Annotated in this window: 52 protein-coding genes, 1 other RNA gene and 2 pseudogenes (2 of these 55 only partly in view); 26 read left to right on the plus strand and 29 right to left on the minus strand. The window is 63.4% G+C overall.

All coding sequences use genetic code 11. The features are described 5' to 3' along the window. The 4 genes from M1D43_RS16165 to M1D43_RS16180 form a co-directional block, all read left to right on the plus strand. Positions 1-667 carry the 3' portion of an SDR family oxidoreductase gene (locus tag M1D43_RS16165; protein ID WP_153315400.1) on the plus strand. It extends 59 nt beyond the left edge of the window, so the window shows 667 of its 726 coding nt (coding positions 60-726); its start codon lies beyond the left edge, outside the window; its stop codon occupies positions 665-667. A 57-nt stretch (positions 668-724) separates the two neighbouring features. Further along, entirely contained in the window at positions 725-1,789 is a 1,065-nt protein-coding gene (locus tag M1D43_RS16170) for an ABC transporter ATP-binding protein (protein WP_102903488.1), read from the plus strand. Between the two features lie 79 nt (positions 1,790-1,868). Continuing rightward, the gene (locus M1D43_RS16175) at positions 1,869-3,917 is read left to right on the plus strand and encodes a bifunctional aldolase/short-chain dehydrogenase (RefSeq protein ID WP_153315398.1); all 2,049 of its coding nucleotides are present in this window, start codon (positions 1,869-1,871) and stop codon (positions 3,915-3,917) included. 20 nt (positions 3,918-3,937) lie between these two features. Continuing rightward, positions 3,938-4,954 carry a 2-dehydropantoate 2-reductase N-terminal domain-containing protein gene (locus M1D43_RS16180; protein WP_153315396.1) on the plus strand — a complete coding sequence of 339 codons (1,017 nt, stop codon included), beginning with the start codon at positions 3,938-3,940 and terminating at the stop codon, positions 4,952-4,954. A gap of 99 nt (positions 4,955-5,053) precedes the next feature. On the opposite strand, the gene hemH is transcribed toward M1D43_RS16180, so the two are convergent. From hemH to M1D43_RS16200, 4 genes are all read right to left on the minus strand, one after another. Further along, the gene (gene hemH / locus M1D43_RS16185; protein ID WP_003531079.1) at positions 5,054-6,073 is read right to left on the minus strand and encodes a ferrochelatase; all 1,020 of its coding nucleotides are present in this window, start codon (positions 6,071-6,073) and stop codon (positions 5,054-5,056) included. Positions 6,074-6,201: 128 nt separating this feature from the next. Further along, on the minus strand, positions 6,202-8,088 hold the full coding sequence (locus M1D43_RS16190; protein WP_153315394.1) for a 5'-nucleotidase C-terminal domain-containing protein: 1,887 nt from the start codon (positions 8,086-8,088) through the stop codon (positions 6,202-6,204). 304 nt (positions 8,089-8,392) lie between these two features. Continuing rightward, positions 8,393-8,761 (minus strand): outer membrane lipoprotein Omp10, encoded by a 369-nt coding sequence (gene omp10, locus M1D43_RS16195; RefSeq protein WP_003531074.1) that lies wholly within the window; start codon positions 8,759-8,761, stop codon positions 8,393-8,395. 310 nt (positions 8,762-9,071) lie between these two features. Then, positions 9,072-10,523: a homospermidine synthase gene (locus M1D43_RS16200; protein ID WP_153315391.1), complete on the minus strand. Its 1,452-nt coding sequence runs from the start codon at positions 10,521-10,523 to the stop codon at positions 9,072-9,074. Between the two features lie 375 nt (positions 10,524-10,898). Between M1D43_RS16200 and M1D43_RS16205 the strand changes: the two genes are divergently transcribed. Next, entirely contained in the window at positions 10,899-11,849 is a 951-nt protein-coding gene (locus M1D43_RS16205; protein ID WP_164835193.1) for a sensor domain-containing diguanylate cyclase, read from the plus strand. Here M1D43_RS16205 and M1D43_RS16210 read toward each other — a convergent pair. Genes M1D43_RS16210 through M1D43_RS16220 form a run of 3 tightly spaced genes read right to left on the minus strand, consistent with a single transcriptional unit; the run spans position 11,814 to position 15,531 of the window. Next, complete coding sequence (locus M1D43_RS16210) at positions 11,814-12,440, minus strand: aminotransferase class IV family protein (RefSeq protein WP_003531062.1); 627 nt, start codon at positions 12,438-12,440, stop codon at positions 11,814-11,816. The two genes, M1D43_RS16205 and M1D43_RS16210, sit on opposite strands and share 36 nt — an antisense overlap. Beyond that, positions 12,437-13,594 (minus strand): aminodeoxychorismate synthase component I, encoded by a 1,158-nt coding sequence (locus tag M1D43_RS16215; protein ID WP_153315389.1) that lies wholly within the window; start codon positions 13,592-13,594, stop codon positions 12,437-12,439. The genes M1D43_RS16210 and M1D43_RS16215 overlap by 4 nt, the downstream gene beginning before the upstream one ends. Before the next feature lie 53 nt (positions 13,595-13,647). Further along, positions 13,648-15,531 (minus strand): M3 family oligoendopeptidase, encoded by a 1,884-nt coding sequence (locus M1D43_RS16220; RefSeq protein ID WP_153315387.1) that lies wholly within the window; start codon positions 15,529-15,531, stop codon positions 13,648-13,650. 199 nt (positions 15,532-15,730) lie between these two features. On the opposite strand from M1D43_RS16220, the gene M1D43_RS16225 reads away from it, so the two are divergent. Both M1D43_RS16225 and M1D43_RS16230 read left to right on the plus strand, forming a co-directional pair. Next, positions 15,731-17,272 carry a sigma-54-dependent transcriptional regulator gene (locus M1D43_RS16225; protein ID WP_027992121.1) on the plus strand — a complete coding sequence of 514 codons (1,542 nt, stop codon included), beginning with the start codon at positions 15,731-15,733 and terminating at the stop codon, positions 17,270-17,272. 180 nt (positions 17,273-17,452) lie between these two features. Then, positions 17,453-19,264 carry a peptidoglycan L,D-endopeptidase MepK gene (locus M1D43_RS16230; protein WP_153315383.1) on the plus strand — a complete coding sequence of 604 codons (1,812 nt, stop codon included), beginning with the start codon at positions 17,453-17,455 and terminating at the stop codon, positions 19,262-19,264. A 69-nt stretch (positions 19,265-19,333) separates the two neighbouring features. Here the strand turns inward: M1D43_RS16230 and M1D43_RS16235 are convergent, their stop codons facing one another. From M1D43_RS16235 to M1D43_RS16245, 3 genes are all read right to left on the minus strand, one after another. Next, positions 19,334-19,606, minus strand: a complete 273-nt coding sequence (locus tag M1D43_RS16235; protein WP_003531048.1) for a DUF2312 domain-containing protein — start codon at positions 19,604-19,606, stop codon at positions 19,334-19,336. A gap of 107 nt (positions 19,607-19,713) precedes the next feature. Further along, positions 19,714-20,019, minus strand: coding sequence for a DUF1244 domain-containing protein (locus M1D43_RS16240; protein ID WP_003531046.1), 306 nt, complete (start codon positions 20,017-20,019; stop codon positions 19,714-19,716). A 19-nt stretch (positions 20,020-20,038) separates the two neighbouring features. Then, the gene (locus tag M1D43_RS16245) at positions 20,039-20,833 is read right to left on the minus strand and encodes an N-formylglutamate amidohydrolase (RefSeq protein WP_028009796.1); all 795 of its coding nucleotides are present in this window, start codon (positions 20,831-20,833) and stop codon (positions 20,039-20,041) included. 229 nt (positions 20,834-21,062) lie between these two features. Between M1D43_RS16245 and M1D43_RS16250 the strand changes: the two genes are divergently transcribed. After that, positions 21,063-21,500, plus strand: coding sequence for a DUF1036 domain-containing protein (locus M1D43_RS16250; protein ID WP_003531042.1), 438 nt, complete (start codon positions 21,063-21,065; stop codon positions 21,498-21,500). Further along, positions 21,500-22,939 carry a pyruvate kinase gene (gene pyk, locus M1D43_RS16255; protein ID WP_003531041.1) on the plus strand — a complete coding sequence of 480 codons (1,440 nt, stop codon included), beginning with the start codon at positions 21,500-21,502 and terminating at the stop codon, positions 22,937-22,939. Before M1D43_RS16250 ends, pyk begins: the two co-directional genes overlap by 1 nt. A 237-nt stretch (positions 22,940-23,176) precedes the next feature. Here the strand turns inward: pyk and M1D43_RS16260 are convergent, their stop codons facing one another. From M1D43_RS16260 to M1D43_RS16280, 5 genes are all read right to left on the minus strand, one after another. Then, entirely contained in the window at positions 23,177-23,791 is a 615-nt protein-coding gene (locus tag M1D43_RS16260) for a hypothetical protein (protein WP_127597894.1), read from the minus strand. A gap of 175 nt (positions 23,792-23,966) precedes the next feature. Next, positions 23,967-24,092: a type B 50S ribosomal protein L36 gene (ykgO, locus tag M1D43_RS16265; protein WP_010970191.1), complete on the minus strand. Its 126-nt coding sequence runs from the start codon at positions 24,090-24,092 to the stop codon at positions 23,967-23,969. Between the two features lie 173 nt (positions 24,093-24,265). Then, positions 24,266-25,315, minus strand: a complete 1,050-nt coding sequence (locus tag M1D43_RS16270) for a 5-(carboxyamino)imidazole ribonucleotide synthase (RefSeq protein WP_127597893.1) — start codon at positions 25,313-25,315, stop codon at positions 24,266-24,268. Further along, positions 25,312-25,824, minus strand: a complete 513-nt coding sequence (purE, locus tag M1D43_RS16275) for a 5-(carboxyamino)imidazole ribonucleotide mutase (RefSeq protein ID WP_164819217.1) — start codon at positions 25,822-25,824, stop codon at positions 25,312-25,314. Before purE ends, M1D43_RS16270 begins: the two co-directional genes overlap by 4 nt. Position 25,825: 1 nt before the next feature. Beyond that, positions 25,826-26,029 carry a YdcH family protein gene (locus tag M1D43_RS16280; RefSeq protein ID WP_003536028.1) on the minus strand — a complete coding sequence of 68 codons (204 nt, stop codon included), beginning with the start codon at positions 26,027-26,029 and terminating at the stop codon, positions 25,826-25,828. A gap of 211 nt (positions 26,030-26,240) precedes the next feature. On the opposite strand from M1D43_RS16280, the gene M1D43_RS16285 reads away from it, so the two are divergent. Beyond that, on the plus strand, positions 26,241-26,414 hold the full coding sequence (locus tag M1D43_RS16285) for a YdcH family protein (RefSeq protein WP_003536026.1): 174 nt from the start codon (positions 26,241-26,243) through the stop codon (positions 26,412-26,414). 151 nt (positions 26,415-26,565) lie between these two features. On the opposite strand, the gene M1D43_RS16290 is transcribed toward M1D43_RS16285, so the two are convergent. Beyond that, positions 26,566-26,826 (minus strand): ArsR/SmtB family transcription factor, encoded by a 261-nt coding sequence (locus M1D43_RS16290; protein WP_003536024.1) that lies wholly within the window; start codon positions 26,824-26,826, stop codon positions 26,566-26,568. Positions 26,827-26,906: 80 nt separating this feature from the next. Then, positions 26,907-27,689 carry a sulfite exporter TauE/SafE family protein gene (locus M1D43_RS16295; protein ID WP_010970188.1) on the minus strand — a complete coding sequence of 261 codons (783 nt, stop codon included), beginning with the start codon at positions 27,687-27,689 and terminating at the stop codon, positions 26,907-26,909. A gap of 99 nt (positions 27,690-27,788) precedes the next feature. On the opposite strand from M1D43_RS16295, the gene M1D43_RS16300 reads away from it, so the two are divergent. The 5 genes from M1D43_RS16300 (at position 27,789) to M1D43_RS16320 (ending at position 33,090) form a co-directional block, all read left to right on the plus strand. Next, the gene (locus M1D43_RS16300; RefSeq protein WP_003536020.1) at positions 27,789-28,442 is read left to right on the plus strand and encodes a thiamine phosphate synthase; all 654 of its coding nucleotides are present in this window, start codon (positions 27,789-27,791) and stop codon (positions 28,440-28,442) included. A 9-nt stretch (positions 28,443-28,451) separates the two neighbouring features. Next, positions 28,452-29,597 (plus strand): tetratricopeptide repeat protein, encoded by a 1,146-nt coding sequence (locus M1D43_RS16305; RefSeq protein ID WP_003536019.1) that lies wholly within the window; start codon positions 28,452-28,454, stop codon positions 29,595-29,597. 240 nt (positions 29,598-29,837) lie between these two features. Further along, positions 29,838-30,638: an inositol monophosphatase family protein gene (locus M1D43_RS16310; protein WP_003536018.1), complete on the plus strand. Its 801-nt coding sequence runs from the start codon at positions 29,838-29,840 to the stop codon at positions 30,636-30,638. A 314-nt stretch (positions 30,639-30,952) separates the two neighbouring features. Next, a complete protein-coding gene (locus tag M1D43_RS16315) occupies positions 30,953-32,059 on the plus strand; it encodes a MotA/TolQ/ExbB proton channel family protein (protein WP_003536017.1) in 1,107 nt (368 codons plus the stop codon). A 2-nt stretch (positions 32,060-32,061) separates the two neighbouring features. Further along, positions 32,062-33,090, plus strand: a complete 1,029-nt coding sequence (locus M1D43_RS16320) for a peptidoglycan -binding protein (protein ID WP_003536016.1) — start codon at positions 32,062-32,064, stop codon at positions 33,088-33,090. Here the strand turns inward: M1D43_RS16320 and M1D43_RS16325 are convergent. Then, positions 33,077-34,891 carry an ABC transporter ATP-binding protein/permease gene (locus M1D43_RS16325; protein WP_318853535.1) on the minus strand — a complete coding sequence of 605 codons (1,815 nt, stop codon included), beginning with the start codon at positions 34,889-34,891 and terminating at the stop codon, positions 33,077-33,079. The two genes, M1D43_RS16320 and M1D43_RS16325, sit on opposite strands and share 14 nt — an antisense overlap. 289 nt (positions 34,892-35,180) lie before the next feature. Here M1D43_RS16325 and rpmE point away from each other — a divergent pair, with 289 nt between their 5' ends. Then, entirely contained in the window at positions 35,181-35,402 is a 222-nt protein-coding gene (gene rpmE / locus M1D43_RS16330; protein WP_010970183.1) for a 50S ribosomal protein L31, read from the plus strand. Positions 35,403-35,731: 329 nt separating this feature from the next. On the opposite strand, the gene rcdA is transcribed toward rpmE, so the two are convergent. The 3 genes from rcdA to M1D43_RS16345 form a co-directional block, all read right to left on the minus strand. Beyond that, complete coding sequence (gene rcdA / locus M1D43_RS16335; protein WP_003536013.1) at positions 35,732-36,250, minus strand: protease adaptor protein RcdA; 519 nt, start codon at positions 36,248-36,250, stop codon at positions 35,732-35,734. Between the two features lie 363 nt (positions 36,251-36,613). After that, on the minus strand, positions 36,614-36,802 hold the full coding sequence (locus M1D43_RS16340) for a DUF1192 domain-containing protein (protein WP_003536012.1): 189 nt from the start codon (positions 36,800-36,802) through the stop codon (positions 36,614-36,616). After that, a complete protein-coding gene (locus M1D43_RS16345; RefSeq protein ID WP_003536011.1) occupies positions 36,789-38,090 on the minus strand; it encodes an MFS transporter in 1,302 nt (433 codons plus the stop codon). The genes M1D43_RS16340 and M1D43_RS16345 overlap by 14 nt, the downstream gene beginning before the upstream one ends. 181 nt (positions 38,091-38,271) lie before the next feature. Here M1D43_RS16345 and M1D43_RS16350 point away from each other — a divergent pair, with 181 nt between their 5' ends. Together M1D43_RS16350 and M1D43_RS16355 are read left to right on the plus strand one after the other, a co-directional pair. Then, positions 38,272-38,427, plus strand: a complete 156-nt coding sequence (locus tag M1D43_RS16350) for a hypothetical protein (protein ID WP_003536010.1) — start codon at positions 38,272-38,274, stop codon at positions 38,425-38,427. A gap of 145 nt (positions 38,428-38,572) precedes the next feature. Next, complete coding sequence (locus M1D43_RS16355; RefSeq protein WP_127597883.1) at positions 38,573-40,477, plus strand: TPR end-of-group domain-containing protein; 1,905 nt, start codon at positions 38,573-38,575, stop codon at positions 40,475-40,477. A 12-nt stretch (positions 40,478-40,489) separates the two neighbouring features. On the opposite strand, the gene M1D43_RS16360 is transcribed toward M1D43_RS16355, so the two are convergent. The 6 genes from M1D43_RS16360 to tkt form a co-directional block, all read right to left on the minus strand. Beyond that, positions 40,490-41,407 carry a PhzF family phenazine biosynthesis protein gene (locus M1D43_RS16360; RefSeq protein WP_153314804.1) on the minus strand — a complete coding sequence of 306 codons (918 nt, stop codon included), beginning with the start codon at positions 41,405-41,407 and terminating at the stop codon, positions 40,490-40,492. Between the two features lie 174 nt (positions 41,408-41,581). Beyond that, positions 41,582-42,607 (minus strand): class I fructose-bisphosphate aldolase, encoded by a 1,026-nt coding sequence (locus M1D43_RS16365; protein WP_127597879.1) that lies wholly within the window; start codon positions 42,605-42,607, stop codon positions 41,582-41,584. Between the two features lie 768 nt (positions 42,608-43,375). Next, a complete protein-coding gene (locus M1D43_RS16370; RefSeq protein ID WP_153313690.1) occupies positions 43,376-44,575 on the minus strand; it encodes a phosphoglycerate kinase in 1,200 nt (399 codons plus the stop codon). Continuing rightward, positions 44,575-45,165, minus strand: a complete 591-nt coding sequence (locus tag M1D43_RS16375; protein WP_153313689.1) for a putative glycolipid-binding domain-containing protein — start codon at positions 45,163-45,165, stop codon at positions 44,575-44,577. Before M1D43_RS16375 ends, M1D43_RS16370 begins: the two co-directional genes overlap by 1 nt. A gap of 5 nt (positions 45,166-45,170) precedes the next feature. Then, positions 45,171-46,181 carry a type I glyceraldehyde-3-phosphate dehydrogenase gene (gene gap / locus M1D43_RS16380; RefSeq protein WP_003535991.1) on the minus strand — a complete coding sequence of 337 codons (1,011 nt, stop codon included), beginning with the start codon at positions 46,179-46,181 and terminating at the stop codon, positions 45,171-45,173. A 69-nt stretch (positions 46,182-46,250) separates the two neighbouring features. Beyond that, the gene (gene tkt, locus M1D43_RS16385) at positions 46,251-48,233 is read right to left on the minus strand and encodes a transketolase (protein WP_003535989.1); all 1,983 of its coding nucleotides are present in this window, start codon (positions 48,231-48,233) and stop codon (positions 46,251-46,253) included. 399 nt (positions 48,234-48,632) lie between these two features. Here tkt and M1D43_RS16390 point away from each other — a divergent pair, with 399 nt between their 5' ends. The 3 genes from M1D43_RS16390 to ssrS all read left to right on the plus strand — a co-directional run bounded on the left by M1D43_RS16390 (position 48,633) and on the right by ssrS (position 49,535). After that, positions 48,633-48,902: a DUF4164 domain-containing protein gene (locus M1D43_RS16390; RefSeq protein WP_003535987.1), complete on the plus strand. Its 270-nt coding sequence runs from the start codon at positions 48,633-48,635 to the stop codon at positions 48,900-48,902. Between the two features lie 12 nt (positions 48,903-48,914). After that, a complete protein-coding gene (locus M1D43_RS16395; RefSeq protein WP_003535985.1) occupies positions 48,915-49,292 on the plus strand; it encodes a cell division protein ZapA in 378 nt (125 codons plus the stop codon). Between the two features lie 84 nt (positions 49,293-49,376). Next, positions 49,377-49,535: non-coding RNA, 6S RNA (gene ssrS / locus M1D43_RS16400), on the plus strand. Between the two features lie 90 nt (positions 49,536-49,625). Here the strand turns inward: ssrS and M1D43_RS16405 are convergent. Both M1D43_RS16405 and M1D43_RS16410 read right to left on the minus strand, forming a co-directional pair. Further along, positions 49,626-50,162, minus strand: a pseudogene (locus M1D43_RS16405) (LysR substrate-binding domain-containing protein); the annotation flags it as partial. 71 nt (positions 50,163-50,233) lie between these two features. Beyond that, positions 50,234-50,425, minus strand: a complete 192-nt coding sequence (locus tag M1D43_RS16410; RefSeq protein ID WP_498814031.1) for a LysR family transcriptional regulator — start codon at positions 50,423-50,425, stop codon at positions 50,234-50,236. A gap of 75 nt (positions 50,426-50,500) precedes the next feature. Here M1D43_RS16410 and M1D43_RS16415 point away from each other — a divergent pair, with 75 nt between their 5' ends. The 5 genes and pseudogenes from M1D43_RS16415 to M1D43_RS16435 form a co-directional block, all read left to right on the plus strand. After that, a complete protein-coding gene (locus M1D43_RS16415; RefSeq protein ID WP_153313688.1) occupies positions 50,501-50,734 on the plus strand; it encodes a hypothetical protein in 234 nt (77 codons plus the stop codon). A 167-nt stretch (positions 50,735-50,901) separates the two neighbouring features. Beyond that, on the plus strand, positions 50,902-51,483 hold the full coding sequence (locus tag M1D43_RS16420) for a 5-formyltetrahydrofolate cyclo-ligase (RefSeq protein WP_013844840.1): 582 nt from the start codon (positions 50,902-50,904) through the stop codon (positions 51,481-51,483). A gap of 109 nt (positions 51,484-51,592) precedes the next feature. After that, positions 51,593-52,417 carry a TIGR00282 family metallophosphoesterase gene (locus tag M1D43_RS16425; protein ID WP_013844839.1) on the plus strand — a complete coding sequence of 275 codons (825 nt, stop codon included), beginning with the start codon at positions 51,593-51,595 and terminating at the stop codon, positions 52,415-52,417. Between the two features lie 351 nt (positions 52,418-52,768). Next, positions 52,769-53,925, plus strand: a pseudogene (locus M1D43_RS16430) (efflux RND transporter periplasmic adaptor subunit). Beyond that, positions 53,922-55,830, plus strand: the 5' portion of a protein-coding gene (locus tag M1D43_RS16435; protein ID WP_028003133.1) for an efflux RND transporter permease subunit. Its footprint extends 1,268 nt past the window's final position; 1,909 of the gene's 3,177 nt are visible here — the first part of the coding sequence; the start codon lies at positions 53,922-53,924; the stop codon falls past the right edge of the window. Before M1D43_RS16430 ends, M1D43_RS16435 begins: the two are co-directional and overlap by 4 nt.

Here is a 55,830-nt window from a genome sequence, read left to right on the forward strand (position 1 = left end):
TGCGCGGGCCTTCTCCAAGGCCGGCCATCCGCTTCTGCTGATCGCCCGCCGACTCGACCGGCTCGAGGCGCTCGGCCTGCCGAACGCCGTGCTGAAGAAGGCCGACGTGCGCGACCGTGCTGCACTTGCCGGCGCAGTCGGCGAAGCCGAGGCGAAATTCGGCCCGGTCGACATGATGTTTGCCAATGCCGGCATTGCGCGGCTCGGCGACATCGCCCGCCAGGCGCCCGAGGAATGGGACGAAATGATCGACATCAACACCAAGGGCGTGATGAACAGCGTGCATGCGGTGCTCACAGGCATGATCTCGCGGAAGCATGGAACGCTGGTGATGATGAGCTCGATTGCCGGACGCAAGGTTTATCCGGACCATACGGTCTATTGCGGCACGAAGTTCTTCGTCCACGCGGTCTCGGAAAGTTTGCGGGAGTATCTGGCGCCGCACGATGTGCGCGTCATCGTCGTCTCCCCCGGCATCATCGATACGGAGGTGCTGGATCACGTGAAGGACGAAACGACCCTTGCCAATTACAAGGCGAACAAGGCGGCGATCGGCGGCGGCATTTCGGCTGACGTGGTCGCGGACCTCATCCTCGACGCCTATCAGCTGCCGCAACGCGCGATCGTCCAGGAAATCGTCATCACGCCGACCCGCCAGAAATACTGACGCAGCAAAGACATCGCCCGCGACAGGGGCGGACAAACGGATAATGGAGTACGACCGATGGCGACCGTGGAATATCAACGAATTGGCAAGTCCTTCGGCGCCGTCACGATCATGCGCGACATCTCCTTCCGGATCGAGGACCACGAATTCGTGGTCCTGCTCGGACCATCGGGCTGCGGCAAGACGACCTTGCTCAGAATGACGGCCGGCCTCGAATCCGTCAGCGAAGGCGACCTCATGATCGGCGGCAAGCGCGTCAACGACGTGCATCCGCGTGACCGTTCGATCGCGATGGTCTTCCAGAACTACGCGCTCTACCCGACGATGAAGGTCTATGACAACATCGCCTTCAGCCTGGAAGTGGCGAAGATTCCGGCCGCGGACATAAAGAAGCGGGTGGAATGGGCGGCTGCGACCCTCAATCTCACCGCCTATCTCGACCGCTACCCGAAGGAGCTCTCCGGCGGCCAGCGGCAACGCGTCGCCATGGGCCGTGCCATGGTGCGCGAGGCGGAGGTGTTCCTGTTCGACGAGCCGCTTTCGAATCTCGATGCCAAGCTGCGCGCCCATATGCGAACGGAGATCCGCCAGCTGCACAACCGGCTGAAGACCACCACTATCTACGTGACACATGACCAGATCGAGGCCATGACCATGGCCGACAAGATCGTCGTCATGCGCGCCGGCAAGATCGAGCAGATCGGCTCGCCCGACGACGTCTACGACCGGCCGGCCAGCAAATATGTCGCCGATTTCATCGGATCCTCTTCCATCAACTTTCTCCCCGGAACCGTGGTCGTCGGCAATGGCGCTCCTGCCGTCGATACGGCGACCGGTCGCGTGACGGTCGAGGAGTCTTCCGCTCTAAAGCCGGGCCAGAAGGTCGTGCTGGGCCTGCGCCCGACAGACGTGGTTGTCGATGCCGATGGTCCGCTTGTAGCCAAGGCGATCCTCACCGAGCGGCTCGGCCACGACGCGCAGCTCTTCTGCGAGGGCCCAGAGGGAAGTTTTGTCGCCGTCGTCGACAAGGCTGCGCGTTTCTCGGAAGGCGCCGAGATCCGCTTCGCGATCCCACCTTCCAAGGTGCACGTTTTCGATGCCGAAACCGAGATCCGCATCTGACTGCTGCGGACCGGACTTCACGCTACTGATCGACTGGAGCCGGCCGCTGCGCGCGGTGCCGGCAAGGAAAGGAACTGCCATGAAATCGCGCTGGTCGGACTCCGAGTTCACCTCAATCATCGAGGCCTATGTTGCCAAGGGCGTCAATCGCGACCTCGCCATCCGCACCTATACGACCCGGCTGCTCGGCTCAGATCCGGAACTGGTGCTGCACGGCGGCGGAAACACCTCGGTCAAGACCACGTTCAAAGAAATGGATGGCACCGAGGTGAGCGTGCTCTGCGTCAAAGGCAGCGGATGGGATATGGGGACGATCGAGCCGCAGGGCCTGCCGGCCGTACGCTTGCAGCCTCTGCAGGCCATGATCGATTTCGAGACGCTCTCCGACGACGACATGGTGATGCTTCAACGCCGCCTGCTTGTCGATCCCGGCGCGCCCAATCCGTCGGTCGAGGCCATTCTGCATGCAATCCTGCCCTTCCGGCACATCGACCATACCCATGCGAACGCGATCGTCTCGCTCACGAATCAGCCGCATGGCGAAGATCTCATCCGTGAGCTCTTTCCCGAATCGATCATCGTTCCCTATGTGATGCCGGGCTTCGATCTGGCAAAGGCTTGTGACGCCGCCTTCAAGGCAAATCCGAAGGGCGACGGCATGATCCTGTTGAAGCACGGCATCTTCACCTGGTCGGATGACCCGCGTGAGGCCTATGAGGACATGATAGCCAAAATCGACAAGGCCGAGCGGCACCTGTCCCGAGGCAGGCTGAAGCCCTTCAAGGGCATCGCCGTTCCCGGAGCCCTTGCCTCCGCCGCGGATATCGCGCCGATTCTGCGCGGCTCGCTGGCGATCGACACCGGTATCGAAGGCGCCCCGCGGCGCTTCGTCCTCGCACACCGTACGAGCGAGAAGATACTCGACTTCTGCAACGCCGAAAATATCGAGAGCCTGGTGCGCCGCGGCAATGCGACGCCGGAACACGTGATCCATATCAAGCGCTTCGGCGTGGCTCTGCCCGCGCCCGAGAAGAACAGGCTCGGCGAATGGGCGGAGAAGGCAAGGGAGGCGGTCGCCGCCTATGAGGCCGACTACAAGGCGTACTTCGAGCGCAACAATGCCCGCGTCGGCGGCGGCAAGCACATGCTCGACCCGAAGCCGCGCGTGTTCTATGTCGCCGGCATCGGCCTCTTCGCCGCCGGCGCGGCGCGAAAGAACGCACTGGTCGGAGCCGACGTGGCGGAGGCGACCGTCGATGTCATCACCAAGGCGGAAGGCATCGAGGCTTTCGAGGCGCTCTCGGAGGCCGATCTCTTCGATATCGAATACTGGTCGCTCGAGCAGGTGAAGCTGTCAAAGGTGCAGGAAAAGCCTTTGACGCGGCAGGTGGCGATCGTCACCGGCGCCGCAAGCGGGCTCGGCCTTGCCGTGGCCGAGGCCCTGAAGGCGGAGGGTGCCGAACTGGCACTGTTCGACATTTCCGAGGACGCGTTGAATGCGGCGGCAAAAAAGCTGGACGCGCTGCCTGTCCTCTGCGACGTGACCAGCCCGGAAGCTGTCGACGCGGCGGTCACCAAGGTCGCGCAGCACTATGGTGGCGTCGATATCCTGATCTCGAATGCGGGTGCCGCCTTTCAGGGCAAGCTGCTCGGCGTCGAGGAGGCGACCTTCCGAAGAGCCTTCGATCTCAATTTCTGGAGCCATCACTATGTAGCGCGCGCGGTAGTGCGCGTCATGGAACAGCAGAAGACGGGCGGCGCGCTGGTCTTCAACGTCTCCAAACAGGCGGTGAATCCTGGGGCCGACTTCGGCCCCTATGGGACCTCCAAGGCGGCGCTGATGGCCCTGATGCGGCAGTATGCGATCGAGCACGGCGGTTCCGGCATAACCTCCAACGCCGTCAATGCAGACCGTATCCGGACCGGCCTGATGACCGACAAAATGGTCGAGGAACGCTCGAAGGCGCGCGGCCTGACACCGGAGGACTATATGCGCGGCAACATGCTCCGCCGCGAAGTGACCGGCGCCGATGTGGCAGCGGCCTTCGTGCATCTGGCCAAGGCTCGCACCTCGACCGGAGCGGTCGTCACCGTCGACGGCGGCAATGTCGCCGCGATGATGCGCTGAGGGAACGGAGGAGGACGAAGATGGCAATGATCCTCATTCTCGGAGCTGGCGTGATGGGCACTGCCTTGGCCGTGCCGGCAAGCGACAATGGCCATAAGGTGCTGCTGGCCGGCACGCCGCTCGATGCAGTGCCGGTTGCCCGGATGAAAGCGGGCGCAACCCATCCGAAGCTCGACGCAACGCTTTCCGAAAAGGTGACGATCCTCGCTGACGAGGAGCTCGGTGCGGAACATGCCGAGGCGGCCGATCTTGTCGTCGTCGGCGTCAGCAGCCCGGGCATCGTCTGGGCGGTTAACCGGCTGAATGGCCTGCTGCGCTCGAAAAAGGCGGTCGCCTTCGTCACGAAGGGCCTCGACCGCGAGGGCGAACGGATCGTCACCTATGCCGAGACGCTGCCGCCACAGATCGCCAATATGGAAAGCTTCATCGGCATCGGCGGCCCCTGCATCGCGCGCGAGCTTGCCAACCGCTGCCCGACATCCAGCATCTATGCCAGCCGCGACCGGGCGGCGGCTGCCTTTGCCGCGGGCCTGATGCGGGCGCCCTTTTACCGTCTTGCGCTCAGCGAGGATGTAACCGGCGTCGAGGCCTGCGCGGCGCTCAAGAACTTCTTCGCGATCGGCGTGAGCGCCATGCAAACGCGATATCCGGACAGGCTGCGCGCCGATTGCCAGTCGAGGAACCCGACGGCGGCAGCCTTCAACCAGGCAGCGCAGGAAATGGCGCTGCTCTGCGAACGGATTGGCGGCAGCCGTGCTTCCGCCTTCGACCTCGCCGGGATCGGCGATCTGCATGTGACGGTCGGCGGCGGGCGCAATAGCCGGCTGGGTCACGGCCTCGGCCTTGGCCACACCGTTTCTGAGGTTATGGCGGGCGAGCTCGGCGGCGAAACGGTCGAGGGTATCGACACCGCACGGATCGTCGGTTCGCTGCTCCGGCAAATCGACAATGCCGCCACCCTCCTGCCTCTCGCAACTGCCATCACGACGGCCGTACTGGACGGCGGTGCATTCTCCTTCGACTTCCAAAGGATTTAGAGCACTCGCCGGAAAGTGTTAACGGTTCCGTGCGCACGTGCATCACCTCGGACGGCTGGAGCGTTTCAGCGTTTCAATGAGACTCTGAAACGCTTTGGGCTACAGCCAGCCCTCAAGCTCGCGGCGCACCACATGGTTGAGCACGGCCATGCCTTCGGGACTGTCGTTCAGGCAAGGTATATGGGCGAATTTCTCGCCGCCGTTATGGTGGAAGCTCTCGGCGGCCTGGCCGGCGATCTCTTCGAGCGTCTCCAGACAGTCGGAAACGAAGCCCGGATTGATGACGGCGATCCGCTTCACGCCTTCCTTGGCCAGTCTTTCCACGGTGGCGTCCGTATAGGGCTGCAGCCACTCTTCCGGGCCGAAGCGCGACTGGAAGGTGACTTGAAGTCTGTCCTGCGGCCAGCCGAGTTTTTCGCGGAGCAGCCGCGCAGTCTTCTGGCATTGGCAATAATAGGGGTCGCCTTTTTCGAAATAACTCTTCGGGATGCCGTGGAAGGAGGCGAGCACGAGTTCCGGCTCCCAATCGAGAGTCGCGAGATGCTTGTTTATCGAGGTGGCCAGGGCATCGATATAGACCGGGTCGTCGTGATAGGGCGGCACGGTTCTGAGCGCCGGCTGCCAGCGCATCTTGAGCAGGGCCTCGAAGGCCTTGTCGTTGACGGTGGCGGTGGTGGCTGCGGCATATTGCGGATAGAGCGGGAAAACGAGAATCCGCTCGCATCCGGCCTTCTGCAGCGCCTCGATGCGCGACGCGATCGAGGGCTGGCCATAGCGCATCGCCCAGTCGACGACGACCTGCGGCTGGCCGCCAAAGGCCTCGGCCATCAGTGCCGCCTGGTTGCGCGTGTAGGTCCTGAGCCAGCTTTCGTTCAGGTCCTTGTTCCAGATGAGCTCGTAGGCCTTGCCGACCTTGCGCGGCCGGGTGTTGAGCACGATGCCGTAGAGGATCGGATACCAGAAGAGACGCGACCATTCGATCACGCGCCTGTCGCTCAGGAACTCCCTGAGATAGCGGCGCATGGAGGTCACGTCGGTGCCGTCCGGCGTGCCGAGATTTACCAGGAGCACGCCCAGCTTCCCGTAGCCGACGGCGGGGTGTTCGGTGTTCGCATCCATGGCTGTCATCCCGGTTCTCGTGAGGCGGCCGCGCTTCTGCGTGGCTGTGCGGCAGTTTCAAATCCTTCTAAAAAGAAATACCGGCGCGGGAAAGCCCGCGCCGGTCGCAAATGTCGAGGCAAATTGTCTTACTCGGCCGGGATGTCCAGCTCGCGGCCGATTTCGAGCGCCCGCGGCGCCGGATCGCCATTGGCCGACGATATCCGCTTCCATTCGGTGCCGCTGCCGTAGAAGGACTGGGCGAGGTCCCACAGCGTGTCGCCCCGGACGATGACGTGCTTGCGCGGACCTTCGGCTGCGGCCGCTGCCTCGGCCGAAGGCTCCGGGGCTGGGGCGGCCGTTCCGCCTTCGGCCGGCTTTGCGGCGGCTTCCGGCTCCGGTGCGGCGCTCGGCGACGCTTCCGGCGCGGCAGCCACCTCTGCTATGCGGCCGTCGGTGTAGGGCTTGAACGGCTGATGCGCCGCAAGATAGTCCGCAAGCACGGTTTCGAGGCCCGGGCCGTAGTCATAGGCGTTCTCGCCCTTGTCCTTGAAGACCGCGTACCCATCGCCGCCGCCGCGCATGAAGTTGTTGCTGACCAGCGAATAGGTCTTTTCCGGATCGAGTGCTGCGAAGGCGTCGCCCTCCTTGACCTCGACGCTGACGAGGCGGCTGCCGGCGGGCTTCGAACGATCGAAGGAATATTTGAGGCCCGCGACCTGCGGGAAGCGCCCGCCGCCTTCTTCGACCTGGCTGAGCCCGTTTTCCAGGGCTGCGCGGATGTCGGAGCCCTTCAGCTGGAAGGTGGAAAGCGTGTTCTGGAAGGGCAGGACGGTGATGACTTCGCCCATCGTCACGTCGCCGCCGTCGATCGAAGCGCGCAAGCCGCCGCCGTTGGTGATGGCGACCGTCACGCCCTGGCCCTTGACGCGATCGAGCATCGCGTCGGCCACGAGGCTGCCCATCTCGCACTCCTTGGCGCGGCAGGTCTCGCGCGATCCGTCGATCGGCGCCTCGGTTTTGGCAATCACTTTCGACCGCAACTCTTCGATGGGCTTGGCGAGTTCCTTGACGCGCGCGACCACGGCCTCGTCCGGCTTTACGGAGGAATCGACGAGGATCGGGTCGCCCTTGGCGGCCTTGACCACGCCGCTGTCGTCGAACGTCACCACGAGATCGCCGAGATATTTGCTGTAGGAGCCGGCCTGTACCACCGGCACCTTGTAGCCGCCGGGATTGTCGACCATCGTCGGGTAGGGGCCTTCGGCCTTTTCGTCGGTGTTGGAAAGCAGGCTGTGGGAGTGGCCGCCGACCACCACGTCGACGTCCGGGATCTTGGCGATCGCCGCGAGGTCACGCGGATAGCCGACATGGGTGAGCGCGATGATCTTGTTGACGCCCTGCTTTTTGACCTCTTCGATCGCGCTGGTGATGGTTGCCACGTCCTCGCCGATGAGGATGTCCGGCCCGACCGACGAGAGCTCCGGCGTGTCGTTGGCCACTGCGCCGACGATGCCGATCTTCTGCCCGCCGACATCGAGCACGATCGACGGCTTGATCCGGGCGCCGATCTTCGACTTGTGGCTCGGCAGCACATTGGCGGTGACGACCGGGAAAGCGACCTTGTCGAGGAAGCTGGCAAGGCCGTCTTCGGCTTCGTCGAACTCGTGGTTGCCGACGGTCATCGCGTCGAACTTCATCAGGTTGAGGAATTCCGCTTCGGTGGCGCCCTTGTAGGTGGTGAAGAAGAGCGAGCCCTGGAAGTTGTCGCCGGCGTTGAGCAGAAGCACGTTCTTGCCCGTCAGTTCCTGGCGCTTCTGGTCTATCAGCGTCTTGAGGCGGGCGACGCCTCCGAAGCACTCGTTCTTGCCCTCTTCCTCGGCCGAGCAGGTCGAATCGAACTTGTTGATCGATTCGATGCGCGAATGAAGGTCGTTGATGTGCAGGATGTTCAATTCATAATCGGCAAAAGCTGCGCCCGACGAGAGCGCGAGAAGGGAAGCGGCAAAGAGGCCCGTCCGCATGTGTCTGATCATGGTCTGCTCCTGTGTGCTGTCGGCCGAGTTCCAGGTAAGACGCGCCGCGCTGTAGCGGATGTTTTCACCAGTCGAGATCGACTTCAAGCCGCAAACGCATGCCTTCTTTGCCGGATTTCAGATAAGGTTAAGCCCACTCGAAGAGAAAAAAGGCCCCGCTGGAGAGCGGGATGAGGAAAAGTGTGCGCGGTTTTCCGCCCGCATCCCGCGTCTCAACTTCTAGGAATCGATCACGTTCATGTTTTTAGGCCGACCCGACCTAAAAACATCGTGATCTAGGGCCTTGCTCGTGGGGCCGGAGGCCTCAGCCGCGGCGCGCCAGCGAGAACTGTGCGCCGGAGTCCGTCGTACAGTTCAGCTGCGCCGGCGTTGCCAGCGCACAGTTGACCTTGGACTGGGTGTTGCGCACCAGCGATGTCATGTTGATTTCCACCAGCGTCGGGCTGACGTTCACATAGTTGCCGGAGGCGAGAAGCTGGTTCGTGTCGGTCGTGCGAGTCGAGAAGGTGCCGCCTGCGAAAGTGGAGACGATGCCGTTCGGATCGACCCAGGAACCCTCGACACCCGTCGCCTGCGGCGCCGAAGACATTGGCCGGAGTTCCCGAGGCTGGGACTGACAGGATGCCAGCGCGGCGGCAGTTGCCAGGAGGGTGAGGATGGCGAATGGCTTCATCGGCGTTTCTCCCGCGTCACGAGTTGAGCGGGATGCGAACGCAAAACCGCTTCATGCTTTCCTGTCCCCGCTCTACCGCATAATTGCGCGGATCGGAACCGATCCGGGTGCAATTGTGCGGCGTTTCAAAGCACCGCAGCGACCGTTGTGCGTCTTTTGAGACACGCGGGTGCTGCAGTGCGCGAAACATGCCGCGATCATGAGTTGAAAGCAAGAGCGGGCATGAGCGCGGCGCGCTCGACATTCGCAAAAGAAAAGGCCCGGAGCAGGACTGCTCCGGGCCGACAGGGCGTGCTTCGTCGCGTGAACCTCAGCGGACGAGAATGTTCCTGAACTGCCAGGGGTCCTTCGTGTCGATGTCTTCCGGGAAAAGGCCCGGGCGCCCATCGAGCGGTGTCCAGTCGGTGTAGTGCCCCTCGACGGGGCCGAGATAAGGCATCTGCACTTCCAGGCAGCGCTTGTAGTCCATCTCGTCGGCTTCGACGATGCCGGCCTTCGGGTTTTCAAGAGCCCAGACCATGCCGGCAAGAACGGCGCTCGTGACCTGCAGGCCGGTGGCGTTCTGGTAGGGCGCGATGCGGCGGGTTTCTTCCAGCGAGAGACGCGAGCCGTACCAGTAGGCATTCTTGGCATGGCCGTAGAGCAGCACGCCGAGCTCGTCGACCCCGTTTACGAGCTCATGCTCGTCCAGGACGTGCAGTTCCGGCTGCGCCTTGCCGCCGTTGCCGAACATCTCGTGCAGCGAGAGAACGGCATCGTTGGCCGGATGATAGGCGTAGTGGCAGGTCGGGCGGTAGGAGACCTCGCCGTCCTTGTCGCGGACGGTGAAGAAGTCGGCGATCGAGATCGATTCGTTGTGGGTGACGAGGAAGCCGTATTGCGGGCCGGGCGTCGGGCACCAGCTGCGCACGCGGGTGTTGGCACCGGGCTGCTCCAGGTAGATCGCCGCCTTGCAGCCCTTCTTGTGCTTCTTGGCGTTCTTCGGCATCCAGTTCTCGTGGGTGCCCCAGCCGAGTTCCGCCGGCTGCAACCCTTCGGAAATGAAGCCTTCGACCGACCAGGTGTTCCAGAATACATTGAGCGGCTTCGGGTGCTTCGCGCGCTGGGTATCGCGCTCGGCGATGTGGACGCCCTTGACGCCGGCTTTCTTCATCAGCTTCGCCCAGCCTTCACGGTCGTCCTGGTGCGGTTCCTCGTATTTCAGTCCGAGATCGTCGGCGAGGTTGAGGAGGGCCTTCTTGACGAACCAGGAAACCATGCCGGGATTGGCGCCGCAGGTCGAAACGGCGGTCGTGCCGCCCGGGTTCTTTTCCTTTTCGCGGCGAACGGTTTCGCGCAGCGCGTAGTTCGTGCGCGCGGCATTGTCCATTTCCGCGTCGAAGTAGAAGCCGAGCCAGGGCTCGATGACCGTGTCGACGTAGAGCACGTCGAGCTTGCGGCAGAGTTTGATGATGTCGAGCGAAGAGGTGTCGACCGAGAGATTGACGCAGAAGCCCTGGCCGCCGCCTTCGGTCAAAAGCGGCTTCAGCAGTTCCTTGTAGTTGTCCCTGGTGACGGCCGCGCGCACGTGACGCACGCCGTGGCGCACGAAGATCTCCGTGTCCTTGGCATCCTCACGGGGCTCCACCACGATCAACCGGTTCTTGTCGTATTTGAAGTGGCGCTCGATCAGCGGCAGGGTGCCGTGACCGATCGAACCGAAGCCGATCATCACGATCGGGCCGGTGATCTCACCGTAAACCGGGTAGGTGGTGTCTGCCATTTTTGTCTTTCTCCTGAGAAAACGTCCCTGTGCGATGCTTGCATGCGCGCAAAGCGAGCCTCGAATTCCTGGCGGGGCCTGCATGGTCGGGCAGATTCACGCAGGCAACAAGAAGCGCTGCAGCGGCTTTGCACGTCTGGATAGATGCGCGGCGCTGTAGATCACAGTTTCCTGTCACAATAAAGAGCCGGCCCGTCAACCCGGCACTTGAGACTTTGCTTAACCGGCTGTCTTCGACAGGGTCGCGATGACGGATCGATATGGTCATGATTTCAGGTCGATTCGATCAGAAAACCACGATCCGGGCAGTTTGCCACAAGCACCTCGTGCTATAGTTTCGCGTGCTGATTGATATTTTCCTGGAGCAGCCCGACCGTGACTGGTGATCACCTCAAGGCCCTGATGGGCCTGCAAGCCGCAACACCGGTGTTGATCGCGCTCTATGACCCGCATGATCGACTGCGCTACGCCAATGAAGCCTTTCGGTCCGCCTATCACGTCGGCGAGGACGAGGCGCCGACCTGGGCGGAGATCATGCGTCGCAACCATGCCGCGGGCAGGGGCACCGTCCTCAAGACCGACGACCTCGAAGCCTGGATCGCCGCTACGGTCCACAGGCGCGGCAAGGTGCCGTTCCGCACCGTCGAGACCGATCTCCACGACGGCCGCTGGCTTTGGATGACGGAGACCGTGGACCAGAAAGGCTGGATGCTCTGCATCGCCGTTGACATGACGGACGTACGCGCAGGGGAGCGCAAGCTTCGCCAGGACCGCGATTTCGCCCTGCGTGCCTCGCAGGTGGACGAACTCACCAGCGTGCCCAACCGGCGTTATACGATGGAGAGACTCAATGAGTTCATCCGGAACTGCGCCGAGAACCCGCACATGTGGGGATGCGTGGCGATCATCGACATCGACTATTTCAAGGCGATCAACGATCGCTACGGCCATCACCGGGGCGACGAAGTGCTGCTCGACTTCGCCCGCCAGATGCAGGAGTTCGTCCGGCGCTCCGATTGCTTCGGTCGTATCGGGGGCGAGGAATTCATGCTGATCCTGCCGGACACCACCGTGGGCGAAGCGAATCTCATCCTCGACAGGCTGCTGGACAAGATCCGCAACGCCAGGCCGCTCTCGAACATACCGGAGTTCTTCTACACCTGTTCGGTGGGGCTTGCTGAGTATCGCGAGGGCGACAGCGTCGGCGACATCTATTCACGCGCGGACGAGGCGCTTTACATCGCCAAGCGTGAAGGGCGCGATCGCGTCAAGCGTCATACGCTGCCCGGATCAGACCGTGAGTTCAGCCCGGATCAGACCCCTTAGGGAATTGCCGATGTAAAGACGGCCGCTTGCGAGGTCGGCAGGAGCCAACCGCTCGACCCGTGCCCGCCGCTGGCAGATGAGCTCCGTGCGCAGAACGCCGGCGAGAAGGCCGCAGGCGATCGGCGGCGTCTTCAAGTAACCGCTGCCGTCATCGAGAAAGACCGAAGTTATCGTGCCCTCGCAGACTTCCCCTTTTTCGTTGAGCAGGATCACCTCGTCGGCCTCCGCCGCGGAAAACTCGCTGCGTGCCGCCTCGTAGCGGCTCCGACGCGTGGTCTTCATCCGGAGCAGCCGGTCGTGAGAGTCGAGCCGCGTCGAGGCGATCCGCACCCGCCACGCCGCGCCTTCGGCAAGCGGCACGAATGGTGCCGTCGTCACGTCGATGCTGCCGTCGCGGTCGAGCGTGAGGCGCACGCGCAGCGGCGCCCGCGCGCCCGAAACGGCTCGCCCCAGCGCCGACTCGGCTGCGGCCGCACCCGTAAAGCCGAGACGCCTGGCGGAGCGCGTCAGCCGCGCCAGATGCAGCCGCAGCCTCGTGAAGCCATGCTCCGGTTCGTAGCGCAGCGTCTCGATCAGGGAAAAACCGGTCATCGGGCGATCTCGGCATCGCCGACGGCAAAGCGGGCCTTCAACAGGCATTCCTCGTACTCTGCCTCGGCCTTGGAATCGAAGACGATGCCGCCGCCGACATTGAACACAGCCCGGCCCCCGGTAAAGAGGGATATGGTGCGGATCGCGACATTGAAGCGCATCGTGCGGTTCGGGGCGATGTAACCGATCGCGCCGCAATAGGCGTCACGCGGCCCGGACTCCAGATCGTGGAGTATTTCCATCGCCCGCATCTTCGGCGCGCCGGTAACGGAGCCGCAGGGAAAGAGCGCAGCGAATATGTCGGCGATGCCGATATCCGGCAGAAGCTTCGCCCTGACGTGGCTGACCATCTGGTGGACCGTCGGATAGGTCTCGATGTCGAAGAGCTTCGGCACGTCGAGTGTGCCGACTTCGGTGACGCGGGAGATGTCGTTGCGCAGAAGGTCGACGATCATGCGGTTTTCGGCTTGCGTCTTCTCGTCGGCGCGCATCGCTGCGATGATCGCGTCATCCTCATCAGGGCTCGAGCCGCGCCGCGCCGTGCCCTTCATCGGATGCGTCTCTATCCAGCCGTCGGCGTCGACCCGGAAGAAAAGCTCGGGCGAGCGCGACAGCAGGACCGGACCGTCGAGGGCGACGAGTGCGCCGTATTTGACCGGCTGACGCTCGATCAGCGACCAGAAGGCGGCGAGCGGATCGCCGGACCAGCGCGCGTGGATCGGCATGGTCAGGTTCGCCTGGTAGCAATCGCCCTGGCGCAGGTGCCGGTGCAGCTTTTCGAAGCGCTGGCGATAAGCAGGAAAATCCCAGCCGGCGCGAGGCTCCAGGAGGAAGGGTTCGTTTTCGGTGCGCCGCTGCGGCACCGCAAGCGGATGGGCCTCCGCCGGCGCGTCGAAGACGCCGAAGGACATCAGCGGTGTTTCCCGGTTCTCCGGCGCGAAGGAGGCCAGTTTCTTCTCGAAAAAATGGCCCGCTTCGTAGGCCATGAAGCCCGCGATCCATTTGCCGGCACGATGGGCCGCGTCGATTTCGCCAAGACCGCGGTGGAACTCAGCCCTCGTCCGTGCCGTGATGACGCGTAAAGGCTCGGCGAAAACCGTCGTGCGGTTCTCGCTGTCGTCCCGGAAGAGGACATAGGGCGCGTGTTCGATCATCGAGGTCGGTCGCTGTCAATTCGGTCCGACGGGGCCAGCAAGGCCCGAGCGGATCACGCCTTATCAAGCGCCTCCAGTTCGTCGATGAGCCGTTCAATCATCGACAGGCCCTGTGCCCAGAACGACGGATCGGTGGCGTCGAGCCCGAAGGGCGCCAGAAGTTCGGAATGATGCTTCGTGCCGCCCGCCTTCAGCATCTCGAAATACTTCTCCTGGAAGCCGCGCTCGGCGTTCTGATAGACGGCATAGAGGGAGTTCACCAGGCAATCGCCGAAGGCATAGGCATAGACGTAGAAGGGCGAATGGATGAAGTGGGGGATATAGGCCCAGTAGGTCTCGTAGCTCTCAGAAAGCCGGATCGCCGGGCCGAGGCTTTCGCTCTGCACCGACAGCCATATCCGCCCCAGGTCCTCGGCCGTCAGTTCGCCTTCCTTGCGAGCCGTATGCACCTTGCGCTCGAAATCGTAGAAGGCGATCTGCCGGACGACCGTGTTGATCATGTCCTCGACCTTCTGCGCAAGCATCGCCTTGCGCTCGCGCTTGTCCTTCGTCCGGTCGAGGAGCGCGCGGAAGGTGAGCATCTCGCCGAACACGGATGCGGTTTCCGCAAGCGTCAGCGGCGTCGAGGCCATCAGCGCGCCCTGCGCGCCCGCAAGGACCTGATGGACGCCGTGCCCGAGTTCGTGAGCGAGCGTCATCACGTCGCGCGGCTTGCCCATGTAGTTGACCAGAACATAGGGGTGCACGGAAGGGACGGTCGGATGCGCGAAAGCGCCCGGCGCCTTGCCGGGTCGCACCGGCGCGTCGATCCAGCCATCGTCGAAGAAGCGCCGCGCGATCGCCGCCATTTCCGGGGCGAAGGCGTGATAGGCGGAAAGGACCGTGTCCCTGGCTTCGTTCCAGGGAATAAGCGCGTTCGGCGTTTCCGGCAGAGGCGCGTTCCGGTCCCAGAAATCCATCTGCTCCATGCCGAGCCACTTGGCCTTCATCGCATAGTAGCGGTGCGAGAGCCGGGGGTAGGCGGCCTTTACCGATGCGGCCAGAGCATCCACGACCTCACGCTCCACCCGGTTGGCGAGATGGCGGCTGTCGGCGATATCCTCGAAACCGCGCCAGCGGTCGGAGATTTCCTTGTCCTTTGCAAGCGTATTGGTGACGAGGGTAAAGGTGCGGATATTCGCCTTGAAGGTCTCCGCAAGCGCGAGCGCGGCCTTCTTGCGCACCTCGACCGAAGGGTCCTGCAGAAGGTTGAGCGTCACTTCCAGCGGCTGCTCCTTGCCGTCCACCGAAAAGGTCAGCGATGCGATCGTCTCGTCGAAGAGCCGGTTGAAGGCGTTTGCGCCGGTCATCGACTTTTCGAGGAAAAGCTGCTCCAGCCTGTCGTCGAGCTGATAGGGCTTGTCCTTGCGCAGGTCCAGAATCCAGGGCCGATAGTGGGCGGCAAGGCTGTCGGTCGTGAGGGCGTCGTCGATCACCTTGTCGTCGATGCGGTTGAGTTCCAGCGAGAAGAACAGGAGATGCGCCGATATGTCGGTAAGCTTCGACTGGACGTCGCCGTAGAGCTTTCCGTTCGCCGGATTGGACGTATCGGAAAAATAGGTAAGTCCGGCAAAGGAGGCGATGCGGCCCATGAGGTCGTCCAGCGCCTCGAATTCCTTCACGGCCGCGCCGATGCCCTGATCACCGGTTCGGCCGGCAGCCTCCTTCAGCTTGCCCTTCCACTTCGCTTCGAAGGCGATCGCGTCGGCATCCGCCTTCGCGAGGTCCGAGCGGAATTCCTCGGAAGAGGGTGAGAGGTAGAGGTCCGTGAGCCGCCAGGACGGCAGCTCGCCGAGCTCGGCCGGCGCCGCGGTAGCCTGATCGGCCCCCGAGTTGACCAGCGTGGCGCGCAGGGGGGATTGCCCGGAGGCGGCGAGACGTGGCGAGGCAAAATTCATCGTCGGTTCTCTCGTTTTGAACAGGCCTTAACCCTGAAGCGAGGCAACGGCATGGCGCCCATTGCTACCGCCCGCGATGGATAAAATGCAAGCATTTCTCAAAACAGGATGTTCAGCCGTTTGTGGGACGAATGGCCGGTATGATTTGGCACATGATGCTGGCCAAAAGTACCCCGCGTGTCCCAAGCAGGAGGCTTTCGTGACATCCCATATTCTTGTCATCGACGACGATCCGGTGCAGCGGCGGCTGCTGACGAACATGATCGAGCGGCTGGGCCATGTCGCGCATCTCGCCGACAACGGGCGCAGCGGGCTCGAACTCCTGCAGCGCAAAGGCGGCATCATCAACGTCATCCTGCTCGACCTTCTGATGCCGGAAATGAACGGGCACGGCCTTCTCGAGGCGCTCGCCGAGCGTGGCATCGACATCCCGGTCATCGTCCAGACAGGGCAGGGCGGCATCGAGACGGTGGTCCAGGCGATGCAGGCCGGCGCCTTCGATTTCCTCGTCAAGCCGGTTTCGCCGGAGCGGCTGTCGATCGCCTTGGGCAACGCGCTGAAGATGGCGAGTCGTGACGGCAAGGTCAAAACCGCGCGGCGTCCGCGTGGCGGGGCCGTCGGTTTCGACGATATCGTCTCGGCGAGCCCGGCGATGATCCGCGTCATCGATCTCGCGCGCCGCGCTGCTCAGTCGAACATCCCGATCGTGCTCGAGGGCGAGTCGGGCGTCGGCAAGGAAATGGTGGCCCGCGCCATCCAGGCGGCGAGCGACCGGGCGGCGAAGCCTTTCGTCACCGTCAATTGCGGCGCGATCCCCCACAATCTCGTCGAGAGCATTCTCTTCGGCCATGAGAAGGGAGCGTTTACGGGCGCGAGCGAAAAGCACAGCGGCAAGTTCGTCGATGCCGACGGCGGCACCCTCTTTCTCGACGAAATCGGCGATCTTCCGCTCGACGTACAGGTCAAGCTGCTGCGCGCCGTCCAGCAGGGCGAAATCGAGACGATCGGGGCGCGTCAGCCGCAGAAGGTGAATGTGCGCCTCATCTCGGCCACCAATAAGGACCTTATCACCGAGGTTCGCGAGGGCCGGTTCCGCGAAGATCTCTACTATCGGCTGAACGTCTTCCCGATCACCATTCCGGCGCTGCGCCGGCGCAAGGAGGATATCCCCGTTCTGGTACGCGCCTTCGTCGAGCGCTTCGCCGCCGAGCAGAGACTCGATCAGCGGCTGACGGTATCGAGCGGTGCCATGGCGCTGCTGACGTCCTATGACTGGCCGGGCAATATCCGCCAGCTCGAAAACGCGATCTTCCGCGCCGTCGTGCTTGCTGACGGCCACGAACTCACGGTCAGGGATTTTCCGCAGGTCGCCACCCAGATACCGGGCTACATCGTTGCCGACCGCTCCGGTCTCTCCTGGGGGGAAGCCGGCCCGGAACGTCGTCCCGCCTCCGGTCAGCTCGCCGCCGCCCAGGCCGATGCCGGCGCGCGGGAACAACCGGCGCATTCCGAGCAGACCCCGGAAGGCCGTCTGGAGAACGCCATCGCCAGCCTCAGCGAAGGCGGCGAGGTCAGGAAGCTCGCCGAGGTCGAGGAGGAACTGATTCGGTTTGCCCTGAAATTCTACCGCGGCCAGATGAGCCAAGTGGCGCGCAAATTGGGAATCGGGCGCTCGACTCTCTATCGCAAACTCAAGGATTACGGCATCGATCCCGACAATCCCCTGCGTGAAGCGGCATAAAATCGACGCATTCACACCTCATTTGCCGTGCAAATCGTTCACCGCCGTTTAGACCTTGTTAGCAAACTGTTCACTATATTATAAGGGGCGGTGAACACTGTGGCATAATTGCCATGCTGTCACCTTATTTGACAGTCATCTGAGACAGCAAAGCACGGTTGTCCGTCGGACGGGGATTGAATGCCAAATTTGTTCGGTTTGGAGGAACCAGTCGGTTCCTTTGCGCGCAGACTCTGCTCGGCGGTCGCTCGAAAGGCGCCCCAGGTCCTGGCGTCCATCGCGCTGGTTTGCTCCCTTGTCACACCCGGCATGGCGCCTCCGGTCGAGGCCGCCGGCCAGACACGCACCCTCAAGCTCTATTTCATCCACACCAAGGAAAAGGCGCAGATCACCTACAAGCGCAACGGTCGCTACGATCAGAAGGGTCTGCAGCAGATCAATCGCTTCCTGCGCGACTGGCGGCGAAACGAGCCGACCAAAATGGACCCGCGCCTGCTCGATCTCGTCTGGGAAGTTTACCAGAAGAGCGGTTCTCGCGACTACATCCATGTCGTTTCCGCCTATCGCTCCCCCGCCACGAACGGCATGCTGAGGTCGCGGTCGAAGGGCGTCGCGAAGAAGAGCCAGCACATGCTCGGCAAGGCGATGGACTTCTATATACCGGACGTGAAGCTCAAGACGCTGCGCGAGGTCGGCATGAAGTTCCAGGTGGGCGGCGTCGGCTATTATCCGACTTCCGGTTCGCCCTTCGTCCATATGGACGTCGGTGGCGTGCGAGCCTGGCCGCGCATGACGCGCAACGAACTCGCGCGGCTCTTCCCGGACGGCAAGACCATGCATATTCCCTCCGACGGCAGGCCGCTGCCGGGCTATGAGCAGGCGGTGGCCGATTACAAGCGCCGCGTCGGCGCATCGGCGATCGAGGTCGCAGGCGGCGGCGCCAAGGGTCCGGGCGATACCGGCAAGCGCCGCAACCTGTTCGCTGCGCTCTTCGGCGGAGGCGGCGACGAGGATGAAGAACCCGCGGCAATCGCTGCCGGCGGCGCCGAAGAGGAAGCTCCGGCCAAGGTTCAGACCGCATCCGCGCCGGCGGCCCGGGATGCGCTTCCCGGCGTTGCCGGTTCCACCGCGGCGCCTGCCGAACAGGATATCAACGCACCAGTGCCGGCCGTGCGACCGGCATTCAAGGAAACCCCGGCTGATGGCGGCGTAGCGGTTGCACTCGTCGCGCCGGAGAAGAACAGTGCCCAGGAGGCGCTGGCAGCCGCCATGCAGCCGACGACGGCCGTGCCTTCGGAATTCGCGGATCTGAGCGCGCTCAAGGTTCCGGTTCCGCAAATGCTCGACCGTCGCGACATGAACGCTCTGATCGCCAACGAGACGCTCGTCGCCTCCGCCGACGGCCAGGCTCAGGAGTTCGGCTTCGTGCCGGTGCCTGGAATGCGTCCGGCCGGCGAAGAGGCACTCGCGGCCGTGGCTCACGCCGAGGTCACTATTCCGGCTTCCGCGGATCGGCTCGCTTCCGCGGCACAGCCGCCGGCAGCCGGCACACGCGTGGCCCTCGCCGCGCCGACCAGCGAGGATCGGACGCCTGCATTTTCTCCGGCGATCGAGGTCGCCGCCTATGCGCCGCAGCCGGGTTCCGCTTCACGTGAGGCGATCTTCGACAGCGTCTTCGACACGGAGGCCGACGCTCCCTCGAAGGGCGCACGTCCCAAGAGGCAGGATGCCGAGGCGAAGAGCCGGTCTTCTGTCCGCACGGAACCGAAACTGACGAAGAAGATCATTTCCGAGTGGGCACTTTCGGCGGGCCGTGTGGCGACCCTGTCGAAGCCGGTCAAGGCGCCGCGCTTCGTCAGCAAGTCGCTCCGAGTCGCTCCGACGACCGTTTATGCGGCCGGCTTTACCAGCAATAGCGGAGCGGTCGATACGGCGCGCTTCAGCGGCAGCGCCGTCAACTTCATGGAAGTGAAGAAGTTCAGCACAAACTGAGCCTTCGCTTGCCGCCTAAACATAAAAAGCCCGCCAGGTCAGTCCGCCGGCGGGCTTTTTGCTGAGTCGTCAGGCTGCGTCCTCGGCTTCGGCGGCAGGGATCATGCCCAGCGCCTGCAGATAGGTGTCGAGAATCGCTTCCTGTTCCATGCGCTCGTCGGCGTCCTGCTTGCGGATCGATATCACCTTGCGCAGGATCTTGGCATCGAAGCCCATCGATTTTGCCTCGCCATAGACATCCTTGATGTCGTCGGCGATGGTCTTCTTCTCTTCTTCCAGCCGTTCGATTCGTTCGATGAAAGCGCGAAGCTGGTCGCGGGCAATGCCGTGAGCATCCGACATGGTCGTCTCCTTGTGGGGATGAATTTTCCGGGTGGTGTGAACTGCCGTGAACGGCCGCCGAGGTCAAGGGCGATTGCGCAACAACACAGGCATTTCCCGCGCAGGTCCTACTCCTTCGGGCGATTGCGCTCGAACGCGGCTTTCTGCTCGGGCGAGGCCTCACCCTGATTCTGCGTCCGCCATTCCTCATAGGGCATGCCGTAGACGATCTCCCGGGACTCCTCCTTGCTCATCGGCAGGCCGGAAGCCTCCGCCGCCTCGCGATACCAATTCGACAGGCAATTGCGGCAGAAGCCGGCGAGGTTCATCAGGTCGATGTTCTGGACGTCGCTGCGTTCGCGCAGATGCTCGAGCAGCCGGCGGAAGGCCGCGGCCTCGAAAGCGGTGCGCTGTTCCGGGCTGATTTCGCTCATCGGTGTGGCCTCCTCTTCTTCAGTCGCTGTAAGCACCCGTACGGGACGGGTGGCGATGGTAGGCATGAAGCTCCGGCAGACCGTTCAGCGCCGCAAGGATGGGCGTCAGACGTTCCGCCCAGGCTTCGGCGCCCGCGGCATCGGCGATCAGGTCCTGGCGGACCTCTATCAGCGCATGCGCAATCCCGGGAGCCATGCAGTGCCGGTACATGGTATCGCCACGCAGCGCACCGTCATAGGGCTCGTTGTTGCCGACGACGATGTCGCCGGCCGCCTCCAGCCGTTCGATCAGCGGAAACACGGCGCGAGGGTCGTTGTCCCAGAGAACCGAGGCATGCCAGGGGCGTGCCACGCCCTTCCAGAAGGGCGTGAAGGAATGCAGGGAGATGACGAGAGGCGCTCTTCCGCCGGCGGCGGCGGACCGGGCGATGGTCTCGGATACGGCCTCGTGATAGGGGCGGTGAAAGCGCCTTATGCGGTTCTGCCACTCCTCGTCCGAGATCGGGTGGTTGCCCGGAACGATCGCGCCATCGGAAATCTTCATGATCAGGGTGGGGTCGTCTTCGCCGCGATTCGGATCGATCAGGAGGCGCGAGAAACAGCCGAGCACGGCCGGCGCGTCAAGTGCGGCCGACAATTGCCGCGTCAGCGGTTCGATGCCGATATCGTAGGCGATGTGACGCTCGAAGGCGCTTTCGGGCAGGCCAAGCCGGCCATATTCCGGCGGCAGCCGGTTCATTGCATGGTCGGCAACCAGCACGAGACCCTTTGCCGGATCGCCCCCGGTGATCTCGTAAGGAGAGTAGTGCTGCATTCCGCTCCTGCCAGGCTGAAGGTACCCACCTGATTGCACGCAAAGCCGCCATTCGCAAGAAAAACGCGAAGCTCTTATGCCGTTCCGTCACAGGAATGACGATTATAATCGATTAGAGTTGCGTTGACTTTCGGGGCTGGGCGTCGCAAGAAAGTGCCACGCAAATCAAAACGGAGTTCCGTAGGAAGCCGTGTCTAGATATCCTTTTTCCAGAGTGAAGCCGGGGTCGATGACGTTTGGATCCATCCTCCTGTTTTCCTTGGCAATTTCCGCTTCATTTCTCTCTGCCGGCGATGCCCGCGCCGATTTTCGAGTCTGCAACGGGACGCAGACTCTGGTCGGCGTGGCAATCGGTTATCGGGCCAAGGAAGGCTGGGTGACGGAAGGCTGGTGGCAGGTTCCGGCGACGACCTGCGCCACGCTGATCGAGGGCGAACTTCAGTCCCGATATTATTATCTCTACGCGGAAGATGCGGCCAAGGGCGGCCGTTGGACCGGCGATGTCAACATGTGCGTGGCCGAGAACGAGTTCAAGATCGTCGGCGTGCAGGACTGCTTCGCCCGCGGCTTCCAGCGCATGGGATTCAAGGAATACGACACGGGGCGGCAGGGAAGCTGGATGGTTCAGCTTTCCGACACGCCCGGCACGCAGGAAAGCCAGAATTGATGAGACGGAACAGGAAAGTCAAAATCCTCGCGACGCTCGGGCCGGCATCGGCCGACGAGCAGATGATTCAGAAGCTGCACGAGGCGGGGGCCGATCTGTTCCGTATCAACATGAGCCATGCAAGCCATGAGGTCATGCGCACGCTGATCGAGCGGATCCGTGTGGTCGAGGCGCGCTGCGGCCGTCCGATCGGCATCCTCGCCGATCTGCAGGGGCCGAAGCTGCGCGTCGGAAAGTTCGCCGAAGGCAAGGTCGAGCTCAAGATCGGCCAGACATTCACGCTCGACAACCGCGACGTGCCCGGCGACAGCCGCCGCGTCTATCTTCCGCATCCGGAGATCCTCGAAGCGGTGAAGCCCGGCCATCGCCTGCTCATCGACGATGGCAAGCTGCATCTGCGCGCCGAAAAGACCGATGGCAAGAGCATCGTCACCACGGTTGTTTCCGGCACGCGGATTTCGGATCGCAAGGGCGTCAGCCTGCCCGATACCCTGCTTGGCGTCGGCGCGCTGACGGACAAGGACCGCGTCGACCTCGACGCCGTGCTGGCGACAGGAGAGGTCGATTGGGTGGCGCTTTCCTTCATCCAGCGCCCTGAGGACCTTGCCGAGGTTCGCAAGATCGCCCGCGGCCGCGTTGGACTGATGTCGAAGATCGAGAAGCCGCAGGCGATCGAGCGGATAGACGAGATCATCGAGCTTTCGGATGCGCTGATGGTGGCACGCGGCGACCTGGGCGTCGAAATGCCGCTCGAATCCGTACCGGGACTTCAGAAGCAACTGACGCGTGCCTGCCGGCGAGCCGGCAAGCCGGTCGTCGTCGCCACGCAGATGCTCGAATCGATGATCTCCTCGCCTGTGCCGACGCGCGCAGAAGTGTCGGACGTGGCTACCGCCGTGTTCGAGGGTGCCGATGCGGTGATGCTTTCGGCCGAATCCGCCTCCGGCGAGTACCCCGTCGAAGCGGTTTCGACCATGGCGTCGATCGCCAGCAACGTCGAGCGCGATCCGCATTATCCGGGGATCATCTACGCTCAGCGCACGCCGCCGGAGGCAACGGGCGCGGACGCCATTTCGCTTGCCGCTCACCAGATCGCCGAGACGCTCAAGCTTGCCGCAATCGTGACCTACACCTCCTCTGGCACCACCGGCCTGCGCGCAGCGCGCGAGCGCCCCCAGGTGCCTGTCATCGCGCTTTCGCCGATCGTCCAGACGGCCCGTCGCCTTTCCGTGGTCTGGGGGCTGCACTGTGTCGTCACAGAGGACGCGACCGACCTCGACGATATGGTCAACCGCGCCTGTCGAATCGTCTCGACGGAAGGCTTCGGCAAGCCGGGAGACCGCATCATCGTTACCGCCGGCGTGCCGCTCGGTACCCCCGGCGCCACCAACATGCTGCGCATCGCCTATATCGGCTCGGACGGCCAATCGGGCATCTGAGCCGCCGCGGTTCGAGCGAGCGCATTTCGAAACTGCCCCTCATCCGCCTGCCGGCACCTTCTCCCCGCAAGCGGGGCGAAGGGACTCGCGGCGCCAACTTCGTCCCCTCCCTACGTTCCTTGCGCCATTGTCAACGGCCGAGGAGGGATGGGAGCCTGCCGCTCGTTCCCTTCGCCCCGCTTGCGGGGAGAAGGTGGCCGGCAGGCCGGATGAGGGGCATTTTTTAACGAGTGCCGGTCACGTGCGGCTGCCGGCAAGCTTTTCCGCGAGCTCGCCGAGTTGCTCCTGCGCCTTCCGGTCGGAGGGGTAGATGTCGAGGAATTGCTGCCATGCGCGCATGGCAAGTTCATCCTTCCCGGCGGCCTCGAGCATGGTGGCCATGCCGGCGAGCGCACCGAAATGGCGGGGCTCCAAGGCAAGGACATGATTTATGTCGGACATCGACTTGCGGAAGTTGCCCATCTGGTAGTGCAGCGTGGCGCGGCGGTTCCAGCCTTCGACATAGTCGGGGGCGAGAGCGATCGCCTGGTCGAGAAGGTCGAGCGCCGCCGTCTGCTTCTCATCGGCAATCGCCTTGCTGGCCCATTGCATCAGGAGATTTACGGTCGCGCTGCCGGAATCCTGCCATTCGAGACGGATGCGATCGGCCACCTGCCGGGCCTTGTCCTCATCGCCTTCCTTCTTGAGATCGGCGAAGAGGGCGTCGACACGCTCTTTTGGGGTGGTGAGGGCAGCGACTTCGGCCTGAGGCGCGGGCTCTGCCGCGCTGAGCGGCGCGGCGGCCGCCACCGCGGCGGCTGTCATGGCAAGAGCTGCCAGAATCAAGTTCACAAAAACACGCATGGCGGACATCGTAGCCCGCCATGAAACAAGATCAAATCAATTTTGGGAAATCGGCGAGCAAGCCGCCGTATTCCAGTTTTCCTCGGATCGCTGCCGCTTCGGGAAACGTGCAGTCACCCAAGTGGTACGATCTTTGCGCATCCGCCAAGACGCGCGGCGCTGCAGGCACGGCCTGCAGCAAGCATCAGCCCTGGCGTGCCTTGAAGCGCGGGTTCAGCTTGTTGATGATGTAGACGCGGCCCTTGCGACGAACCAGGCGGTTTTCGCGGTGACGGGTCTTCAGGGACTTGAGCGAATTCTTGATCTTCATTTTTCCTGATCCGCAGGTTTCGGGGAACGAAAATTCGCCCGGTAATTCCAACAATCAAAAGCGCGCCGTTCAGCGCGCTGTTCAAGTAGGCAGGCACATACCGTGTCGACCCAATCGTGTCAACCGCGTGCCGGGGATTTTGCCGCCTGTCCCCGCCTTCCGTGGCGTCCCCGTCAGAGCAGGCGGGTGAAGTGCCCCATTTTGCGGCCGGGCCGCGCCTCGGCCTTGCCGTAGAGATGAAGGAACACATTGCGCTCGGCAAGCAAGTCCGGAACGCGGGCGATGTCGTCGCCGACCAGGTTCTGCATCACGCAATCCGAATGGCGCGACGGGTCGCCGAGGGGCAGGCCTGCAATCGCGCGGATATGCTGCTCGAACTGCGAAACGACGCAGGCGGCCTCCGTCCAGTGGCCGGAATTGTGTACGCGCGGCGCGATCTCGTTTGCGACGACGCCGCCGTCGGCCAGAACGAAGAACTCGACACCGATGACGCCGACATAGCCGAGCGCGTCGAGGATGGCGGTTGCCGCCTTGCGGGCGGCCTCCGTGGCCGACGGACCGACGGATGCGGGCACGGTCGAGGTGTGGAGAATGCCGTTGCGATGCACATTCTCGGCAGGATCGAAACAGGCGGTCGTGCCGTCGGCCGCGCGTGCGGCGATGACCGAGATCTCCCGGTCGAACGGCACGAAGCTTTCGAGGATCAGCGGTACCTGTCCGAGCGCGACATAGGCGCCGGCCGGATCGTCGGCAGCGGAACGAAAGACGCGCTGGCCCTTGCCGTCGTAGCCGAGCCGGCGGGTCTTGAGCACGCCGGCGCCGCCGAAGTCCGCAAGGGCGGCCTCGAGGTCGGTCTGGCTGTCGACGGGTTGGAACCCGGCGGTGGCGATGCCGCAGCCGTTGATGAAGCGCTTCTCGGCGAGACGGTCCTGTGCCACTTCCAGCGCCTTCGGCGGCGGAAAGACCGGCCGCGAACGGGCGAGTTGCTCGGCGGCCGAGACCGGGACGTTCTCGAATTCGTAAGTGATGAGATCCGCCACCCGCGCAAGCTCGTCCAACGCGCGCGGATCGTCATAGGCGGCGACGATCTGGTCGTTCGCCACCTGCGCCGCCGGACAGTCCGGCTGCGGCTCGAGCACCACGGTGCGGAAGTTCAGGCGGGCAGCGGCCATGGCCAGCATGCGGCCAAGCTGGCCGCCACCGATGATGCCGATGGTCTTCATGCCTCGTCTACCGGATATTCCGCGACCGATACGGTCTGCTGTTCGCGCCAGTCGTCGAGACGGTCGGCAAGATCCTCGTCACCGAGCGCGAGCACGGCGGCGGCCAGAAGTGCCGCATTGATGGCCCCCGCCTTGCCGATCGCAAGCGTGCCGACCGGAATGCCGGCCGGCATCTGCACGATCGACAGCAGGCTGTCCTGGCCGGAAAGCGCTTTCGACTGGACCGGAACGCCGAAGACCGGAAGCGCCGTCATGGCCGCGCACATGCCGGGAAGATGCGCAGCACCGCCTGCGCCGGCGATGATCACCTGGAACCCCTCGTCGCGCGCGCCCTTGGCGAAGCGGACCAGGCGGTCGGGCGTGCGATGGGCGGAAACGATCCGGGCTTCGTAGGCGATGTCGAGCGCCTCGAGCGTGTCGGCCGCGTTCTTCATCGTCTCCCAGTCCGACTGGCTTCCCATGATGATGGCAACGGGCGGGGGCGTAGTATCGGTCACGTCTCGGTCCATTTCAGGCGATGATGTCGGGAATGATCTGGTCTTCGATCTTGGTGATCTTGTCCTTGATGGCCAGCTTCTTCTTTTTCATGCGCTGGACGCGCAAGGCGTCGCAGCCCGTCTGGATCATCGCGTTGATTGCCGCGTCGTAGTCTTCGTGTTCCTGCCTCAGGCGCGCGATAGTCAGTCTGAGTTCGGCCTGGTCCTGGTCCGGCATGCAAAGCGATCCCCATAAGCCCGGCTTCGCCGATCCGCGATCCGGAAATTCCTGCGTCGCTCTACCACATCTTGGTTAGCGACGGGAAGTTACCCGGCGTCATCATTTCGCCTTCGACAAATGAAAAATGGCATGGCACAGTAAAAAGGTTTCAACCATGGAACATCCGGCATTTGCGTGCCGGATGCAAGCTAAAGGGAAGGGACTGCCAATGACCATTGAGGCTCATCTTGCAACGCTTGAGAAAAAACATGGCGTCCTTGAAGAGGAGCTACACGAGGCTCTGAACTCTCCGTCCTGCGAGGACGAACTGATCAGCGAACTCAAGCGACGGAAGCTGCGCATCAAGGACGAAATCGAAAGACTCCGTTCCTCGACGCACTGAGCGTGAACGGTATTCCCGATTGCATCGGGACGCATCGCCGCGCGGAGCTGCAGAGGCGATGCGACGATAGGGTCAAAACAATCCCGAAAAGATAGATTGCATTGCTTGACCGGGCCAAGGTCCGGTCGGCTTTGCACGGCCGAGGAGTGCATCAGGACCAGAATTGGTCCAGCCACAGGTTGAGCCGGTCGAAGCCCGGCCTGTTGATCGCGTAGATCCGCCGTGTGCCGCTGGTCGATACCGATACCAGGTTGCAGTCGAGCAGGGCTTTGAGATGCTGGGAGACGGCGGGCCGGCTGATCGGCAGACCTTCGGCGAGCTCGTTGACGGTCCTTGGCGCGCGCCTGAGTTCCTCCAGCAGATGGCGCCGGTTCGGATCCGCAATGGCATCGAATGGGTCCGCGATCGTCATGAGCGGACGTTAGGCGAATTCCCCCGGAGCGGCAAGGAAAATTGTGCGGTGCGGAATTGCACTTCGCGCCGCAGCATCGGCTACACTCCTCCCGATATGATGCTCCGGAGCCCATCCCATACGAGCTTCGAGCCGGCAAGGAAGGCCATCGTGTACATGAAGGGATAAAAGACCTGCGGCTTCATCCGCCGGACGATCCAGGCGCCGCAGGCGGTCGCGACCATGGCCAGCGGGAAGAGCGTTGCCGAGGTCTTGAGATTGCTGAAATCGAGTTGGCCGAGGGCGAAATAGGGGATGAGCTTCACCGCATTGAGGATTGCGAAGAAGCGCACGATGGTGCCGGTATATTCGCGCGGCGCGAGCTTCAGCGGCAGTGCGTATATCTGGAAGGGCGGACCGCCGGCATGGGCGACGAAGCTGCCGTACCCGGCGAAGGAGCCCCAGAGTGCTGCCGGACCGGCGCGCTGCGGCTTCGGCTGGATGGGCGCGCCATTGCGGCTGCGCCACAGGGTGTAGACATAGCGCAGTACGAAGACCACGGTGATGAGCCCGATGATCAGCCTCAGCGCGTCGCGGGGCACATAGGCGGACGTGGCCCAGCCGATGGCGATGCCGGCAAGCGCGCCCGGGAGGAGCATCACAAGGGTTTGCCGATCCCCGTGCTTGCGCCAGATCCAAAGGGAAACGATGTCCATGGCGATGAGGATCGGCAGCAGCAGCGCCGCGGCCTGTACGGGCGAAACGACCATGGACAGGATCGGGACGCCCATCAGCGACAGGGCCTCGCCCATGCCCCCCTTGGACAGGCCAACGAGCAGGACGGCCGGAACGGCAACGAGATAGAAGTCGATGTCGGGAAGCATTGGCGGCGGTTGATCCTTTTGTCATCTCCGTCTATCGGTTTTCCCGAATGAAATCGAGTGCCGGCTTCCGGCCCCAAGCGAGATCGCCAGGATTGACCCATGAGCAACATTGAAGACCGCTGCCGCCTCGTGCTGGTCGTTCCGGATATCGCAGATAGCGCGGAACGCGCGAAGCTCGTCGGCGAGGCGCTGAAGGGCGGCGACGTAGCGTCGGTGATCGTGCCGCAATACGCGCTCAGCGATGCGGATTTCCAGAAGCATGCGGAAGCGCTCGTGCCGGTGATCCAGCAGGCCGGCGCCGCGGCCTTGATAGAGGGCGACACGCGGGTCGCCGGACGGGCGAAGGCGGACGGTCTCCACATCGCCGGCGGTCCGGATGCGCTGGCCGATGCGATCGAGCGGCACGCGCCGAAGCTGATCGTCGGCGGCGGCAACGCCACCGACCGTCACCATGCGCTCGAGATCGGCGAGCTGCGGCCCGATTACGTTTTCTTCGGCCGCACGGATGGCGACATAAAGCCGGAGGCGCATCCGAAGAACCTGGCACTCGCCGAATGGTGGGCGTCGATGATCGAAATTCCCTGCATCGTCATGGGCGGCACGGATCCGCAATCCGCGCTTGCGGTCGCTGAAACCGGTGCCGAGTTCGTGGCGCTCCGCCTTGCCGTCTTTGGTGAGGCCGGTCAGGCACCGTCGGTGGTTGCGGCCGTCAACGCATTGCTTGACGAAAAAGCGCCACGGTTTGAAGGTTAAGACCTGCCGATGGTAATCCGCTCTCTCCTGAAATCCAGCCGGCCCGCAGCCCTTGCCGCCGCGATGCTTCTTGCAGTCGCGCCGGCAGCGGCTCAGCAACCGGTCGCGCCTGCGCCGGCCGACGAGGGCAGCGCGCCGAAGCGCGGGCGGATCACGCCTTTCAACGGCGCTGTACTGCCGGAGGATACGGAGCGCAAACCGGCAGCGGCCGGTCCGGAAAAGCCGAAGGCCAGCGACGGCAGCGCGCCTTCGAAGGGCGTCACCGTGTTCGATCGCATGGGAGCCGAATTGCCGGCTCTGCCCGAGGAAAAGCCCTTCACCGGCAAGATCGACGAAGCCTATGGCGCCTTCCAGCGGGGTTACTACCTGACGGCGATGGACCTTGCCTTGCCGCGGGCCCAGCTCGGCGATCCCGCCGCCCAGACGCTCGTCGCCGCGATCCTGGAACAGGGCCTTGGCGTTGCACGCGACGCCAAGGCCGCCGCCTTCTGGTACGGCCAGGCGGCGAACAATGGCGACCCGGCCGCCATGTTCAAATATGCGCTGATCCTGATGGAGGGCCGCTACGTCAAGCGCGACCGGAAGAGGGCCGACGAACTGATGAAGAAGGCTGCCGATCTCGGCAACGCCTCGGCCCAGTTCAACTACGGGCAAACGCTCGTGGCCGACATGCCGGGGGAGCGGGGGCTGAAGGCGGCGATGCCCTATTACGAGAAATCCGCCGAACAGGGCATTGCGGATGCCCAGTATGCGCTCTCGCAGATCTATCTCAATGTCGACGGCATCGAGGAGAGCAAGCGGGCCCGTGCGCGCGAGTGGCTGCTCAGGGCGGCGCGGGCCGGCTATGACACCGCGCAGCTCGACATTGCCATCTGGCTGATCGAGGGGATCGCCGGCGACCGCAATCTCGAAGAGGGGTTTGCCTGGATGAAACGCGCCGCCGAAAGCGGCAACGTCGTCGCCCAGAACCGGCTCTCCCATCTCTATGTCAATGCCATCGGAACCCGTCCGAACCCGGTGGAGGCGGCAAAGTGGTACGTGCTCTCGCGCCGGGCCGGCCTCAAGGACGATGCGCTCGAGGATTTCTATCTCGGCCTCAACGAAACGCAGCAGAAATCGGCGCTGACGGCGGCAAACAAGTATCGCTCGACCTGACATGCGTCGGCGGACCCGATCTATTTCGCTTGAACTTCCGGGGTTTTTGTGGTCTTGAAGCCCCGGTTTTGTCCGTGGCCTTCCATCCCTGTGCCGCCGCGGACGGAGTGACGTCTCACTCGGTTTTTTGACGACGGTTCCCTTGCCCGCGCTTCGAGCTGCGGCCCGCATGCGGACTGTCAGACAGGTTCAATGTCCGGTCGAGCGGTCTCGGCCGGCCTTCGCTAGAGGAATTGCCGTATGGCCCGCTCCGCCCTTCTCAATGTCATGGTCCAGGCCGTCTTCAAGGCCGGCAAGTCGCTGGCACGCGATTTCGGCGAAGTACAGAACCTGCAGGTTTCCTTGAAAGGCCCGGCCGACTACGTTTCGCAGGCGGACCGCAAGGCCGAGCGGATCATCCGTGAGGAGCTCATGAAGGCCCGCCCGACCTACGGCTTCCTCGGCGAGGAGGGCGAGGAGATCAAGGGGACGGACGGCGCCCACCGCTGGATCGTCGATCCGCTCGACGGCACCACCAATTTCCTTCACGGCATCCCGCATTTCGCCATCTCTGTCGCGCTCGAGCGCCAGGGCGAGATCGTCGGCGCGGTCGTCTTCAACCCGGCGACGGACGAGCTCTACACCGCCGAGCGAGGCGGCGGCGCCTTCCTGAACGACCGCCGCCTGCGCGTCGGTGCGCGCAAGGCCCTCTCCGATGCCGTGATCGGGACCGGCACGCCGCATCTCGGCCGCGGCAATCACGGCAAGTATCTGGTCGAGCTGCGCCACGTCATGGGTGAAGTCGCCGGCATTCGCCGCATGGGCTCCGCCTCGCTCGACCTCGCTTATGTTGCGGCCGGTCGCTTCGACGGCTTCTGGGAACGGGACCTTGCCGCCTGGGACATGGCTGCCGGCCTCTTGCTCATCCGCGAAGCGGGTGGGTGGTCCACCGATGCCGAAGGCGGCGGCAAACCGCTGGAAGCGGGTTCGATCGTCTGCGGCAACGAGCATATCGCGAAGGCGCTTCGCGAGGTGATCCAGCGCCCGATTCCGTCCAAGTAACGGCAATATAGTTCACCCGGAACCGTGCAACGTTTCCGGGACGGCGACATGCATAAAACAGCAACCTGAAGCGCGCCCAATGAATTCGATTTGAATGCGACGCGCTTTAGGGCCGTGCCCTTTGTTTTCCCTTCAATTCGGCGCAAACTTCCACTAGTCTCCGGGCCAATACGGATGGCCTGCGGCCATCGGCAGCACCGCTCTTCGATCGTCCTCGATTCGGGAATGGTGCAGCAATTCAGAGTGATGCGGCCGCCCTCTTGTTCGTCGGACAGGCGCGGAAGCTGCCGCAAAACCGGGAGACTGGCGAACTTATGGCGAAACTGAATCTGTCCGGGTGGCGCGATCGCGAAGACGTGGAGGAGGACTACGGTCCGCACAAGCTTTCGAGCCCGATGCCCTATTTCTGGACGATGGTCCTTTTCCTGATCATCGTCGGTTTCGTCGCTGCGATCCTCTTCCGCCAGGCAAGCGAGGCCTTCGCCGGCAATCCCGGCCTCAACGGGCTGATCCTGGGCGTGCTCGTGATCGGTATCCTGCTGGCGTTCAACCATGTCCTCAGTCTGAGACCCGAGGTTCGCTGGTTCAACTCCTTCCGTGCCGCCGGCAGCGCCGACAAGGTCGGGCGCGATCCGGTGCTGCTTGCGCCGATGCGGGCTCTCATCGGGGGCCGCCAAACGACGGCAATCTCGACGGCCGCACTCCGGTCCATCCTGGATTCCATCGCTGCGCGCCTCGACGAGTCGCGTGACATCACCCGCTATCTCGCCGGCCTTCTCGTTTTCCTCGGCCTTCTCGGTACGTTCTGGGGCCTGCTCGGCACCATCGGTTCCATCAACACCGTCATCCAGTCGCTGGATGCGGGAAGCGGCAGCACGGACGATCTCCTGAGCTCCCTCAAGGGCGGCCTTTCGGCGCCTCTCACCGGCATGGGAACGGCGTTCTCCGCCTCGCTCTTCGGTCTTTCCGGTTCGCTCATCGTGGGCTTTCTCGATCTGCAGGCGGGACGCGCGCAGAATCGCTTCTATACGGAGCTCGAAAACTGGCTCTCGTCGGTAACCGACGTCAGCTCCGGTTTTTCCTCGCCGGGCGACATGACCGACGGCGCTCCGGTGGAAGAACTGCGGCGGCTCACCGACCAGCTCACGCGCCTGACGCATGACGGCGGCGTGAACCAGCGTACCACCGCAGCGATGGCGAGCCTCGCCGAAGGCATCCAGGGCCTCGTCAAGAATATGCGCGGCGAGCAACAGATGCTGCGCGACTGGATCGAGGCGCAGCAGGAGGAGGCCAAGGCGATGCGCAAGACGCTCGACCGGCTGACGGCGCGCATCGGCCAGGCCGACCGGATCACCGTGCAAAGCGAGAAGGCCGTAGGACAGGCGAAGCTCAGCCGCATGGAAGACAGCGGAGGGGATTGACCATGGCGCTCTCCCGACGCCGCGAACCGCGGGCGATCAACTACTGGCCGGGCTTCGTCGACGCACTCTCGACGCTGCTCATGGCGATCATGTTCCTGCTCAGCGTTTTCGTCACCGCGCAATTCCTGCTCGGCAGGGAGATCAGCGGTAAGGACGAGGTGCTGAACCGGCTGAACAGCCAAATCAACGAACTCACCCAGCTTCTGGCGCTGGAGAAGAGCGGCAAGCAGGATCTCGAGGATTCGCTCGCCAATCTGCAGGCGTCGCTTTCACAGTCGGAAGGCGAGCGGTCCCGCCTGCAGGCTTTGCTCGACCGGGGCGCCGGCAGTGCCGAAGTCGCAGACGAAAAGATCGGCCGGCTTGGCTCGGAACTCGAAAACGAGCGGCAGGTCAGCGCCCGGGCGATGAGTCAGATCGAACTCTTGAACCAGCAGATTGCAGCGCTTCGCAGCCAGATCGCCGCCATCGAAGGTGCACTCCAGGCATCCGAGGCGAAGGACGACGCCTCGCAGGCCAAGATAGCCGATCTCGGCCGCAGGCTGAACGTCGCCTTGGCGCAGCGTGTCCAGGAGCTCAACCGCTACCGTTCGGACTTCTTCGGCCGGTTGAGAGAGATCCTCTCGGATCGGGAAAACATCCGCATCGTCGGCGACCGTTTCGTCTTCCAGTCGGAAGTGCTATTTCCGTCGGGCGGCAGCGACCTGAACCCGGAAGGGCAGACCGAGATGGCGAAACTCGCGACAGCCCTTCTCGACCTTGCCAAGGAAATCCCGGCGGAGATCAACTGGGTGCTGCGCGTGGACGGCCACACGGACGATGTTCAGCTGTCGGGGATAGGGCGCTTCCGGGATAACTGGGAACTGTCGTCCGCCCGTGCTACGTCCGTCGTCAAATTCCTGATCTCGAAGGGCGTTCCGGCCGACCGCCTGGTGGCGGCCGGCTTCGGGGAGTATCAGCCCATCGCACCGGGCGAAAGCCAGGAAGCACGCGCGCAGAACCGCCGCATCGAGCTCAAGCTCACGGAGAAATAGGCGCGGGCGAAGCGACGAACAGTGCTTCGGCGCCGTGGTCGAACTGGAGCCGCGCAAGCTTCGCGTAGAGCCCGCCCTGGCGGATCAGCGACTCGTGGGTGCCTTCCTCGACGATACGGCCATGCTCCATCACCAGGATGCGGTCGGCTTTGAGCACGGTGGCGAGCCGATGGGCGATGACCAGCGTCGTGCGCTCCTGCATCAGGACGTCGAGCGCCTTTTGCACCAGCGTTTCGCTCTCCGCATCGAGCGCTGAGGTCGCCTCGTCGAGAAGAAGGATCGGAGCGTTTTTGAGGATGGCGCGGGCAATCGCGATGCGCTGGCGCTGGCCGCCCGAAAGGGTCACTCCGCGCTCGCCGACCAGCGTGTCGTAGCCGTGATCCAGCCTGCCGATGAACTCGTCGGCCTGTGCCGCAACGGCGGCGGCGCGCACCGCTTCGCGGCTTGCGTCCGGCACGCCGAAGGCGATGTTGTCGTGCACCGAGGTGGCGAAGATGGTCACGTCCTGAGGCACGATCGCAAGCCTCTCCCGCAGCTCCTCGGGATCGACGGCGCGCACATCCGTACCGTCGACGCGGATGGTGCCCTTCGCCGGGTCGTAATAGCGCAGGAGCATCGAGAAGACCGTGCTCTTGCCGGCGCCGGACGGGCCCACGATGGCCACCGTCTCGCCCGGTCTTACCGCAAAGCTCAAGCCCCTAAGACTCTTATAGTCCGGCCGGGCGGGATAGGCGAAGTGGACGTTCTCGAACTCGACCGCGCCTGTGGCAGGGACGGGCATTGCGACCGGATGCTCGGGCGCCTCGATCTCCGGCACTTCGTTCAGCAGCTCGTTCAGGCGCTCGGCGGCGCCCGCCGCCTGCGAGAGCTCGCCCCACACCTCCGAGAGTGCGCCGAGGCTGCCTGCCGCAAAAACGGAATAGAGCAGGAACTGACCGAGCGTACCCGCGGAAAGCGAGCCCGCCAAGACGTCCCGTGCACCGAACCAGAGCACGGCGACGACGCTTCCGAAGACCATGGTGATGGCAAAGGCGGTCAGCACCGAGCGCGCCCTGGTCGCAGCGCGCGCGGCGCGATAGGCCGCCTCCACCGCGCTGCCGTAGCGCGAACGCGCGCTCTCCTCGCCATTGAAGGCCTGCACGGTGCGGGTGGCGGCGATCGCTTCGCCGGCATAGGCGGAGGCGGCTGCGAGCATGTCCTGTGCTTCGCGGGAGCGCCGGCGTACCGAGCGTCCGAAGCCGACGAGCGGGAAGACGATGAGGGGGATGGCCGCAAGCACGAGGCTCGAAAGCTTCGGGCTCGTATAGACCATCATGCCCATCGCGCCGAGACAGAGGATCAGGTTGCGCAGCGCCACGGATGCCGTCGCACCCACCGCCGACTTGATCTGCGTCGCGTCGGCCGTCAGCCGCGAGACGATCTCGCCGGACTGATTGACGTCGAAGAACGAGGCCGAGAGCTGCATGACGCGTGCGAAGACGTCGCGCCTGAGATCGGCGACGATGCGCTCGCCAAGCGAGATCACGAAGTAATAGCGGGCGGCACTGGCAAGGGCGAGGACCACTGCAAGCACCATCAGCATGGAGAAATAGGTGTTGATGAAGCCGGAATCGGAATTGGAGAAGCCGTGATCGATCATCCGGCGAACGGCCAGCGGCAAGGTCAGCGTGGTGGCCGCTGCAATGGTCAGAGAGACGGCAGCGCCGATCGCGAGACCGCGGTAACGCGAGAGATAAGGCAGCACGGTTGCGAGCGGGCGGATGGACCTGCGCGCCGGCGTTTGTTTTTCTTGTCTTGGCACAGAGCCCCCCGTTCGCCTGTCACGGGGCCACAGCCTTGTGCGCCGCCGAGGCGCCAGAGCTGTGCGACTGCGATCTGCTGCCGTCCAGGACCGGTGCCGATCCGACGAACCATGCAGAGATCACAAGTCTTCCGCGCGGCACTTGTTATCCCGCAGACCTTCATGTATAGGCACGGCATCGAATTGGGAAGCCGCGGCCCAAGAGCGGTCTGCGGCTTCATTTACGTGTTCGGTCCCAAAGTCGCAATGCCTTGCGACAATTGGACCCTGGAACTCTAGGAAGATTGTTATGAAGGCAGACATCCATCCCGACTACCACACGATCAAGGTTGTCATGACCGACGGCACCGAATACGAAACCCGCTCGACCTGGGGTACGGAAGGTGCGACCATGAACCTGGAAATCGATCCCAAGTCGCATCCGGCCTGGACCGGCGGCAACCAGCAGCTCGTCGACCGCGGCGGCCGCGTTTCCAAGTTCAAAAAGCGCTTCGAAGGCCTCGGCCTCTGATATCAGGCGCTCGACAGCGTGTTTCGAAGCCCGGCAGTGCCGGGCTTTTTTGTTGGCTGCCACATTATCTTGCCGGCTTTTGGGCAGGTGGTCCTCGTTCGGGTCGCCGGTGCATGATCCTCGGTCAAGCCGGAGGATGACACCTGCGCGGGGACATTCCAGTCCTATACATCGCGCGACGGCGACCCGATTTTTCCTCCGTCATCTTCGGGCTTGACCGGGGCTTGACCCGAGGATCCAACCGCAGGCATTCATTTCACGCCCGCGCCAACAAAAAACCCGGCACACATGGCCGGGCTTTGGATTTCAGGGGCAGGGGCCTGCCTCGCTCAACTCGCCCCGAAGGCCGTCTGCAGCAGCTTGATCTGCGCCTTGACGCCGTTCTGGTTGTCCGGAACGAAGCTCGTTGCTTCCTGGGGCCGATAAATCTCGCGGTCGAGCAGTGCGACCCGGTTCTGCAGCCGGAGCGACCGCTCGATGAGGTCGCGGAAGCTCTCCGGCAGATCGTTCCAGCCCGGCGCGCTGCGGTCGACGTTGAAGCTGTCCAGGCGCACCTTGCTCTTTTCCGACAGGACCTGCTCGCGGCTCATCTCGCCATTGTTGACGGCCCGCTGCAGCAGGAGCCACGAGGCCATCTGCATCAGCCGGGTGGTGAGACGCATGGACTCGGCAGCATAGAGAACGGATGCCATGCGGGGCAGCACCTTGGCGGCGGTGCGGCCAGGGCCATCGAGATAGCTTGCCGTTTCCTCGACCAGGCCCATCCCTTCAGCGTAGAGCGCCTTGAACTGCGCCGATGACGCAGCGTGACCGGCGAAACTGACGGTATTCAATCCTCTTTCGGACATGCCTGTATTCCCTGGTTCCAACGCATCACGACTGTCAGGTAACGGGCGGCTCTGGGAAAAGTTTCCTGAGGCCCCTCCATGCTCGAAGAATGATCCCATACCGCATTCCGCGCAAGGGCATTCTTAAGAAAGGGTTAATCTCCACACTTCTTTGAAGGCCGCCTGTCGCAAAGCAAAAAAAAGAGCCGCGCGAAGCGGCTCTCAAGGTAAAACAGGGAGAAAAATCAGACCCATTCGCCAGTCGGTGAAATTGTCTGAGTCCGGAAGGACCGGATGCTCAGACAATCGCAGAAAATGCTTAATTTGCGGTTAAAGGCCAAGCATTCTTCTGGATTAAACGTGCTGGAACCATTCCATCCGCGCTCAACGGAAAAGGCTTTCGGCGGCCGAACGGCTCGCCGATTTGCGGTTCCTCTCCGCTTCGAGCCTTGCAATTTCCTCCGTCAGAAGCGCGATGCGCGCGTTCAGCTCGTCCACGGAGAGCAGCGAAAGATCGCTGCCGATTTCGTGCTCGGTCTTCTTTTTCGGCTGGTCCTCGTCATACAGGCTCATTCGATCTCTCCTCTTCCTGGGGATCGTCGGCGCCTTCGTCCGGCAGTTCCTCCAGCGGAGCCGCACGCGGCGAGAGCTGCAGGCTCTCCGGCGTCGTCGCCGTGCCGGCATTGACCGGCGAGAAGTTTTCGCGCTCGGCCGCGGGCACCGGTGCGCGCCGGCGGCTGCGGACGATTGCATAGGCAGTGATCAGCATATGCGCACAGGCCGTGATCATGAAGAGGCCATAAGGCCCGCTGGCGGTCATTATCGGCCCGCCGATCGTCGGGCCGATGATCGTGCCGATGCCGTAGAGCAGCAGGAGCCCGCCGGAAACCTTCACGAAATCCTCGGGCGTGGCGAAGTCGTTGGCGTGGGAAACCGCGATCGGGTAGAGCGCATTGGCGGCCGCGCCGTAGATCGCGATCAACGTCAGAACGATCCAGACCTGGCCGGGCTCGACGAGGAAGATCAGGAGGCCGGCGAGAGCGCCGACCCCGGCGAGCGCGGCAAGCACATAGCGGCGGTCGATACGGTCGGAGATGCGGCCGGCCGGCAGTTGCATGACGGCGCCCGAGAAGATCGCGACGCTCATCATCGCCGCGACGGTGCTGTCCGACAGCCCGGCCTGGCGGCCGAAGACCGCGCCGAGCGTGCCGAAGGCGCCGTTGGCGATGCCGATGAGCAGGATGCCGAGGAAGGAAACCGGCGAATTGCGGTAGAGGCCGCGCAGATCGAGGCGGACCTGTTTCAGCGGCTGCGGCGAGGCGGCCCTGGACAACAGCGTCGGCAGCATGGCCACGCAGTAGAGAATGCCGCAGATCATGAAGAAGAAGGTCGTCGACGTTTCGCCGAAGGGAATCATCATCTGGCCGCCGACGACGCCGAAAAGGGTGATGGCGATATAGAGCGAGAAGATCACGCCGCGGCTCTCATTGGTGGCGCGCTCGTTCAGCCAGCTTTCGATGATCATCGACGTTCCGGCAGTGGAGAAACCCGTGACCGCGCGCAGCGCCAGCCACCAGATCGGGTCGATCAGAATGCCCGTCAGCAGGGAGACGATGGCGATCAGGGCCGTGAACACGCTGAAGGCGCGCACATGCCCTATGCGCTTGACGACATTCGGCGCGAAGAAGCAGCCAAGCACGAAACCGGTGGCCCAGAGCGTACCGAACAGGCCGAGGATGGTTGTCGGATAGCCCTCCGCGGTGCCGCGCACCGGCAGGAGCAGGCCCTGCAGGCCGTTTCCGAGGAAGAGAAACAGGGTACCGAGCAGCAGCGCGGCAACGGGAAGCAGGTTATTTCTCATCGTCCACCCGGAATTCGTTCGCCCTTCGGCGTGTCGTGACGAGGACCGCCGCTCTGCCGATGGAAATCAATACCACCGGTCATTGCAAATCGACGGCGAAAACAATAGCCCTCTATGCGACGAAAAGTGACGTCCGTATGGCGTCGCTCCCATTGCGGCGGATCTTCCCGGAAATGAGCGAATGTCAAAGGCACTGACGGTTCTCCTGCTGCTGGCCATGTGCGTCCAGCTCATCAAGCCGCTCGGCTTTCCGGGCCTCAGGCAGCGCCGCGATTTCTGGAAGATTGCCGTCTTCGCCATCGTCGTGATGATGGTCACGGTGCTCGTGCGTCCTTGAACTCCTGCCGTGCCGCGCGGGATCTCGATTCTCCGGCGGATCGGCGTTCCCCGAGAAACAGCAGCTTGGGCTAGGGCCGCGCTATTGTCATCACCAAGTCGCTCTATCTCCGCACGACATGACGACAGGAAAAGGTTAAATTACCGTGCTCGGCCACAAGATGAAGATCGAGGCTCTGTTGGAACGTCGTCTCACCGCCATTCTCGCAGCCGATGTCGTGGGCTACAGCCGCCTCATGGGAGCGGATGAGGCCGGCACGCTCGCGGCGCTGAAGCGCCACCGCCGCGAGCTGCTGGAGCCCAGGATCGCCGATCATAAAGGCCGAATCGTCAAGCTGGCAGGAGACAGCATGCTCGTCGAGTTTTCGAGCGTGGTGAACGCTGTTGCCTGTGCCGCCGCCATTCAGCGCGGTATGCTCGCCGCCAACGAGGGCTTGCCGAAGAGCAGGCGCATCGAGCTCAGGATCGGCATCCATCTCGGCGACGTGATCGTCGAGGACGGCGACATCTTCGGCGACGGCGTCAATGTCGCGGCGCGGCTCGAAGGGCTTGCCGACCCTTCCGGCATCGCGGTTTCTGCCTCCGTGCGGGACCATGTCGGCTCGAGACTCGATGTCGGCTTCATCGATAAGGGCGAATACAGTCTGAAGAACATCGCATCGACCGTTCGCGTCTATACGGTGTCCCTCGGCGACAATTCGCTTGGCAAGCGTGCGGAATCGTCCGGCGTGGTCGACCGCGGTTACGAATTATCGATCGCCGTCCTGCCCTTCACCAATATGAGCCATGATCCCGAGCAGGAATATTTCTCCGACGGTATCACAGAGGACGTCATCACCGATCTTTCGAAGATTTCGCGCCTGCACGTCGTCGCCCGCAACACCGTCTTCACTTACAAGGGCAAGTCCGTGAAGGTTAAGCAGATCGCCCATGAACTCGGCGTTCGCTTCATCCTCGAAGGCAGCGTGCGCAAGGCGGGCGGGCGCGTGCGCATCACAGGCCAGTTGATCGACGCGCAGACCGGCGGGCACCTCTGGGCCGACCGTTACGACCGCGATCTAACGGATATTTTCGCGATTCAGGACGAGATCACGCACGCCATCGTCGACCAGCTCAAGATAAAGCTTCTGCCGGAGGAGAAGAGGGCGATCGAAAGCGATCCGACGACCTCGGTCGAGGCCTATACCTACTATCTCCGCGGCCGGCAGTTCTCCCATACCTGGACCCGTCCCTATCTGCTGCTCGCACGCCGCATGTTCCTGAAGGCCGTCGAACTCGACCCGAACTATGCGCGTGCCTATGCCGGCATCGCCGAGTGCGAATGTGCGATCAGGGACTGGCACGAAAAGGAGTTTCCGCTGGAGAGCATACTCGACATGAGCGCCAGGGCGCTCGCGCTCGATCCGAACCTGGCGGAAGCGCATGCCTCGCGCGGGCTCGCATTGAACCACGACGGCCAGACGGAGGAGGCAAGCCGTGAGTTTCTCCAGGCTCTGGCGCTCGACCCTTCGCTCTATGAGGCGAATCTATATTATGGCCGTTTCCTCTTCGCGCAGGGTCGATTCCGGGAAGCGATCGGATTCTTCGAGCGCGCGGCGGAAATCCGGTCGGACGATTACTTTTCGCCGATCCATTTGATGGGTTGCTACCTGTCGCTGGGTATGGCGACCGAGCGCCAGCGCTGGGCGCGGATCGGCATCGAAAGAGCGCAAAGCGCAATGGAGCGGAACCCCGAGAATGCCAGCCCGGCGCATCGCGGTGCATTGGCGCTAGCGCATATGGGCGAGGCGGAACGTGCGAAGGAATGGGTTTCTCGCGCGCTGGCGATCGATCCGGACGATATCGTCGCGCAGTACAATGCAGCCTGCGTCCATTCGCTCCTCGGTGAGGGCGAACGTGCGCTGGAACTGCTGGAAACCGTGGTGCCGCAGAGCTCCAGCTACCATGTCCAGTGGTTCAATCAGGACCCCGACCTGGACCTCATTCGCGACGATCCGCGCTTCCGCGCGCTCCTCGACGCACTCGCAGAGTGCAAGGGCGGGAGGCGCTGAATAGTTCGGCGATCAGATCTCGATCTCGCCGCGCATCGCCGAAACGCAGTCGCCCGAGACGCTGACCTTGCGGATTGTGCCGTTCCTCTTGTCGATACCGACCGTGATGAGGCTGCGGCGCCCCATTTCCACGCCCTGTTCGATGACGAGTTCCACCTCCGCGTCGGCCGCGGGAAGCAGCGAGACGAGGTAAGCGCCGAGCGCCGCCGAAGCGCTGCCGGTTGCCGGATCCTCGATGACGTTGTCGAGCGGCGCGAACATGCGTGCCCTTACCTGGCCGGGCCGCTCGCGCGTGCGGGCATAGAGAAACAGGCTGAAGCTGTCTTCCGCAAGCGGATAGCGGACATTCGCCTCCTCGAAGGCCGAGACGTTCGGCCGGGCTCTCGAAAGGGCCGCAACGTCGCGCACCTCTGCAACGGCGAAGGGCAGTCCGACCGAAACGCGCACTGGCGGGTGAGACCGGTCGATGAGGTCGTCCTGGTGCAGCGAGGCGCAGGCAGCGATCGTCGCGGCGTCTATGGCGGGTCCGATTTGCAGCGCCTGCGGGGCGACGATCCTTGCGCCCGTGACCATGCCGTCACTGCCGAGAAGGGTCACTTCGACCAGGCCCGCCTTTTCCTCGAAACGCAATGCGCCACCCGGCTTGCGGCCGAAGATTTCCCGTTGCCGGCCGAGCACGAAGGCCGTGCCGACATTCGGGTGGCCGGCGAAAGGCACTTCGGTCGTCGGCGTGAAGATGCGCACGCGCGCAGTGTTCTCCGGGTTTTCGGGCGGAAGGACGAAGGTGACTTCGGAATAGCCGAACTCGGTGGCGATCGCCTGCATCCGGGCCTCGCTCAAGCCCCGCGCATCCGGGATGACGGCAAGCTGATTGCCGGCGAAACGCTCGGCCGTGAAGACGTCGACGGTAATGAAGGAGACGGTGCTCATGGGGCCCTCTGGTCGGTCGCAGATGGCGCAGATTTAAAGTCGTCGCCGGCGCTGCTGAAACAGCGAACTTGTCTCCCTGACAATTGTCGGGGCAGCAAGGCGGCGCCATGCAAAAAGGCCCGGCGGCATCGCTGTCACCGGGCCTCTCCTCTCTCCCTCTGACTATTTTGGCGCTTAGGCTGCCTTTTCGAAGTCCTTCGTCCAGCTTCCCTTGGCGGCGAGGCTGCACATCTTGGCGCGATGGGCGAAGGCGCGCTGACCGGCGGCGACGTTTTCCGACTTTCCGCCCCAGGCGTTGAGCGCTTCCTGCTGCAGTGCCCGGCCATAGGAGAAGGTAAGCTTCCAGGGCAGGTCGTGCGCGGCGTTCATGGCCGAAAGGTGGGCCGTCGCCTCTTCGGTCGACTGGCCGCCGGAGAGGAAGGCGATGCCCGGAACAGCCGCCGGAACGGTGCGCTTCAGCACCTTGATGGTGCGTTCGGCGACCTCGTCGACGGACGCTTTGCGCGCCTTTTTACCGTCGATCACCATGCTCGGCTTCAGGATCATGCCTTCGAGCCTGACGCGGAGCTCGCCAAGTTCCTCGAAGACGGTGCGCAGGACCCATTCGGTGACTTCTTCCGAGCGCTCGATCGAGTGATCGCCGGGGGCGCCATCCATCAGCACTTCCGGCTCCACGATCGGTACGATCTTCGCCTCCTGGCAGAGCGCGGCATAACGGGCGAGCGCATGGGCATTGGCCCTGATCGCGCCCCAGGTCGGGAGAGCGTCGGAAATCGCAATCACGCCCCGCCATTTGGCGAAGCGGGCGCCGGCCTCGTGATATCTGGCGAGGCGGGCGGCGAGCCCGTCGAGGCCTTCGGTTATCGTTTCATTCGGGAAATGGGCCATCGGCTTGGCACCGGTGTCGACCTTGATCCCCGGGATCGAGCCCGCGTTGCGGATGACGTCGGCGAGGGGCGTGCCGTCGGCAGCCTTCTGGAACAGTGTTTCCTCATAGAGGATGACGCCGGAGATATACTCGCGCATCGCATCGTCCGAGCGCAGCAGCATCTCGCGATAGTCGCGGCGCGAGTTCTCGGTGGACTCCAGGCCGATGCTGTCGAAGCGCTTCTTGATCGTTGCGGTCGACTCGTCTGCAGCGAGCAGGCCCCGGCCATTGGCGACCATGGCAACCGCAATGTCTTCCAGTCTTTCGCTCATATTCTTCTCCTACACACAGCGCCGATCACCAGCGGAACAGCGAATGAAACCAATCTCGAACTGAGGCGCGAAAGCGTCGTTCGCACCTCAGGAACAAAGGCGCGTTAACAGAAGATACCGTGCGGGAAAATGGCAGTAAAACGGGCTAAAACGATTTAAATAATTTTAATCGTTTGAAAAGGCATAATTATTTTTGATGGTCAGGTCAGAAGCTCTCCTCGAAAGCCCCTCACCCTAATCCTCTCCGTTCCGACGCTACGGCATGCACATATCTCTTGTTGTCCAGCCCTTCGCGGATTTACTCCGGAGCGGCGGCATCTGTATTTCCAGCAGTAGCGAGGCTTGCGGATGGGTCCTTGGGATCAAACCCGTATGCGCTAACATTGGCATTATCGGTCACGCGCCCCTCATCCGCCTGCCGGCGCCTTCTCCCCGCAGGCGGGGAGAAGGGACAAGCGGCGCCAACTGAACCCCGCATTCACCGTCCGCCCGAGGGAGCGAGCGGGCGCGGCATATCCCTTCTCCCCGCCTGCGGGGAGAAGGTGGCGGCAGCCGGTTGAGGGGCAATCCCGACCGAGCGGGGTTGAGGCGGTTGGGTTCCCGAGGAATCCCTTTCATCAGCAGTATCCGCCGCACCGGCGCGCAAGAGATATGTGCATGCCGTAGCGTTCCGACGGGGAGAAGGGATTGAAAGTCGCCGCGAATCTCCTTCGCCCCGCTTGCGGGGAGAGGGAGGCCGGCAGGCCGGATGAGGGGCTGAAGCCGAGCTCAGTTCCGCTGCCGGAGAACATCTACGCCCGGCAAGGGCTTGCCTTCCATCCATTCGAGGAAGGCGCCGCCGGCGGTCGAGACATAGGTGAAATCGTCCGCGACCTCGGCATGGTTGAGTGCTGCGACCGTGTCGCCGCCGCCGGCGACGGAGACGAGCGAGCCGGCGCGGGTGCGGGCTGCCGCGTGTTTCGCCGCCGCCACGGTCGCCCTGTCGAAGGGCGCGATCTCGAACGCGCCGAGCGGGCCATTCCACACGAGGGTTTCGGCGCGCGAGATCCATTCGTTGATGGCCTCGATCGATTTCGGCCCGACGTCAAGCACCATGGCGTCGGCAGGGATGGCCTTGATATCGACGACCTCGTTGTCGGCACCGGCCTTGAACTCACGGGCAACGACGCCGTCGACCGGAAGCACGATTGCGCATCCCGCTTCCGAGGCGGCCGCGAGGATGGCCTTGGCGGTCTCCGCAAGATCGTGCTCGCAGAGCGACTTTCCGACATCGACGCCTTGCGCCGCGAGGAAGGTGTTGGCCATGCCGCCGCCGATGACCAGCGCGTCGACCTTCTTCACGAGGTTCTGCAGAAGGTCGATCTTGGTCGAGACCTTGGCGCCGCCGACGATCGCGACGACCGGGCGCTTCGGATTGCCGAGCCCCTTTTCAAGCGCTTCGAGCTCCGCCTGCATGGTGCGGCCGGCATAGGCGGGAAGGTGATGGGCAAGCCCCTCGGTCGAGGCGTGGGCGCGATGGGCGGCGGAGAAGGCGTCGTTGACATAGATGTCGCCATTGGCGGCGAGCGCCGTCACGAAGTCCGGATCGTTCTTCTCCTCGCCCTTGTGGAAGCGGGTATTCTCGAGCAGCAGCACTTCGCCGTCGTTCAATTCGGCAATGGCGTTGGCGGCCTTGTCGCCGATGCAGTCGGCAGCGAAATAGACGCGCTGGTCGAGGATCTCCTCGACGGCGGAGGCGATCGCCTTCAGCGACATGTCGGCGACGGGCTCGCCCTTCGGCCGGCCGAAATGCGCGAGCAGAACGACTTTCGCGCCCTTCTCGGAGAGCTCGCGAATGGTCGGCGCCACGCGCTCGATGCGGGTGGTGTCGGTCACCTGACCGTCCTTGACAGGCACGTTCAGATCGACGCGCACGAGAACGCGCTTGCCGGTGATGTCGGTCAGATCGTCGAGAGTCTTGAAAGTCATCAGATGGTCTCCGGTGATAGTCTCTGGAACAGGGTAGGGTAGTCGATGACGAGGCCGTCCTCGTCCACCGGCAGGTCCGCCGTGAAGCTGCCGTCCGCCGCCTCGTAGCGGTAGAGCTTGCCGTCATCGAGGCAAGTATAATGCTGGCCGTCGACGGTCGGTTCGAAGCTGTCGAAGGGCACGTAAAGCATGTTGAGCCTGGCGGTGCCGGATTGCCGGCTGAGGCCCAGGCGGCGGATCGGCAGCGTGTTCGTGAAGGGCGTGCCGGCGAGGTCGATATCGACGCAGCCATCGAATTGCGGCAAGGCCGTTCCGTCTGCTTTGCGCCAATGGCCGTGCCCATCGGACATGAGGTGCAGCCTCTGCCCTTGGGTCGTTTCTATGAGAAAGGAAAAGACGCGCCAACCGGCATCGCAGTCGATTCGGTAGCGGGCGCCATAGGCCGTTGCGCCGCGTTCGCCGATGAGAACGCTTTCGGCGCGGATGGCCGCGCCGAGCGATGTATCGATAGTCCTGAGCGTCAGGTGTTCGAGCCCTTCCCCTTCGAGCGGACGCCAGCGCACCGTCGTTGAGGAAAGAGCCCGGAACATCGGTCTTAGATGAGCTTGCTCAGGGCAACCGCCGTGTCCGACATGCGGTTGGAGAAGCCCCATTCATTGTCGTACCAGGACAGGATCGAGACGAACTTGCCTTCCATCACCTTGGTCTGGTCCATGTGGAAGACCGAGGAACGCGGATCGTGGTTGAAGTCGATCGAGACGTTCGGAGCGAGCGTGTAGCCGAGAACGCCCTTGAGCGGACCGTCGGCGGCAGCCTTGATGGCGGCGTTGATTTCCTCCTTGGTCGTCTCGCGCTTGGCGACGAACTTCAGGTCGACCACCGAGACGTTCGGGGTCGGGACGCGCACGGAGATACCGTCGAGCTTGCCCTTGAGTTCCGGCAGCACGAGACCGACCGCCTTTGCAGCTCCCGTAGAGGTCGGGATCATCGACAGCGCCGCGGCGCGTGCACGGTAGAGATCCTTGTGCATCTGGTCGAGCGACGGCTGGTCGTTGGTGTAGGAGTGGATCGTCGTCATCATGCCGTGATCGATGCCGACGGCATCGTGCAGCACCTTGGCGACCGGTACCAGGCAGTTGGTCGTGCAGGATGCGTTGGAGATGACGAGATGATCCTTCGTCAGCTTGTCGTGGTTGACGCCGTAGACGACGGTCAGGTCCGCGCCGTCGGCCGGAGCCGAGACGATGACGCGCTTGGCGCCGGCTTCCAGATGAGCGGCTGCCTTGTCGCGGGCGGTGAAGATGCCGGTGCACTCCATGGCGATGTCGACGCCGAGTTCCTTGTGCGGCAGTTCTGCCGGATTGCGGATCGCGGTCACCTTGATCGGCTTGCCGTTGTTGATGACGATCGCGTCGCCGTCGACCTTCACGTCGGCCGGAAAGCGGCCGTGGATGGAATCGAAGCGCAGCAGGTGAGCGTTGGTCTCGACCGGACCGAGGTCGTTGATGGCAACGACTTCGATGTCCGTGCGGCCGGATTCGACGATGGCGCGGAGAACGTTGCGGCCGATGCGGCCAAAACCGTTGATGGCGACTTTCACTGTCATATCGGGTCTCTCCCTGTCAGAATGCGTGTGGTGGGAAGGAGGACATCCGGGAATGTCCTCCAGGCTTGATCAGGACAGCTTGGCTTCGGCGGACGCAACCACGACTTCTGGCGTAATGCCGAAGTGCTTGTAGAGATCCTTGTAGGGGCCCGAAGCACCGAAGCTCGACATGCCGATGAAGATGCCATCGTTGCCGATGAAGTGGTCCCAGCCCTGGCGGATGCCGGCTTCGACGGCGATCTTGACCGGCGACGTGCCGATGATCGCCTGCTGGTAGTCCTCGCTCTGCTCGGCGAAGAGCTCGAAGCAGGGGACGGAGACGACGCGCGTCGCGATGCCCTTGGCGGTCAGCGTCTGGCAGGCCTTGACGGCGATCTCGACTTCCGAGCCGGTGGCGAAGATCGTCACCTGCGCATCGCTTGCGGAGATCAGGTCATAGGCGCCGCGGGCGCAGAGGTTCTGTTCCTCGTATTCCGTGCGCACCGCCATCAGGTTCTGGCGGGTGAGCGCAAGACCGGACGGGCGCTTGCGGTTTTCCAGGGCGAGCTGCCAGCATTCGGCGGTCTCCGTCGCATCCGCGGGGCGGAACATCAGGAGATTGGGGATGGCCCGAAGCGCGGCCATGTGCTCGACCGGCTGGTGGGTCGGCCCGTCCTCGCCGAGACCGATGGAATCATGCGTGAGCACGTGGATGACGCGGATGCCCATGAGCGCGGCAAGGCGGATCGACGGGCGGCAATAATCCGAGAAGATCAGGAAGCCGCCGGAATAGGGGATGAGGCCGCCATGCAGCGCCATGCCGTTCATCGCGGCCGCCATGCCGTGCTCGCGCACGCCGTAGTGGATGTAGCGGCCGGAGAAATCGTCCGGGGTGATGGAGTGTGTCTGGCTCGTCTTGGTATTGTTGGAGCCGGTCAGGTCGGCAGAGCCGCCGATCGTCTCGGCGAGTACGCCGTTGATGACTTCCAGCGCATCCTCCGAAGCCTTGCGCGTCGCCGGCGAGGGCTTGGTCTCGGCAAGCTTCTGCTTGTAGGCGCCGATCGCCGAGGCGAGGCTGCCTTCGAGCTCGCCGGAGAAGCGGCGGACGAACTGCGCCTTCTTCTCCGCCTCAGCAGCTTCGAGCCGTTCTTCCCATTCCTTGCGCGCCTTGGCCGACCGCAGGCCTGCGATGCGCCAGGCGTCGAGCACGTCGGAGGGAACCGTGAACGCCTCGGCTTCCCAGCCGAGCGCCTTGCGGGTGGCGGCGATTTCCTCGGCGCCGAGCGGTGAGCCGTGGACCTTGTGCGTACCGGCCTTGTTCGGCGCACCGAAGCCGATCACGGTCTTGCAGGCGATCATGGTCGGCTTGTCGGACTTGTGAGCCTCTTCGATCGCGGCGGCGATCGCTTCGGGATCATGGCCGTCGACGGCGATCGTGTGCCATTTGCTGGCGCGGAAGCGGGCGTGCTGGTCGGTCGAGTCGGCAATGGAGATCGGACCGTCGATCGAGATGTTGTTGTCGTCCCAGAAGACGATCAGCTTGTTGAGCTTCAGGTGGCCGGCAAGCGCGATCGCTTCCTGACTGATCCCTTCCATCAGGCAGCCGTCGCCGGCGAGCACATAGGTATAATGCTCCATCAGTTCGCTGCCGAACTCTTCGCGCAGCTTGCGCTCGGCGATCGCCATGCCGACGGAATTGGCAATGCCCTGGCCGAGCGGACCCGTGGTCGTCTCGATGCCGGCGGCGTGGCCGTATTCCGGGTGACCCGCCGTGCGCGAACCCAGCTGGCGGAAGTTCTTGATCTCGTCGATGGTGATGTCGTCGTAGCCCGTGAGGTAGAGCAGCGAATAGAGTAGCATGGACCCGTGGCCGGCCGACAGGACGAAGCGGTCGCGGTTCGGCCAGGCGGGGTTTTTAGGGTCGAAGCTCAGATAGCGGGTGAACAGCACTGTTGCGATATCGGCGGCGCCCATTGGGAGGCCAGGGTGGCCGGAATTTGCCTTCTCGACGGCGTCCATGGAGAGGAAGCGGATTGCATTCGCCATCCGGTCGTGTTTTTCGCGAGAGATCATGACTGTTCCGTTTGCGTTCGGTGGTCAGGGGACGGTCTCTATCCTCCAAAGACCGCATGAGAAGCGGCAGACACATAGCAGGTGCGTGAGCCGAGTCAATAAATACGGGCCCTCCGCGACCAAATGCGGCGGCCCCGGCGCGGCGCCTCTGGATGGCAGAAACGCCGCCGGTCGGTGGCCGGTTCGGGAGGCGAAATCGACCATCCACAGCTTCCGCAGTTCAATGCCGCGCTTGGCATTGTTGAGACTTGCGTAATAGGTTTAAAAAGAAAAGGGCCGAAGTGATGAACGCTCTACGATTCGGCCTTGGAGCGAGGCGCGTCCAGGCAAGGTGCAAGCGCTCCGCACTTTGTTTTAGGGCAGGGCGAAGCCGCTCCCCCTAGAGAGGTATCGGAAGACATGCCGGCAAAGACGGTCAAGGCGGCGATCGACGAGTTGCGCAACGCGGTTCAGTCTCTTGAAATCGCGATCGACGGCCGCTTCGACAAGGAAAGGGATGTGAGCGAGTTCGAAGGCGAGGTCAGGCGGGTCAACGAGGACCGGTCTCGCCTGGCGCAGGAACTCGACCAATCCCAATTCCGCGCCAACCGGTTGGAAGAGGTCAATCGCGAGGTATCCCGTCGTCTGGTGACGGCGATGGAGACCATTCGCGCGGTGCTGGATCGCTGAGGTTCTGAACGTATGGCGCAGGTGACGGTAACGATCGACGGCAAGGCCTACCGCATGGCTTGCGAGGAAGGGCAGGAAGATCACCTCGGCGACCTCGCGACCAGGTTCGACCAGTATGTCGGCCATCTGAAGGCCCAGTTCGGCGAAATCGGCGACCTCAGGATCACCGTCATGGCGGGGATCATGGTCATGGACGAGTTGAGCGAGGTCAATCGCCGGCTGAAGAGCATCGAAGCGGAAGTGGACGATCTGAAGAGAGGCCGCGATACCGCGCTTTCGGATCAGACGAGAAGCGAGGAGGCGCTTGCCTCGGCGCTCGGCGAAGTGACGGCGCAGATTCAGGATATCGCCGCCAAGCTCAACGGGCGGCCGACTCCCTCGGCAAATTGAGCCCCGCCTGCGATTTCGCAGAAATTATGCAGCTCCATCGCATCCGGCTCTGGTGAAAAGCCCCGGGACGCTCTATATCTGCCAGGCGATCTGCGCTTCCCGACAGGAACCACAATCCCCGGGGCCATACACGATCTCAAGGGGACTGTCCCTGGCCGGACCCGTGGGTCCGGGCATACGGTGCCCACCTACCTAGTAGGTACCCGGGATCGTAAATCATCCATCGGTCGTCGTGGATCGCACTTCTTCCTTTTCCTTCTCGGCCGGTGCCCGGAACGCTCGGCGGATGGCATCCGCCATCGCGTCGACCGTCGGCGACCGGTTCCCGCGCCTCGTCCGCAGCACGACATTGGTCATGTCGATGATGCCGAAGCCGTCCTCCTCGGTAAGTTCCCTGCACCCCGCCGGTATGGCGGTTCGCGACAAGGGTGCGATGGCAAGGCCCGAAATGAGGGCGGCGATGAGGCCGCCGCTCGTGCGGCTCACATATGCGATGCGAGACTCTATGCCGCGGCTCTGCAGGCTCCGCCGGGCCAGTTCGTCGCACCAGCCGCCTTCGGCATAGGTATAGGTCGCGATCGGTACCGGCCGGCGCTCATGGGCACCGTGCTGGTCGCAGGTCGCCCAGACCGTAGGGTTCACCATCAGGACCTCGTTCCGGCTGCGCCCGCCCGGCTCGAAGACGACGGCGATGTCGAGTTCTCCGGCGGCGAGCGCTGCCGAATTGGCCATGGAGGTTTCCTGCCGCACCGTCACCTCCACGCCCGGATGAATGGCAGCGAAGGCGCCAAGTGCCTTCGGAAGCGTGGAGTTGACGTATTCCTCCGAAATCCCGATCCGGACCGAACCCTCGAGCGCCGGCGATCGCATGGCCGCCGCCGTGTCGTCGAGAAGAGAGACGATGCGGCGCGCATTGTCGGCGAGCCGCCGCCCGTCATCGGTCAGTATGACGCCGCGCCGATGAGCTCCTCGAGCTTGCGGATCTGCATGCTGACGGCCGACTGCGTCCGCCGCACCGTATCGGCAGCCCGCGTCAGGTTGCCGGTGTCGGCGACCGCGAGAAAGGTTCTGAGCAGATCGCTGTCGAGCGGAGTTGACATGCTGTCGCCATAAGAAAACCTGATGACAGGCATGGTTGCAATTCATTTGTCAGATGTCAACAAAGGAGAGAGGATCGAGGCTGTCGCTTTCCTCCCGAGGGTCTCGCCATGCCCGTTCTGGTCGTGCCAGCACATCCTGCCGCTCGAAGCTCCCCGTCGCTTGCGACGGCGTTTGCGCGTTGGCGGCTGGGGCTCACCCTTTACCTGGAATGGTCGATCGTAAGCCGCCGCGCCGACCCGCACCTGCTGGCAGACGCAGCTATCCCGGACACATATCGTCTCGGATGCGAGGAAGCCCGGCGCCAGCGTGAAGCGGTTCGGCATCTGCACTGGATGCTGTAAATCAGCTCCCTCCGGGAAAGCTCCATAAAGCGTCGCGATACGCGAACGAGTCGCGAAGTATTGCAAAAAGCGGCGGCCGCATGGTTCCAGCCGGAGGCCGTTTTGCGCTATGGCAGGGGCATTCCGATCATGTAAAAGCGGTTCGGTCTGCCCGGAAGGAAGGTTCGATGTCACCCAGGGATTTGAAGGCAGCGTTGAGGAAGGAGCGGCTGGCGCTCCGCGATGCGATGCCGGCGGAAGTGCGGATCGAGGCGAGCCTTGCCATGGCCGATCATGCCGGCGACATTATCGCGCTCGATCCGGGACATGTCGTCTCGGGCTTCTGGCCGATCCGTTCGGAGGCCGACGTCCGGCCGCTGATGGTGCGGCTCAGGGATCGCGGTGCGCGCCTCTGCCTGCCGGTGATCCTGGACAGCAAGGACATCGTTTTCCGGGAACTGCTCGACGGCATCGCAGTCGTCGAAACCGGTTTCGGCACCACCGGTCCCGGCCCCGATGCGCCGGAAGTCGATCCGGACATCATGCTCGTACCGCTTTCGGCCTTCGATGCCGTGGGCCATCGGATCGGCTACGGCGCCGGCTATTATGATCGGGCGATCGAGCGGCTGCGTCGCAAAGGCCACATGCCGCGCCTGATCGGGATTGCATTCGACTGCCAGGAAGTGGCATCAGTGCCGGCTGAACCGCACGACGTGGCGCTGGACGCCGTATTGACGGAGAGCGGTTTTCGGCATTTCAGAGCGGGATGAGGATATTTTGCGCGGATTCCGCCACATCCTGTTTTAAATTCATGGAACCGACCACGTGCACGATTTGGAGTCGATCCAAATTGCCTTGGTCCAAGCGGGATTGACCGGCATGCGACTTCTGTTTCTGGGGGATATGGTGGGCAAGACGGGCCGCATGGCCGTCTGGGAGCGCCTCCCGGGACTCGTGAGCGATCTCAAGCTCGACTTCGTCATCGTCAATGGCGAGAACGCAGCCGGCGGGTTCGGCATCACCGAAGACATCTTTCTCGAGACGATCAGCGCCGGCGCCGATGTAGTGACCACCGGCAATCACGTCTGGGATCAGAAGGAGGCGGTGGTCTTCTGCGAGCGGCACGATCAGTTCCTGCGGCCGGCAAACTATCCTGCGGGGACGCCGGGTCGCGGTTCCAATCTTTTCTTCGCGCGAAACGGCGCCCGCGTTCTGGTTGCCAATGTCATGGGGCGGGTCTTCATGCATCCCGAGCTCGACGATCCCTTCAAGACGGCAGAGGCGATCCTCGACGCCTGCCCGCTCGGCGAGCAGGCCGATGCAGTCGTCTTCGATTTTCACGCGGAGGCGACGAGCGAGAAGCAATGCTTCGGCCACTTCGTCGATGGGCGTGCCAGCCTGGTGGTCGGCACGCACACCCATGTGCCGACGGCGGACCATCAGATACTCAACGGTGGCACCGGCTATATGAGCGATGCCGGCATGTGCGGCGACTACGACTCGTCCTTGGGGATGGACAAGGAAGAGCCGCTCAACCGGTTCATCTCGAAGATGCCCAAGGGCCGCTTCGAAGCGGCATCCGGCCCGGCGACCATCTGCGGCGTCGGGATCGAGATTTCGGACCGGACGGGATTGGCGGAGAAGATCGCGCCGCTCAGGATCGGCCCGCGTCTGGCCGAGACGATCCCGCAATTCTGGGTTTGAGCGGCAGAGCTTCTGTTTCTCCACCTGCAATCCTGCCGCGCCCTGCCTCTGCCGAATTGCCTTTTTTCAAGGGTGACAGACCTGTCAAATGGTGGCAGGTTAGCGACCAAATGAGAGCCGCAATCCACGCGGCCGCTATTCGCAAGTTTCCATGCCCAATAGTTGAAGCGGGATGCGGGCGGAGGCGCCCATACCTTCCCTCGTCCCGTCTTAGTGCAACCGAGCCCTATAGCGCCGCACGTCTGTCGGACGCTTAAAGGTCGCTATAGCGCCCCGGTATTGGAATGTCGCCGCGCCAATTGCAGACCCCGGTGCCGGCGATCTGATGTTCAGGTAATTTGGAGAGCGTGCATGTTGCGAAAGTGGCGTCTGCCGGCCATCGCCGGCGTATTCGTCTCCCTTCTCGTTTCGGCACCGGCGGTCGCGCAGGACGCGCAGATGCCGACGGTGACCGTTGCCAAGCCGGTCGTGCGCGACGTCATCGACGCCGACGAATTCATCGGCCGCTTCGAGGCGGTCGACGAGGTTTCGATCCGCGCGCGGGTCGGAGGCTATCTCGACCAGGTCTTCTTCACCGACGGTGCCATGGTGAAGAAGGGCGACAAGCTCTTCGTCATCGACCAGCGGCCGTTCCGCACCGCTCTTTCCCAGGCGGAAGCCTCGCTCGAGGCAGCGCGATCGACGCTCGTCTTCGCGGAGACCACGTTCAAGCGAACGGAATCGCTCGCCGGAACCGGCACGCTCTCCGTGTCCAGGCTCGACGACGACCGCCGGGCGCTGCTCTCGGCACAGGCGAATGTACGCGGCGCCGAGGCGGCGGTCGAGCGGGCCAGGCTCGATCTCGATTACACCACCATCACCGCGCCGCTGAGCGGCCGCGTCGACCGGCGGCTCATCTCCCCGGGCAATCTCGTCCAGGCGGACCAGACGGTACTGACGACGATCGTCTCGCTCGATCCGATCGATTTCTATTTCGATGTCGACGAGCGCCGGCTGCTTTCCTATGCGCGGACGGCGCGGGAACGCGGCAGCGCGCTGCAGGAAGGGGCCGGCTCCATCCCGGTGCTCGTCACGATCGCCGACGCCAACGAGCCGCCTTTCGAAGGCAAGCTCGATTTCGCCGAGAACCGGGTCGACAACGAGACCGGTACGATGCGGGTGCGCGCCCGCTTTGCGAATCCCAAATTCGTCCTGCAGCCCGGCCTGTTCGGGCGTGTGGAAGTCGAAGGCTCGAATACCTATCGAGCGGTTCTCGTCCCTGACGAGGCAATCGCTGCCGACCAGAACGAACGCATCGTCTATGTGGTCGGCGAGGACGGCAGCGTCGCCACCAAACCGGTCCGTCTTGGCCCGAGGCTCCACGGTTACAGGGTCATCCGCAGCGGCTTGACGGGGGACGAGACAGTCGTCGTCAACGGCCTCATGCGCGTCCGGCCGGGGGTGAAGGTCAAGCCCGAACTCGTCGTCCTGCCCCCGAGGCCGCGCAATCGGCGGAGAATGCCCAATGAGGTTCGCGCATTTCTTTGTCGACAGACCGATCTTCGCATCGGTGCTATCGATCGTTCTGCTGATCGTCGGCAGCATCGCCTATTTTCAGCTTCCGGTGGCGCAGTATCCGGAGATCGCACCGCCAACCATCGTCGTGCGCGCCTCCTATCCGGGCGCGGATGCGGAGACCGTCGCCAATACCGTTGCTACCCCGCTCGAGCAGGAGATCAACGGCGTGGAGAACATGCTCTACATGTCCTCCTATGCCACCGCTGACGGTTCGATGGCGCTGACGATCACCTTCAAGCTCGGGACCGATCTCGATCAGGCACAGGTGCTGGTGCAGAACCGTGTTTCGATCGCCGAGCCCCGGCTTCCCGAGGAAGTCCGGCGCATCGGCGTCACCACGACGAAGAGCTCGCCGGATCTGATGATGGTCGTTCATCTGCTTTCGCCGAACGACCGCTACGACCAGCTTTATGTTTCCAACTACGCCCGCACGCGCATCCGCGACATATTGGTCCGGCTGGACGGAGTCGGCGACGTTCTTCTGTTCGGCGAGCGTGAATATGCGCTGCGCATCTGGCTCGACCCGCAGAAGCTCTCCGCCTACGGCATGACCGCAGGCGATGTCGTCTCCGCGCTGCGCGAGCAGAACGTCCAGGTCTCGGGCGGCTCCATCGGTGGTCCGCCGATGTCGAGCGACAGCGCCTTTCAGTATACGGTGACCACCGACGGCCGCTTCAGCGACGCTCGTCAGTTCCGCTACGTCATCGTCAAAGCGACCGAAGAAGGCAGGCTCGTCCAGTTGCAGGACGTCGCCCGCATCGAGCTCGGTGCGCGCGAATACGTGACCAACAGCTATCTCAACGGCAGCCCCGCCGTCGCGCTCGGCATCTTCTCCCGCCCCGGCAGCAATGCGCTCGCTGCGGCCGATGCGATCCAGGCGACGATGACCGAACTTTCGCGAGATTTTCCCGAAGGACTCGAATACAGGATCATCTACAATCCGACGGAATTCATCTCGGAATCCATCGACGAGGTCTACAAGACCATTGCGGAAGCCGCGCTTCTCGTCGCCCTGGTCGTGATCGTGTTCCTGCAGTCGTGGCGCACGGCGATCATTCCCATCGTCGCCATCCCCGTTTCGCTCGTCGGCACATTCGCGCTTCTCTATGCCTTCGGTTTTTCGCTGAACATGCTGACGCTTTTCGGTCTGGTCCTCGCGATCGGCATCGTGGTCGACGACGCGATCGTCGTTGTCGAGAACGTCGAGCGCAACCTCGCGCGCGGGATGACGCCGCGCGAGGCGGCGCATGTGACGATGGACGAGGTGGGCGCCGCGGTTATCGCGATCTCGCTCGTCCTGACGGCTGTGTTCGTGCCGACCGCGTTCATTCCCGGTATTGCCGGGCAGTTCTACCTGCAATTCGCGGTTACGATCGCAGTCGCGACGGTGATCTCCGCGGTCAATTCCCTGACGCTCTCGCCGGCGCTTGCCGCAATCCTGTTGCGGCCGCACGAGAACCACGAGCATGAGAGCCGCAATCCCCTGACGCGGCTCGGCCGCGGGTTTGCCAACGGCTTCAACCGCGGCTTCGACCGCATGGCCGATGGCTATGCATGGACGGTGCGCCACCTCGTCAGGACGCGGATCGCGCTGGCCGGGGCGCTCCTCGTCTTCGTCGCCCTGCTCGGAGCCACCTGGTACATGGCGCAGGTCGTGCCCCGCGGCTTCATACCCACGATGGACCAGGGCTATGCCATCGTCGTTATTCAGCTTCCCGACGGCGCCTCTCTCGAGCGCACCGATACGGTCGTCCGGCGGGCCTCGGAGATGATCCGCGAGGTACCCGGCGTCAAGGATGCGGTCGCCTTTGCCGGTTTCAACGGCGCGACCTTCACCAATGCATCCAATTCCGGCG

It is taken from the genome of Ensifer sp. R1-3, assembly GCF_056739175.1.

What these genes read in the sequence shown, in the direction of transcription:
- M1D43_RS16415 (WP_153313688.1), top strand. Translation starts at nt 50,501, where the DNA reads ATGCCCGTTCTGGTCGTGCCAGCACATCCTGCCGCTCGAAGCTCCCCG.
- M1D43_RS16190 (WP_153315394.1), bottom strand. Translation starts at nt 8,088, where the DNA reads ATGATCAGACACATGCGGACGGGCCTCTTTGCCGCTTCCCTTCTCGCG.
- M1D43_RS16175 (WP_153315398.1), top strand. Translation starts at nt 1,869, where the DNA reads ATGAAATCGCGCTGGTCGGACTCCGAGTTCACCTCAATCATCGAGGCC.
- M1D43_RS16350 (WP_003536010.1), top strand. Translation starts at nt 38,272, where the DNA reads ATGTCAAAGGCACTGACGGTTCTCCTGCTGCTGGCCATGTGCGTCCAG.
- M1D43_RS16340 (WP_003536012.1), bottom strand. Translation starts at nt 36,802, where the DNA reads ATGAGCCTGTATGACGAGGACCAGCCGAAAAAGAAGACCGAGCACGAA.
- gap (WP_003535991.1), bottom strand. Translation starts at nt 46,181, where the DNA reads ATGACAGTGAAAGTCGCCATCAACGGTTTTGGCCGCATCGGCCGCAAC.
- M1D43_RS16260 (WP_127597894.1), bottom strand. Translation starts at nt 23,791, where the DNA reads ATGTCCGCCATGCGTGTTTTTGTGAACTTGATTCTGGCAGCTCTTGCC.
- M1D43_RS16290 (WP_003536024.1), bottom strand. Translation starts at nt 26,826, where the DNA reads ATGACGATCGCGGACCCATTCGATGCCATTGCGGATCCGAACCGGCGC.
- M1D43_RS16240 (WP_003531046.1), bottom strand. Translation starts at nt 20,019, where the DNA reads ATGAGCGAAATCAGCCCGGAACAGCGCACCGCTTTCGAGGCCGCGGCC.
- pyk (WP_003531041.1), top strand. Translation starts at nt 21,500, where the DNA reads ATGAGACGGAACAGGAAAGTCAAAATCCTCGCGACGCTCGGGCCGGCA.
- M1D43_RS16315 (WP_003536017.1), top strand. Translation starts at nt 30,953, where the DNA reads ATGGCGAAACTGAATCTGTCCGGGTGGCGCGATCGCGAAGACGTGGAG.
- M1D43_RS16285 (WP_003536026.1), top strand. Translation starts at nt 26,241, where the DNA reads ATGACCATTGAGGCTCATCTTGCAACGCTTGAGAAAAAACATGGCGTC.
- M1D43_RS16370 (WP_153313690.1), bottom strand. Translation starts at nt 44,575, where the DNA reads ATGACTTTCAAGACTCTCGACGATCTGACCGACATCACCGGCAAGCGC.
- omp10 (WP_003531074.1), bottom strand. Translation starts at nt 8,761, where the DNA reads ATGAAGCCATTCGCCATCCTCACCCTCCTGGCAACTGCCGCCGCGCTG.
- M1D43_RS16365 (WP_127597879.1), bottom strand. Translation starts at nt 42,607, where the DNA reads ATGAGCGAAAGACTGGAAGACATTGCGGTTGCCATGGTCGCCAATGGC.
- ykgO (WP_010970191.1), bottom strand. Translation starts at nt 24,092, where the DNA reads ATGAAGATCAAGAATTCGCTCAAGTCCCTGAAGACCCGTCACCGCGAA.
- M1D43_RS16250 (WP_003531042.1), top strand. Translation starts at nt 21,063, where the DNA reads ATGACGTTTGGATCCATCCTCCTGTTTTCCTTGGCAATTTCCGCTTCA.
- M1D43_RS16220 (WP_153315387.1), bottom strand. Translation starts at nt 15,531, where the DNA reads ATGAATTTTGCCTCGCCACGTCTCGCCGCCTCCGGGCAATCCCCCCTG.
- tkt (WP_003535989.1), bottom strand. Translation starts at nt 48,233, where the DNA reads ATGATCTCTCGCGAAAAACACGACCGGATGGCGAATGCAATCCGCTTC.
- rcdA (WP_003536013.1), bottom strand. Translation starts at nt 36,250, where the DNA reads ATGTCCGAAAGAGGATTGAATACCGTCAGTTTCGCCGGTCACGCTGCG.
- M1D43_RS16390 (WP_003535987.1), top strand. Translation starts at nt 48,633, where the DNA reads ATGCCGGCAAAGACGGTCAAGGCGGCGATCGACGAGTTGCGCAACGCG.
- hemH (WP_003531079.1), bottom strand. Translation starts at nt 6,073, where the DNA reads ATGGATGCGAACACCGAACACCCCGCCGTCGGCTACGGGAAGCTGGGC.
- M1D43_RS16345 (WP_003536011.1), bottom strand. Translation starts at nt 38,090, where the DNA reads ATGAGAAATAACCTGCTTCCCGTTGCCGCGCTGCTGCTCGGTACCCTG.
- rpmE (WP_010970183.1), top strand. Translation starts at nt 35,181, where the DNA reads ATGAAGGCAGACATCCATCCCGACTACCACACGATCAAGGTTGTCATG.
- M1D43_RS16300 (WP_003536020.1), top strand. Translation starts at nt 27,789, where the DNA reads ATGAGCAACATTGAAGACCGCTGCCGCCTCGTGCTGGTCGTTCCGGAT.
- M1D43_RS16215 (WP_153315389.1), bottom strand. Translation starts at nt 13,594, where the DNA reads ATGATCGAACACGCGCCCTATGTCCTCTTCCGGGACGACAGCGAGAAC.
- M1D43_RS16320 (WP_003536016.1), top strand. Translation starts at nt 32,062, where the DNA reads ATGGCGCTCTCCCGACGCCGCGAACCGCGGGCGATCAACTACTGGCCG.
- M1D43_RS16410 (WP_498814031.1), bottom strand. Translation starts at nt 50,425, where the DNA reads ATGCCTGTCATCAGGTTTTCTTATGGCGACAGCATGTCAACTCCGCTC.
- purE (WP_164819217.1), bottom strand. Translation starts at nt 25,824, where the DNA reads ATGGACCGAGACGTGACCGATACTACGCCCCCGCCCGTTGCCATCATC.
- M1D43_RS16395 (WP_003535985.1), top strand. Translation starts at nt 48,915, where the DNA reads ATGGCGCAGGTGACGGTAACGATCGACGGCAAGGCCTACCGCATGGCT.
- M1D43_RS16245 (WP_028009796.1), bottom strand. Translation starts at nt 20,833, where the DNA reads ATGCAGCACTACTCTCCTTACGAGATCACCGGGGGCGATCCGGCAAAG.
- M1D43_RS16295 (WP_010970188.1), bottom strand. Translation starts at nt 27,689, where the DNA reads ATGCTTCCCGACATCGACTTCTATCTCGTTGCCGTTCCGGCCGTCCTG.
- M1D43_RS16420 (WP_013844840.1), top strand. Translation starts at nt 50,902, where the DNA reads ATGTCACCCAGGGATTTGAAGGCAGCGTTGAGGAAGGAGCGGCTGGCG.
- M1D43_RS16180 (WP_153315396.1), top strand. Translation starts at nt 3,938, where the DNA reads ATGGCAATGATCCTCATTCTCGGAGCTGGCGTGATGGGCACTGCCTTG.
- M1D43_RS16305 (WP_003536019.1), top strand. Translation starts at nt 28,452, where the DNA reads ATGGTAATCCGCTCTCTCCTGAAATCCAGCCGGCCCGCAGCCCTTGCC.
- M1D43_RS16280 (WP_003536028.1), bottom strand. Translation starts at nt 26,029, where the DNA reads ATGCCGGACCAGGACCAGGCCGAACTCAGACTGACTATCGCGCGCCTG.
- M1D43_RS16170 (WP_102903488.1), top strand. Translation starts at nt 725, where the DNA reads ATGGCGACCGTGGAATATCAACGAATTGGCAAGTCCTTCGGCGCCGTC.
- M1D43_RS16310 (WP_003536018.1), top strand. Translation starts at nt 29,838, where the DNA reads ATGGCCCGCTCCGCCCTTCTCAATGTCATGGTCCAGGCCGTCTTCAAG.
- M1D43_RS16360 (WP_153314804.1), bottom strand. Translation starts at nt 41,407, where the DNA reads ATGAGCACCGTCTCCTTCATTACCGTCGACGTCTTCACGGCCGAGCGT.
- M1D43_RS16210 (WP_003531062.1), bottom strand. Translation starts at nt 12,440, where the DNA reads ATGACCGGTTTTTCCCTGATCGAGACGCTGCGCTACGAACCGGAGCAT.
- M1D43_RS16230 (WP_153315383.1), top strand. Translation starts at nt 17,453, where the DNA reads ATGCCAAATTTGTTCGGTTTGGAGGAACCAGTCGGTTCCTTTGCGCGC.
- M1D43_RS16200 (WP_153315391.1), bottom strand. Translation starts at nt 10,523, where the DNA reads ATGGCAGACACCACCTACCCGGTTTACGGTGAGATCACCGGCCCGATC.
- M1D43_RS16425 (WP_013844839.1), top strand. Translation starts at nt 51,593, where the DNA reads ATGCGACTTCTGTTTCTGGGGGATATGGTGGGCAAGACGGGCCGCATG.
- M1D43_RS16375 (WP_153313689.1), bottom strand. Translation starts at nt 45,165, where the DNA reads ATGTTCCGGGCTCTTTCCTCAACGACGGTGCGCTGGCGTCCGCTCGAA.
- M1D43_RS16270 (WP_127597893.1), bottom strand. Translation starts at nt 25,315, where the DNA reads ATGAAGACCATCGGCATCATCGGTGGCGGCCAGCTTGGCCGCATGCTG.
- M1D43_RS16235 (WP_003531048.1), bottom strand. Translation starts at nt 19,606, where the DNA reads ATGTCGGATGCTCACGGCATTGCCCGCGACCAGCTTCGCGCTTTCATC.